The 49,287-nt window shown below is 73.3% G+C and carries 37 protein-coding genes and 2 pseudogenes; 17 read left to right on the forward strand and 22 right to left on the reverse strand.

Annotation, left to right across the window (positions count from 1 at the left end):
• The 5 genes from ABT106_RS13015 to ABT106_RS13035 all read right to left on the reverse strand — a co-directional run.
• Nucleotides 1-266, reverse strand: a 266-nt coding sequence (locus ABT106_RS13015) for a homocysteine S-methyltransferase family protein (RefSeq protein ID WP_351276005.1), incomplete at its 3' end; no start/stop codon positions are given.
• Nucleotides 263-1,243 carry a carbohydrate kinase family protein gene (locus tag ABT106_RS13020; RefSeq protein ID WP_351276007.1) on the reverse strand — a complete coding sequence of 327 codons (981 nt, stop codon included), beginning with the start codon at nt 1,241-1,243 and terminating at the stop codon, nt 263-265. The genes ABT106_RS13015 and ABT106_RS13020, both read right to left, overlap by 4 nt.
• A gap of 92 nt (nt 1,244-1,335) precedes the next feature.
• Nucleotides 1,336-2,559, reverse strand: coding sequence for a methionine adenosyltransferase (gene metK, locus ABT106_RS13025; RefSeq protein ID WP_351276009.1), 1,224 nt, complete (start codon nt 2,557-2,559; stop codon nt 1,336-1,338).
• A 74-nt stretch (nt 2,560-2,633) separates the two neighbouring features.
• A complete protein-coding gene (locus ABT106_RS13030; RefSeq protein WP_351276011.1) occupies nt 2,634-4,982 on the reverse strand; it encodes a condensation domain-containing protein in 2,349 nt (782 codons plus the stop codon).
• A gap of 567 nt (nt 4,983-5,549) precedes the next feature.
• A complete protein-coding gene (locus tag ABT106_RS13035; protein WP_351276013.1) occupies nt 5,550-7,019 on the reverse strand; it encodes a multicopper oxidase family protein in 1,470 nt (489 codons plus the stop codon).
• Nucleotides 7,020-7,489: 470 nt separating this feature from the next.
• On the opposite strand from ABT106_RS13035, the pseudogene ABT106_RS13040 reads away from it, so the two are divergent.
• A pseudogene (locus ABT106_RS13040) lies at nt 7,490-7,981 on the forward strand (aminotransferase class V-fold PLP-dependent enzyme); the annotation flags it as partial.
• Between the two features lie 141 nt (nt 7,982-8,122).
• On the opposite strand, the gene ABT106_RS13045 reads toward ABT106_RS13040, so the two are convergent.
• The 3 genes from ABT106_RS13045 to ABT106_RS13055 all read right to left on the reverse strand — a co-directional run bounded on the left by ABT106_RS13045 (nt 8,123) and on the right by ABT106_RS13055 (nt 11,617).
• Nucleotides 8,123-9,232, reverse strand: coding sequence for an SCO0930 family lipoprotein (locus ABT106_RS13045; protein WP_351276015.1), 1,110 nt, complete (start codon nt 9,230-9,232; stop codon nt 8,123-8,125).
• Between the two features lie 97 nt (nt 9,233-9,329).
• Nucleotides 9,330-10,745, reverse strand: a complete 1,416-nt coding sequence (locus tag ABT106_RS13050) for an NADH-ubiquinone oxidoreductase-F iron-sulfur binding region domain-containing protein (protein ID WP_351276016.1) — start codon at nt 10,743-10,745, stop codon at nt 9,330-9,332.
• Nucleotides 10,746-10,774: 29 nt separating this feature from the next.
• Nucleotides 10,775-11,617 carry a hypothetical protein gene (locus ABT106_RS13055; protein WP_351276018.1) on the reverse strand — a complete coding sequence of 281 codons (843 nt, stop codon included), beginning with the start codon at nt 11,615-11,617 and terminating at the stop codon, nt 10,775-10,777.
• Between the two features lie 1,119 nt (nt 11,618-12,736).
• On the opposite strand from ABT106_RS13055, the gene ABT106_RS13060 reads away from it, so the two are divergent.
• A complete protein-coding gene (locus tag ABT106_RS13060) occupies nt 12,737-13,654 on the forward strand; it encodes a PucR family transcriptional regulator (RefSeq protein ID WP_351276020.1) in 918 nt (305 codons plus the stop codon).
• 150 nt (nt 13,655-13,804) lie between these two features.
• Here ABT106_RS13060 and ABT106_RS13065 read toward each other — a convergent pair whose 3' ends face one another.
• The 5 genes from ABT106_RS13065 to ABT106_RS13085 form a co-directional block, all read right to left on the reverse strand.
• Nucleotides 13,805-14,623, reverse strand: coding sequence for an RNA polymerase sigma factor (locus tag ABT106_RS13065; RefSeq protein ID WP_351276022.1), 819 nt, complete (start codon nt 14,621-14,623; stop codon nt 13,805-13,807).
• Between the two features lie 163 nt (nt 14,624-14,786).
• The gene (locus ABT106_RS13070) at nt 14,787-16,148 is read right to left on the reverse strand and encodes a DUF1996 domain-containing protein (RefSeq protein ID WP_351276024.1); all 1,362 of its coding nucleotides are present in this window, start codon (nt 16,146-16,148) and stop codon (nt 14,787-14,789) included.
• Nucleotides 16,149-16,157: 9 nt separating this feature from the next.
• Nucleotides 16,158-16,859, reverse strand: coding sequence for a DUF4142 domain-containing protein (locus ABT106_RS13075; RefSeq protein WP_351276026.1), 702 nt, complete (start codon nt 16,857-16,859; stop codon nt 16,158-16,160).
• A 331-nt stretch (nt 16,860-17,190) separates the two neighbouring features.
• On the reverse strand, nt 17,191-18,195 hold the full coding sequence (locus tag ABT106_RS13080; protein WP_502979341.1) for an ABC transporter substrate-binding protein: 1,005 nt from the start codon (nt 18,193-18,195) through the stop codon (nt 17,191-17,193).
• Nucleotides 18,196-18,453: 258 nt separating this feature from the next.
• Nucleotides 18,454-21,258 (reverse strand): SpoIIE family protein phosphatase, encoded by a 2,805-nt coding sequence (locus ABT106_RS13085; RefSeq protein ID WP_351276029.1) that lies wholly within the window; start codon nt 21,256-21,258, stop codon nt 18,454-18,456.
• A 132-nt stretch (nt 21,259-21,390) separates the two neighbouring features.
• On the opposite strand from ABT106_RS13085, the gene ABT106_RS13090 reads away from it, so the two are divergent.
• From ABT106_RS13090 to ABT106_RS13100, 3 genes are all read left to right on the forward strand, one after another.
• A complete protein-coding gene (locus ABT106_RS13090; protein ID WP_351276030.1) occupies nt 21,391-22,617 on the forward strand; it encodes a PP2C family protein-serine/threonine phosphatase in 1,227 nt (408 codons plus the stop codon).
• A gap of 159 nt (nt 22,618-22,776) precedes the next feature.
• The gene (gene panD / locus ABT106_RS13095) at nt 22,777-23,196 is read left to right on the forward strand and encodes an aspartate 1-decarboxylase (protein ID WP_351276031.1); all 420 of its coding nucleotides are present in this window, start codon (nt 22,777-22,779) and stop codon (nt 23,194-23,196) included.
• A 111-nt stretch (nt 23,197-23,307) separates the two neighbouring features.
• Nucleotides 23,308-23,949 carry an arylsulfatase gene (locus tag ABT106_RS13100; protein WP_351276033.1) on the forward strand — a complete coding sequence of 214 codons (642 nt, stop codon included), beginning with the start codon at nt 23,308-23,310 and terminating at the stop codon, nt 23,947-23,949.
• A gap of 407 nt (nt 23,950-24,356) precedes the next feature.
• On the opposite strand, the gene gnd is transcribed toward ABT106_RS13100, so the two are convergent.
• Nucleotides 24,357-25,802, reverse strand: a complete 1,446-nt coding sequence (gnd, locus tag ABT106_RS13105; protein WP_351276035.1) for an NADP-dependent phosphogluconate dehydrogenase — start codon at nt 25,800-25,802, stop codon at nt 24,357-24,359.
• Between the two features lie 184 nt (nt 25,803-25,986).
• Between gnd and ABT106_RS13110 the strand changes: the two genes are divergently transcribed.
• On the forward strand, nt 25,987-27,321 hold the full coding sequence (locus tag ABT106_RS13110; RefSeq protein ID WP_351276037.1) for a transglycosylase family protein: 1,335 nt from the start codon (nt 25,987-25,989) through the stop codon (nt 27,319-27,321).
• Between the two features lie 24 nt (nt 27,322-27,345).
• On the opposite strand, the pseudogene ABT106_RS13115 reads toward ABT106_RS13110, so the two are convergent.
• A pseudogene (locus ABT106_RS13115) lies at nt 27,346-28,167 on the reverse strand (DMT family transporter); the annotation flags it as partial.
• A gap of 311 nt (nt 28,168-28,478) precedes the next feature.
• Here ABT106_RS13115 and ABT106_RS13120 point away from each other — a divergent pair.
• The 3 genes from ABT106_RS13120 (at nt 28,479) to ABT106_RS13130 (ending at nt 31,953) form a co-directional block, all read left to right on the forward strand.
• Entirely contained in the window at nt 28,479-29,954 is a 1,476-nt protein-coding gene (locus ABT106_RS13120; protein ID WP_351276039.1) for an SDR family NAD(P)-dependent oxidoreductase, read from the forward strand.
• A 649-nt stretch (nt 29,955-30,603) separates the two neighbouring features.
• Entirely contained in the window at nt 30,604-30,777 is a 174-nt protein-coding gene (locus tag ABT106_RS13125; RefSeq protein ID WP_267722238.1) for a hypothetical protein, read from the forward strand.
• 192 nt (nt 30,778-30,969) lie between these two features.
• Nucleotides 30,970-31,953 (forward strand): NAD-dependent epimerase/dehydratase family protein, encoded by a 984-nt coding sequence (locus ABT106_RS13130; RefSeq protein ID WP_351276041.1) that lies wholly within the window; start codon nt 30,970-30,972, stop codon nt 31,951-31,953.
• Here the strand turns inward: ABT106_RS13130 and ABT106_RS13135 are convergent.
• The 3 genes from ABT106_RS13135 to ABT106_RS13145 are packed head-to-tail and all read right to left on the reverse strand — an operon-like array spanning nt 31,939 to nt 34,771.
• Nucleotides 31,939-33,378 carry a lipase maturation factor family protein gene (locus tag ABT106_RS13135; RefSeq protein ID WP_351276043.1) on the reverse strand — a complete coding sequence of 480 codons (1,440 nt, stop codon included), beginning with the start codon at nt 33,376-33,378 and terminating at the stop codon, nt 31,939-31,941. The genes ABT106_RS13130 and ABT106_RS13135 overlap by 15 nt on opposite strands.
• A 20-nt stretch (nt 33,379-33,398) precedes the next feature.
• Nucleotides 33,399-33,932, reverse strand: coding sequence for a DUF1990 domain-containing protein (locus ABT106_RS13140; RefSeq protein WP_351276045.1), 534 nt, complete (start codon nt 33,930-33,932; stop codon nt 33,399-33,401).
• Nucleotides 33,929-34,771: a YndJ family protein gene (locus ABT106_RS13145; protein ID WP_351276047.1), complete on the reverse strand. Its 843-nt coding sequence runs from the start codon at nt 34,769-34,771 to the stop codon at nt 33,929-33,931. Before ABT106_RS13145 ends, ABT106_RS13140 begins: the two co-directional genes overlap by 4 nt.
• A gap of 262 nt (nt 34,772-35,033) precedes the next feature.
• Between ABT106_RS13145 and ABT106_RS13150 the strand changes: the two genes are divergently transcribed.
• The 4 genes from ABT106_RS13150 (at nt 35,034) to ABT106_RS13165 (ending at nt 39,851) form a co-directional block, all read left to right on the forward strand.
• Nucleotides 35,034-36,380: a DUF6777 domain-containing protein gene (locus ABT106_RS13150; protein ID WP_351276049.1), complete on the forward strand. Its 1,347-nt coding sequence runs from the start codon at nt 35,034-35,036 to the stop codon at nt 36,378-36,380.
• Nucleotides 36,381-36,387: 7 nt separating this feature from the next.
• Nucleotides 36,388-38,448: a SpoIIE family protein phosphatase gene (locus ABT106_RS13155; protein ID WP_351276051.1), complete on the forward strand. Its 2,061-nt coding sequence runs from the start codon at nt 36,388-36,390 to the stop codon at nt 38,446-38,448.
• A gap of 114 nt (nt 38,449-38,562) precedes the next feature.
• Nucleotides 38,563-39,423, forward strand: coding sequence for an Fpg/Nei family DNA glycosylase (locus ABT106_RS13160; protein WP_351276053.1), 861 nt, complete (start codon nt 38,563-38,565; stop codon nt 39,421-39,423).
• A gap of 26 nt (nt 39,424-39,449) precedes the next feature.
• On the forward strand, nt 39,450-39,851 hold the full coding sequence (locus tag ABT106_RS13165; RefSeq protein ID WP_351276055.1) for a hypothetical protein: 402 nt from the start codon (nt 39,450-39,452) through the stop codon (nt 39,849-39,851).
• A gap of 58 nt (nt 39,852-39,909) precedes the next feature.
• Here ABT106_RS13165 and ABT106_RS13170 read toward each other — a convergent pair whose 3' ends face one another.
• Both ABT106_RS13170 and ABT106_RS13175 read right to left on the reverse strand, forming a co-directional pair.
• A complete protein-coding gene (locus tag ABT106_RS13170; RefSeq protein WP_351276057.1) occupies nt 39,910-40,374 on the reverse strand; it encodes a hypothetical protein in 465 nt (154 codons plus the stop codon).
• 231 nt (nt 40,375-40,605) lie between these two features.
• Nucleotides 40,606-41,145, reverse strand: a complete 540-nt coding sequence (locus ABT106_RS13175) for a sigma-70 family RNA polymerase sigma factor (RefSeq protein ID WP_351276059.1) — start codon at nt 41,143-41,145, stop codon at nt 40,606-40,608.
• 304 nt (nt 41,146-41,449) lie between these two features.
• Between ABT106_RS13175 and ABT106_RS13180 the strand changes: the two genes are divergently transcribed.
• Nucleotides 41,450-42,643 carry a CapA family protein gene (locus ABT106_RS13180; RefSeq protein WP_351276061.1) on the forward strand — a complete coding sequence of 398 codons (1,194 nt, stop codon included), beginning with the start codon at nt 41,450-41,452 and terminating at the stop codon, nt 42,641-42,643.
• Between the two features lie 102 nt (nt 42,644-42,745).
• On the opposite strand, the gene ABT106_RS13185 is transcribed toward ABT106_RS13180, so the two are convergent.
• Complete coding sequence (locus tag ABT106_RS13185; RefSeq protein ID WP_351276063.1) at nt 42,746-43,207, reverse strand: universal stress protein; 462 nt, start codon at nt 43,205-43,207, stop codon at nt 42,746-42,748.
• A gap of 59 nt (nt 43,208-43,266) precedes the next feature.
• On the opposite strand from ABT106_RS13185, the gene lysX reads away from it, so the two are divergent.
• Together lysX and ABT106_RS13195 are read left to right on the forward strand one after the other, a co-directional pair.
• Nucleotides 43,267-46,569, forward strand: a complete 3,303-nt coding sequence (gene lysX / locus ABT106_RS13190; RefSeq protein WP_351276065.1) for a bifunctional lysylphosphatidylglycerol synthetase/lysine--tRNA ligase LysX — start codon at nt 43,267-43,269, stop codon at nt 46,567-46,569.
• Nucleotides 46,570-46,693: 124 nt separating this feature from the next.
• Nucleotides 46,694-47,599, forward strand: coding sequence for a polysaccharide deacetylase family protein (locus ABT106_RS13195; RefSeq protein ID WP_351276067.1), 906 nt, complete (start codon nt 46,694-46,696; stop codon nt 47,597-47,599).
• A gap of 93 nt (nt 47,600-47,692) precedes the next feature.
• Here ABT106_RS13195 and ABT106_RS13200 read toward each other — a convergent pair whose 3' ends face one another.
• A complete protein-coding gene (locus ABT106_RS13200; protein ID WP_351276069.1) occupies nt 47,693-48,355 on the reverse strand; it encodes a class F sortase in 663 nt (220 codons plus the stop codon).
• A 363-nt stretch (nt 48,356-48,718) separates the two neighbouring features.
• Between ABT106_RS13200 and ABT106_RS13205 the strand changes: the two genes are divergently transcribed.
• Nucleotides 48,719-49,219 carry a hypothetical protein gene (locus tag ABT106_RS13205; protein ID WP_351276071.1) on the forward strand — a complete coding sequence of 167 codons (501 nt, stop codon included), beginning with the start codon at nt 48,719-48,721 and terminating at the stop codon, nt 49,217-49,219.
• Nucleotides 49,220-49,287 lie beyond the last annotated feature (68 nt).

A 49,287-nucleotide genomic window follows, 5' to 3' on the forward strand; every position in this document is an offset into this window, starting at 1 on the left:
TACTCCGCCAGCGCCGCATAGTTCGCACCGAACGTATTCGTCTCCACACAGTCCACACCCACCGAGAAATACGCCTCGTGGACCGTGCGCACGATATCCGGACGCGTCACGTTCAGCACCTCGTTGCAGCCCTCCAACTGCTGGAAGTCCTCCAACGACGGATCCTGCTCCTGAAGCATCGTCCCCATCGCACCATCCGCGACCACCACACGGGTGGCCAGCGCCTCACGGAGGGCGTCCGCCCGGGTCTGCGCGTTCGAGGTCATGCCCGCTGTCCCAGCTTCGGTTCCAGCAGGGAGGCCGGCCGCTCCCCGTACACCGTGCGGACGGTGTCCAGGAGCCGGCCGGGCTCGATCTCGTACGCCTGGGAGCCGACGGCCGCCAGGGCCAGGGCCGATATGGCGCAGCCGAGCTGGGCGGCGGTCTCCAGCGGCAGTCCCCAGCTGACGGCGGCCAGGAATCCGGAGCGGAAGGCGTCGCCGACGCCGGTGGGGTCCTCGACACGGGCGTCGGGGACGGCGTCGACGGTCAGGGACGGCTCGCCCTGGGTGTCGATGCGGACGCCCTGTGCGCCCAGGGTGGTGATCCAGGTGCCGACGCGGCCCAGGACTTCGGTGCGGCTCCATCCGGTGCGTTCCAGGAGCAGCGCGGACTCGTACTCGTTGGTGAAGAGCCAGCGGGCGCCGGTGACCAGGTTGCGTACCTCCTCGCCGGTGAGGCGGGCGAGCTGCTGCGAGGGGTCGGCGGCGAAGGGGATGCCCAGTTCCCGGGCCTGTTCGGTGTGGCGGACCATCGCGCCCGGGTCGTTGGGCGAGACGAGGACCAGGTCGAGGGGGGTGCGGGCGTGCAGGGCGCGCAGGTCGATGCGGGCGGACTCGGCCATCGCGCCCGCGTAGAAGGAGGCGATCTGGTTGGTGTCCCGGTCGGTCATGCACATGAAGCGGGCGGTCTGGTGCTCGGTGGAGACGTGCACCGCGTCGGTGTTGACGCCGTGTTCCTTGAGCCAGACCTCGTATTCGGCGAAGTCGGGTCCCACGGCGCCCGCGAGGACGGGCTCCAGGCGCAGGCCGCCGAGACCGTAGGCGATATTGGCCGCGACTCCGCCCCGCCGCACCTCGAGGGTGTCGACGAGGAAGGACAGCGAGACGTGTTCCAGCTGGTCGGGGAGCAGCTGGTCGACGAACCGGCCCGGGAAGGCCATGAGGTGATCTGTGGCGATGGATCCGGTCACCGCGATACGCACGTGGACTCCTGTGAGCTGGACTGATGTCGGCGGGGCGGAGTGGAGCGGGGCAGCGTGGGGCAGCGGGGCCGGGGCCCCGGGGCGGGGCGGTGTCAGGCGCTGGCGGCGGTCCTGAGGCGTTCGGCGCGGTCGGTGCGCTCCCAGGTGAAGTCGGGGAGTTCGCGGCCGAAGTGGCCGTAGGCGGCGGTCTGGGCGTAGATCGGGCGGAGCAGGTCGAGGTCGCGGATGATCGCGGCGGGGCGGAGGTCGAAGACCTCGGTGATGGCCCGCTCGATGCGCTCGGTGGGCACGGTGTGGGTGCCGAAGGTCTCGACGAACAGGCCGACCGGTTCGGCCTTGCCGATGGCGTACGCGACCTGGACCTCGCAGCGGGTGGCGAGGCCGGCGGCGACGACGTTCTTCGCGACCCAGCGCATCGCGTAGGCGGCGGAGCGGTCGACCTTGGAGGGGTCCTTGCCGGAGAAGGCGCCGCCGCCGTGGCGGGCCATGCCGCCGTAGGTGTCGATGATGATCTTGCGGCCGGTGAGGCCGGCGTCGCCCATCGGGCCGCCGATCTCGAAGCGGCCGGTCGGGTTCACCAGCAGGCGGTAGCCCTCGGTCTCCAGCTTGATGCCGTCCTCCGCGAGGCGGCGCAGCGTGTGCTCGACGACGATCTCCCGGATGTCCGGGGTCAGCAGCGCGTCCAGGTCGATGTCGGCGGCGTGCTGCGTGGAGACGACGACGGTGTCCAGGCGGACGGCCCGGTCGCCGTCGTACTCGATGGTGACCTGGGTCTTGCCGTCGGGGCGCAGGTAGGGGACGGTGCCGTCCTTGCGGACCTCGGAGAGGCGGCGGGCGAGCCGGTGCGCGAGGTGGATGGGCAGCGGCATGAGTTCGGGGGTCTCGTCGCAGGCGTAGCCGAACATCAGGCCCTGGTCGCCGGCGCCCTGCTGGTCGAGGGCGTCGTTGTCCTCGGCGGTGTCGGCGCCTTCGACGCGCTTCTCGTAGGCGGTGTCGACGCCCTGCGCGATGTCCGGGGACTGTGCGCCGATGGATACCGACACGCCGCAGGAGGCGCCGTCGAAGCCCTTGGTGGAGGAGTCGTAGCCGATCTCGAGGATCTTGGCGCGGACGAGCTGGGCGATGGGTGCGTATGCCTTGGTGGTGACCTCGCCGGCTATGTGGACGAGGCCGGTGGTGATGAGGGTCTCCACGGCCACCCGGGAGGCCGGGTCCTCGGTGAGGAGCGCGTCGAGGATCGTGTCGCTGATCTGGTCGGCGATCTTGTCGGGGTGGCCCTCGGTCACGGACTCCGAGGTGAACAGGCGGCGGGACATGGCACTCCTGGTGGTTGGTGGACGGATCGTCGGGGCGGGCGGGTCGGCGGGGTGGTCGGGTCGGCGGGTGTCGGTCAGGGCCGGGCGGTTGCGGCCGCGGCCGTCTCCAGGGTCAGGGCCAGGGCCCGGACCGGATCGGGTCCGCCGGCGGTGGCGGGGGTGGCGGCACCGATCACGACGAGGGGCGGGTGCCAGCCGTGCGAGGCGATGCGTTCGGCGACCTCGCAGGCCAGGGTGCCGGCGCCGGTGAACCCGCCGAGCAGCAGCGGTTCGCCGCGGGCCAGGGCGGGCCGGAGCGCGGCCAGCACGGTCCGCGCGTCGGCGGGGGGCCGCAGGGTGGCCAGCGCCTGCGGGCCCGGGTAGGCCGCGGCGAGCGCGTCGTAGCAGCCGGGGGGTGCCTCGGGTGGCGGGAGCAGGCAGATCGTGCCGGCCCCGGCGCGGGCCGCCGCGCGCAGGAGGCGCAGCGTACGGGCCGCGGGCTGGGTGGCGCGGGGTACGGCGGAGGTGCCGGCGAGGAGGGCCAGGGCGTCGGCGACGGTGACGGGTTCCCGTGCCGCGGAGGGCAGTTCGCGCAGCATGCGGGCGGTCTGGGCGAGGGTCTCGGCGGCGTCGGCGTCGGTGACGCGGGCCCGGTCGTGGACGGCGGTGAGGACGAGTCCGCCGTCGGCGTCGTGCTGCGCGGTGACGGCGAACGGCAGCGCGGTGTGCGCGGCGAGGACCTCGGCGGGCCCGACGCGTACGCCTTCGGCGGCGAGCTCGGCGTGGACGGGGTCGCCGTCGGGCCGGGCGGGGGCGTGAGGTTCGAAGGCGATGAGGGAGTCGGGGACGGCGGTACCGTCTGCCGGGCCGCCTGCGGCGGGGCTCTGGGGGGAGGCTCCGGCCGGGCCCGCGGCGGGGCCGGGTCCTTGGCCTCCGGGGCCCAGGACCGGGCCGGTGGCCCCGGCGGGGCCGGGCACCGGCGCCGGGACACGGCCGAGGCCGGAGCCCCCGGCCGAACCCGGGACCAGCGCGGGGGCGGAGCCCGGAGTGGGGCCCGGGGCGGGGTCGGGAGCGTGGTTCGGGGTGGTGCCCGGGGTGCGGGTGTGGTCCGGGGTGGGGTGTGGGGCTGTGGTGGGGGGCGGGGTGGTGTGGGGGGTGGGGAGTTGGGACCAGTGGGCTGACTGGGCCGGGGTGATCCATTCGTAGGACGAGGCGTTCAGGGCCTGGCTCGTCAGGTCGGCCAGGAGCCGGGTCAGCGGGGCGGCCGGGTCGATCCGGACGTGGAGGGGGACGGCGCCGCGCAGCGGGCCGGGGAGGCGGTCGGCGCCCGGGAGGGGGATGCCGCGGCCCGAGACCGCGGCCGCGAAGGCGACGGTGCCGGGGGCCGGGGCGGCGTGGTGGAGCTGGAGGGCCCAGACCGCGTGCAGGGCGGTGCTCTCCGTCGCGCCGCGGTCGGCGGCCCAGTTCCGCAGGCGCAGCGCCTCGTAGGGGGTGAGCCGGCGGCGGGTGCGTCCGTGTCCGCGGCGGGCGGGTCCGGTGGGCGGGCGGAGCGGGAGGCGGGCCGCGGCCGCGGGGATCCGGGTGCGGGACCAGTGGTCCCGGGCGGGTTGCGGATCCTGTCCGGCGGTCCACCGCAGGTGGTCGCGGATGTCGGGCCGCCGTATGCTGCCGGCCGGCCGGCCGTCGGCGAGGTAGGCGCGGTACAGGGCGCGCTGGAGGAGGCGGGCGCTCCAGCCGTCGAGGAGTGCCTGATGGTACGTCAGCAGGACGCGGTGTGCCCGGTCCGGTTCTTCCAGCAGGGCGATCCGCAGGGCCGTGCCGGGCCGGTACAGGTCGAACTCGCGGGTGCGCTCGCTGAGCAGCAGGGCGTGCCAGTCGGCGCTGCCGCGCGTGTGGCGTTCCAGTGGGGGCACGGCGTGGGGGTGGACGGCGACCAGGGGTCCGGTTCCGGGTGCGGGGGGCCGGGCCAGCGCGGTCCGCAGGACCGCTTCGCTGTCGTAGAGGGTCTGCCAGGCGGCGGTGAACCGCCGGGTGTCCAGCGGTCCGTGCCAGCGCCAGTGGAGCTGTTCCACGTGCAGTCCGGTGCCGGGGCGGGTCATCGCGTCCAGCAGTGTGTGGCGTTGCAGGGGGGTGGCGGGCAGTGCGGGGTGCGGTCCGGGGCCTGCGGGGCGGCGGGCGGGCGGCTGGTGGTGTTCCGTGGTGCGCGGCCGGGGGTGTCCGGCGGGGGCGCCGGTCAGCAGGTCGGACAGGTGCCCCGCGGGGAACGGCGGCGGGGGCAGGGTGAGGGTGTGGTGGTACGGGGTGTGCCGGTGCAGGGTCGCCGTGCACGGCGGGAGGGTGGCGAGGGCGGCCCTGAGTGCGGCGGGGGTGAGGGTGCCGTGGAGGTCGAGGGAGGGCGGGGGGCCGGGGGTGACGACCACGGTCATGGCCACGGTGGCGGCCATCGCTTCCCTCCTCTTCCCTTTCGGTGTCCGGGTCTCGGGCTGTGGGCTTCTTGTGGGCTGGGGTTCGCGCGGTGCGCGGTGTGGGCTCGTGGGCTTGTGGGCTTGTGGGCTGGGGCTCGTGGGTGTGCGGTGGTGGTCTCGGGTGCCGTCGGGGACGGCTGCCGCCGCGCGTGCGCCCCGGTGTCCCCGATGATCGCTTCCGGTGGCCGAGGACGGCCGGAAGCCCGCTTGAGGACTGGTCCAACGCCGGGGCGGCGCGCGGGGTTCGGGGCGGGCGGGGAGGGGCGTGGGCCTGGCCTGCCTCCTGGGGTCGTGGTGCGGAGCAAAAGGGCTGTGCGCTGGTGCTCGGACTCATGCGGGGACTCGTGGGGGACACGGCCGGACATGGTCTGTTGTCGAGAATCCTTCCGTTCGTTCCTCGGCTCGTCCTTGAGCGCGCGTCGAGCGGGGGCGGGCCCCTCCCCCGCCCCCGCCGGCGCGCCCGCCTGTCCCCCGGCCGGGCCGCCGTCGCGGCCGCACGCGCGGGCACGGGTGCGGGCGCGGGCACGGGTGCGGGCACGGGTGCGGTCAGCGGATGCGGAAGTTCGCCATCATGCCCATCGCCGAGTGGTCCAGCAGATGGCAGTGGTAGACGTAGGTGCCGCGGTAGGTGTCGAAGGTGGCGTGCAGTTTGACGCTCTCGCCGGGGAAGAGGCGCACGGTGTCCTTCGGCCCGGATTCGGCCGGTCCCGCGGGGGCGCCGTTGCGTTCCAGGACGCGGAACTGGACGAGGTGCATGTGGAAGTTGTGCGGGGCGAGCTTGTTGGTGTTGGTGACGGTCCAGATCTCCGAGCTGCCGTGCGCGACGGTCTGGTCGATGCGCTGGTAGTCCCACACCTGGCCGTCCATGAACCCCCGCGGCTCCTGGCGGCCGTCCTCGTCCATGCTCAGGACGATGTTGCGCTGGACGGTGGCCGGGCGCAGGGCGGGCAGGGTGCGCAGGTGGCCCGGTATCCGGCTGGGGTCGGGTGCGGTGCGTACGACGTCGAAGCGCAGGACCTTGCCGACCTGGTCGGGGGTTCCGGGGCCCAGGGTGTTCTCCAGGACGATCTTCGTGCCGACCGGGTAGCGGGAGAAGTCGATGATGACGTCGGCGCGTTCGGCCGGGGACAGGCCGATGGTGTCGGTGGTGAAGGGGCGCTCCAGCAGTCCGCCGTCGGTGCCGATCTGGGTGAGGGGGCCGCCGTCGGCGAGGCGGAGCTGGAAGAAGCGCATGTTGGAGGAGTTCAGGAGGCGGAAGCGGTACTTGCGGGCGGCGACCTCGACGTAGGGGCTCGGTCGGCCGTTGGCGAGGACGGTGGTGCGGCCGAAGACGTCGTCCATGACGTAGACGAGCTGTCCGCTCTCGTCGAAGCGGGCGTCGCGCAGGGCGATGGGGATCTCGTACTGGCCGGCCGGCAGCGGCAGGGACCGGTCGGTGTCGTCGGAGAGGAGGTAGGTCGCGGACAGGCCGCGGAAGACGTGTTCGGACTCCATGTGGTGGGCGTGGTCGTGAAACCAGAGGCCGGCTCCGGCCTGCTGGTTGGGGTAGGTGTAGGTCCGCGAGGTGTTGGGCGCGAAGGTGTCCATCGGGCCGCCGTCGTTCTCCGGTGAGACGTTGCCGCCGTGCAGGTGGACCGAGACGGGCATGGTGAGGGTGTTGCGGTGGCGGATGACGACCTTGCGGCCGCTGCGGGCGCGCAGGACCGGTCCGGGGAAGTGGCCGTCGTAGGTGAGGACCTTGGTCTGTGCTCCGGGGAGGATCTCCCGGGTCACTTCCTTGATGGTGACGGCGTACGTGTCCTGGCCGCCCAGGGTGGATACCGGCGCGAGGACGGGGGTGAGGGGCATCCGTACGGTGAAGGGCGGCGGGACGGTGACCGGCTTCGTCCGGGCGGGGGCGGGTGCGGTGGCCTGCGCGGAGCGGGTGCTGAGCAGCGGCGTCAGCCCGCCGGTGGTGAGCAGACCCGCGCCGGTCGCGGCGATGGCGCCGCTGAGCAGGCTGCGTCTGGTGACCATGGGGTGTCCTCCTGGGAAGGGGTGGGATGGGTGCGCGCGGGCGCCCGGGGCGGGCCGGCGCCGCGGGCGGCCGGCGGTGGACGGCTCCACGCGGGTGTCGGGCCGCGAGTGCACCAGACGCGGCTTGCGCAGCGCTCGAGGCGGGATGGTGTGCGCGGGCCCGGCGTTGCGCGGGCCTTGCGGGGGCTGGGCAACGCTCCTCGTGCGTACGTATGACCGCGTACGCGCGACGCGCGCCGCCCACGGGCGGTGCTGGGGAGGCTCCCGTGGACCTGCACGACCTGCACGACTTACGCGACTGGCTGCCGCGCGCGCTGGGGGTGGCGGAGCGGTGGGGCGGGCAGTTCGGCCCGTACGAGTCCCATGAGGCGCACCGGGTGCGGCCGGAGGCGTTCACCGAGGCCTTCGACCGTCTCGCGAAACGGATGGACCACAACTATCCGTTCTTCCACCCGCGTTACGCCGGACAGATGGTCAAGCCGCCGCATCCGGCGGCGGTGACCGGCTATCTCACCGCGATGCTGTTCAACCCGAACAACCATGCCGCCGAGGGCGGGCCCGCGACCACGGAGATGGAGCGGGAGGCGGTCGCGGAGCTGGCCGGCATGTTCGGTCTCGCGTCGCACGTCGGGCATCTGACGACGAGCGGCACGATGGCGAACCTGGAGGCCCTGTACGTGGCCCGGCAGCTGCACCCGGACCGCGGGGTCGCCTACAGCTCCGAGTGCCATTACACGCACGAGCGGATGTGCCACGTGCTGGGCATGGAGGGCCACCGGATCGCGGCGGACGCCCGCGGCCGGATCGATCTGGGGGCGCTGGAGGGTGCGCTGCGGGGCGGGCGGATCGGCACGGTGGTGGTGACGACGGGCACGACGGGGCTGGGGGCGGTGGACCCGGTGCACGAGGTGCTGGCGCTGGCGCGCCGGTACGGGGCGCGGGTGCACGTCGACGCGGCGTACGGGGGGTTCTACGCGATCCTGGGCCGGGCGGGTGCCGGGGGTCTGGTCGGGGCGGGCCCGGCCCGCGAGGGACGGCCTGGGTGCTGTCGTCCAACAGGCCCGGACCGCTCGGGGGAGGCTTCGGGATCGGAGCGGGGACGCCTAGCTCACGGCCTTGGCCTTCTTGCCCTTCTCGGTCACGGCGAACCAGAGGCCCTGCTTGTTGTGACCGGTGATGTCACCCGCTTCCTTGTCACCGGTGAAGGAATAGACGGGCCAGCAGTCGATGGTCAGCTGCTCGCTTCCGTCGGGCCTTTTCACCGTCCCGATCATTTCGGCGGCGATTCCCTTCACCTTCGTCTTGTCGACGGGCTTGGCGGGCTTCCAGGTGTCGAGGCAGGCCCCGACGCAGCCGATTTTCATCGGCCACGCGCTGTCCTTGTCGAACCGGTAGAGCGTCCGCCCCTGCGCGTCGGCGACGATGGTGCCCAATACGGCATTCGTGCGGGCGGAAAGCTCGATCGCCGCTTCCTTCTGCTTCTCCTCGGACGCCTCCGGTGCCGGGGCGGGGGCCGGCGCCGCGCCGGTGCCCGATCCCTGGCCCTCGCCCTTCCCGCCCGCCGCGGCCGGCTTCCCGTCGGCTCCCAGGACGTGCCAGGTGCCGCCGACGCCCTCACCGAGCGTGTCCCCGGGCTTGGTGTCCTTCGCGTAGCGGTACACGGGCCACCCCGCGAGCGTCAGCTGCCGGGAGCCGTCGGCCCGGGCGACCGAGCCGAGCAGACCTGCGTCTATGCCCGCCCCGGCCTTCGCGTCGTCCGCCGCCACCGCGGGCCAGACCTTCGCGCAGTCGCCCTCGCAGTTCGACTTGGGGGGCTTCGGCGTGTCCTTGTCGAAGCGGTAGAGCGTCCAGCCCTCACCGTCGGTGACCGCGGAGCCGAGCCCCGGGACGTCCCGCACCTTGAGCTCCCCGGCCGGCCCGGCCTTGGCGGCCGCGCCCGCGGCGTCGGGGGTGACGCTGCCGTACCCGGCACCCGCCCCGGCACCCGCTTCCATTTCGGCCCCGTAGCCGCCGTTCGAATCGTAGGCCGAGCCGAGCTGTTTACCGGAGCCCGCCGGCTGTACTGCACTCGCATTTCCGGAGGACGTGTCGGCGGCTCCGCACCCTGCGGTCAGCAGCAGTACCGCTACCGCCGATCCGGCGATTACTCCACGACGCCTTGTGTTCACGATCTCTCCTTCAATTCGGTTCCGTGTTCGTGTGCCTTCGCTCATTGATACGGGGCCCGCGTCGGCGGGCGTTCATATCCCACGGAATTTGTCAGATCGCGCCAACATTGAACGCGCAAGCCGTCCGCGGCCGTTCACGGCCTCATTCCAGGATGCGCAGGGCCAGCGCCGGGCAGCGCCGCACGGCGCGCAGCGCCTTCGTCCGCAGCCGGCCCGGTACGGCCATGGACGCCTCGGCGGGATAGCCGTCCGCGTCGAGCCGCACCACGTCGGGAAGGATGTCCACGCACAGCCCGTGCCCCTTGCACAGCGTCCAGTCCACGACGAGCCGTTCGGGGCTCTCGTCCTCGGGCAGCGGCAGCGCCCCCAGGACCCGCCTCCCGCACCCGCTGCCGAGCGCGTGGTCCCGGAACTCGTCGGGGAACGCGGACAGGGCCGAGGCGACGAAGCGCGACGTGCCGTCCGGATGACTGCACGCACCGCGCTTCATGACGCCGGCCATCCGCGCCTCCAGCATCTCCAGCGCCGTCCTGCCGCCGCCCCGCAGGGCCTCGTCCAGTACGTCCGCCAGCGCGGGCAGTCCGCGTACGCAGGGGCCGCACTGGCCGGCGGTCTCGTTCGCCATCCAGCGGGTGACCCGCGCCACCTCGCCCATCGGGCAGGTGTCCTCGGGCAGCGGGAGCACCGCTCCCGCGCCCAGTCTCGCCCCGAGGGACTCCAGGGACTCCCGGGAGATCTCCGCCGAGCGGGCGGACCCGGGGTCCAGCCACTTGCCGTGGTAGCCGCCGACGAGCACGCCCTGCCCGGGACCGGTGCCGCACAGCTCCAGGACGTACGCCATCGAGGTCCCCGCCGGCACTTCGACGACGGTGGCCCCCGCGACGGTCAGCATGATGGTGCCCGGCTCCGAGGGGAGCCCGACCGTACGGAAGTCCAGCGCGCCCAGCCGTGCGGCGAGGGCCAGTTGGGCGAAGGTCTCGGTGTTCGACAGCAGGGTGGGCACTCCGCCCAGTCCCCTCTCGCTGGTCCGTACCTTCTGCCCGGAGGGAAGGGTCGGGCCGCCGTTCAGTCCGCTGATCATCGCGGTGCCCTCGCCCGTGACGAAGCGTTCGGGAAGCCGTCCCACGCGCACCCGGCGGCCGGACGGGCCGCGTTCCGCGATGGCCTCCCGTACCGACTGCTCCACATCGTCGCGGGTGACGGCGATCACGACGTCCTCGGCGTCGAGCGCCGCGGCCGCCAGCAGGGCGCCGTCGATCACCAGGTGCGGGGCGTGCAGCAGCAGGGCCTTGTCCTTGAGACAGCTCGGCTCGCCCTCGCTCCCGTTGACGACGACCGCGGTCCGGCCGTCACGGCCCCGGGCCGAGCGCATCACGGCGCGCAGTTTGCGGTGGAAGGGGAAGGCGGCCCCGCCGCGCCCCCGGAGGTCGATGTTGTCGGCGAGTTCGACGAGTTCGTCCGGGCGGTAGAGGGGGAGCGAGCCGTGCGTCGTCAGGTGCGCGACCCGGTCGAGTCGCGGAACCTGGTCGAGTCCGGCCAGCAGCCGGGGGGCGCCCACGCAGCCGAGGCTGGGGCGCGGACCGCCGCTCACAGCCACCGCTCGCGGGTGGCGAGGCGCTCGGCCGGAACGTCCTGCGCCGCGGAAGCCTGGTTCGGGATGTAGACGGTGGCGGCGTACGGCGGGTTCGCGGCGACGTACGGCGGGTTCTCGGGCCGGGGCGGCGGCGGGGCGGGCTGCGGGGGCGGCCCGTCGGCGCCGCGTTCCGGACGGGGCCGGGCGAAGGAGACCTGCCTCATCCGGGTGGGGGCGATGCCCGGCTGCGCCGGCGGCCTGGCACCCGTACCGTCCATGCGGGACTTGACGCGCAGGGCGACGAGCGTGGCGACGCCGATCAGGGCCAGGGCGTAGGCAGCCGTCACCCAACCGCTCGCGGAACGGCCCGCCTTCAGCCCGTGGACCAGGGAGGCGCCCCAGGCGGGGTAGGCCCCGAAGTGCAGGACCCGCCACCACAGCGAGCGGGTCTTCGTGGCGAACACGCTGCGCAGGGCGCCGGACACGGCCACCGACACGAAGAGGTAGCCGGCCAGGGTGCCGAGGCCGATGAGCACCGGCTGGTCCACGTCGGTGAAGGGCAGCGCCGCCGCCGTGGCGGTGGTCTGCGACTCCGCGACCTTGACCCAGATGTGCAGGGCCAGGAAACCCAGCCCCGCCACGGCCAGGCCGCGGTGCACGCCCTGGGCGATCAGCCGGTGGCCCGAACCGAGCAGGACCCGGTCGGTCGCCACCAGCCCCCACAGGACGGTGGAGGTGAGCGAGACGAGCGAGAGGACGCCCGCTCCGAAGTCGAGGAAGTCCCACAGCTGGGTCAGCGCGCCCGCGCGGGTCGCGACGACGAGGGTGACGACGGCCGCGCCGACGGCGGCGACCACACCGGGCCGCAACCGTCCGGAAGCGGGCAAGAGGGAGGGTCGCCGAACGGCACGCCGGCCCGCGGCCGGAGCTGTCGCCGCGGCGTGGCGGCTCCGGGAACGGGCTCTGTGCGAGCGTGGCATGTGGGGCTGGGACAGGGGCATCCAGATCTCCTGTGCGCCTGGGATCCGAGCACTCCACCGGCGCTCGGCACCCGGGGGTCGTGGTCGGTAGTGCCCGGCAGCGCTGTGAACTCCTGCGCCGGCCGAGGGAGCTAGGGGCCGGAGTGCAGAAGCATCGTGGAGCGGTCAGGCGGCTCCACAGGATTTATCGAAACGTGATAATTTCTCGCACCGCGTCTCCGGCGCATCGAACAACACCGGAAGATTCCCCTCCAGCGGAGGTTGCGACAGGCCCCCGCACCGCCCGCCATCTACGCGTACTCGTCGGTAAAGACACGGCAAAGTCGCGGGACCGCAGATGGCCGGACCCCTCTAGGAGGGAGTACGAGGGCCTCAAGTCTCTATGTCAGACGCCACTGTTGACAAGGAGTCAACCTCGGCGGGCTTGCCGCACTCCGGGCAAGCCTCACCCCGGCACGAACGAGGAAAACGATGTGCGAACTTCTGAACCGCATCTGGTCCCGCCCAAGAGGCGAGTGGACCCGCGTACTGCGCAGGGAACTCCCCACGCTGGCCGCCGAGATAGTGGAGGAGCTTCTGCATGGAATTCCGGGACTTTCCACTCTTGTCTATGACAACGATGCCCTCGACGACGAACTGCTCAGACAGTGCGTGGAAGAGGCACTGCTGAACGCCCTCGGCTATCGCGACGGGCAGACCCGGGCACATGCCCAGCCCTCCTCCCCGGCCCACGCGCCGGCCCGGCCCGCGGTGCCGCGCCTGTCCAAGGTGCCGTCGCAAGTGCGGCCGCGGATGGCGGAAGTGAAGGACAGGGAGAAGGGCGAGGAGAGGGACGAGGACAAGAATCGGCACGACGACCGGCAGACCGTCCTGGAACACACCCGTGCCCATACCCGCGAACCTGCCCGAGAACCCTCCCGCGAACACAGCCGAGAGGACGGACCGGGCGGCGGGCACGGGGGCGGACGCTCAGTGACGCGCGCGGACACGCGTGAAGTGACGCGCGGAGACACACGCGCGGACACCTGCGCAGACACGCGTGAAGAGGAACGCGGAGAGACGCGCGGAGAGACGCGCGGAGACCCGCGCGGGTACCGGCCGGAGCCGGCCGCCGCGTCCGACGGAGCGCGCCAAGAACTGTTCAACGCCCTGACCGATGACCGGCAGGGGTCCGAGAGCTCCATCGGCGAGCTCGCCGAGGCGGCCGGCTGGCCCCTCCCGCCCGCCGTGCGCGCCGTGGCGCTCGCCGCTCCCGGCGACGCCCAGCAGCTGGCGGCCGTACTGGACGACTCGCTCGCCGGCATGTTCGCGGGCCGCCCCTGCCTGCTCGTCCCAAGCGCCGAGACCGACGCCAGAGCCCCCCTGGAACTCCCCCTGCGCGGCCGGTTCGCCGCCGTCGGCCACGCGGTACCGCTCCGCGACACGGCGTCCTCGCTGCGCTGGGCCGTGCGCCTGCTCGCGCTGACCCCCAACCGCGGGGGCCTGGACGCCCGGGCCGTCTTCGTCGACGACCACCTCTCCACCCTGCTCCTCCTCCAGGACGAGCCCCTGGCCCACGCCCTCGCCGCCCGCTGGCTGCGGCCGCTCGCGGACCTGACCCCGCGCCAGAGCGAGCGGCTGGAGGTGACACTGCTCGCCTGGCTGGAGGGCGGCGGAGCCCCCGAGGCGGCGAAGGCGCTCAGTGTGCACCCCCAGACCGTGCGCTACCGCATGCGCCAGCTGGAGAAGCTCTTCGGTACCGGCCTGCGGGACCCGCGCACCCGCTTCGAGCTGGAGATGGCCCTGCGCAGCCGCCGGCTCATGGCCCAGGTGCGGCGCCAGCACTCGCGGGTGGGCCGCCGGGCGGCCCGTGTGGTCACCGCCGACTTCCCGGCCCTGGCCGTCGGGAGGATGGCCCGCGTCAACGGCCTGTGACCCGCGGGCGCCGCGGCCCCCGTACGAAGGAAGGGCCCCGGCCCGGACCCGTCTCAGCGGGGCCGGGCCGGGGCCCTTCGTACAGGGGGGAAGCGGGAGCGGGGACGGCTTCGGTCCGGGCGAACGCCGTGCGGCGCCGGACGGCGTTGCCTACCGTGCGGCGCAGGGTGCGGACACCGCACCGCGCATCGTCGAGTTGAGGTCCAGGAGTTCGGTGTACGCCCGGGCGCAGTTCCCGCACTGCGCCAGATGGCGGGCGAGTGCGCGGGACAGGTGCGCACCGCCCCGGCGGACGGCCGGGCCGAGCAGGCCGGCGTAGGGGCGGCAGCGGCCGTCCGCCGCCGCCTCCACGTGGGCGCGCAGGTACGCCTCGCGCAGCCCCTCCCGGGCCCGGAACGCCAACGAGGTCACCGCGCTGGGGGTGATGCCCAGCAGCGCGGCGACCTTGTGGGGGGAGCCCTCCTCGACGAGCGTGTGCCACAGCACGAGCCGCCACCGCTCCGGCAGCCCGGCGAAGGAGCGGGCGACGAGCCTGCGGTCCTCACCCGCCACCCACTGCTGCTGCGGGTCCCCGCCCACCGGGCCCGGCTGGCGCCAGGTGTCGAAGTCGGAGGTCAGCAGCGTCCGTCCGGCGCCGTCCCGCCACTGGATGGCGGTGTGGCGGACGACGGACAGCAGGTACGAGCGCCAGGGCCCCCGCGGTCCCGCCCCGGCGCGAACGGCCTGGAAGGTCCGCAGGAAGGCTTCCGACACCAGGTCTTCCGCGTCCTGCGGAGACCGGCAGCACGTGCGCGCGTACGCCAGGGCGGCCCGCCGGTGGCGCCGGTACAGCAGGGCGCAGACCGCCGGGTCCGCTTCGCCCGCGCCGTACCCGCGGCGCAGCAGCAGGGTCAGTTCCGCGTCGGAGGGCGGGGGCGCGGCCCCGCCCGGGGACCGCGGGCCGGCCGCGGAGTCACCAGAGCCTGACATGCCACTCCTCGGAGGTCGGACCCGGCCGGACCGGGTGCCGCGGGGCGGTGCCGGCCCGAAGTCGGCTCCGGACCGGCACCTTTCCCGGACCGGGCGCGATCGTGGGGGGAGGAGGGGGCGCCCGGCCCGGGAGCAGGGACCGCGCGGTGCGCGGTGCGGGGTGTCAGCGGCAGACGCGACCGCCGTTGATGCAGTTCACCGCCTTGTTCATCAGGCCGTTCGACATCACGTTGATGAAGTCGCCGTGGTCGGTGACCGGCTTGTGCAGCTGCTCGGGGAAGCTGTCGACCGCGAAGCGGGCACCCGGTGCGACGCCGTACGTGATCCGCTGCACCAGCTGCGGGATGGCGGTGAATCCGTTCGGGCAGCGTCCGGCCTTGTCCGGGAAGGCCACGTGGGTCCGGTGGTTGGCGCTGTCGGCGTTCTTGCCGTCCCAGCAGCTCTGGAAGGTGAAGGTGCGGACGACGTCGCTGCCCTTGGGGCAGATCGGGTACTTGTCCTTCAGCTGGCGGTTCTCGAAGCCGGTGCAGCTCCACGAGGCGTTGGCGTTGGCGGTGCCGTTGGTGAACGCCTTGGCGTCACCCGTGATGATGCGCAGGAACCGGGGCATGGTCTTGACCTGACCGACCGGACTACCCTTGAAGGTCATCGTCACCTGCTTCGGCTGCAGGATCGTGCCGACGTTGCCGTCCTGGCCGCCGCCGGGAGCCTGGGCGTCCCGCTCTGCCTTTCCGTCGCGCAGCCGCAGGACCGGCCAGTAGTAGGTGGACTGGTCTCCGTTGGTGCAGGTGGTGCCGGAGGCGGCGAGGCTGTTGTTGGTGGAGAACGCGTCGGTGGTCTTGTTGCCCACGTAGTCGTGCATGTGGTGCGCGCCGTTGGAGACGCCGGGGGCGACGATCACGTTGTCCGGGTTGAAGTGCTTCTCCTCGTTGCGTCCGCAGCTGGAACTGAAGGAGCCTCTGGAGGCGCCGGACTGGGCCGCGGGGGTGCGCACGTTCGGCCGTACCTTGTTGATGTTGACGAAGTCGCTCTTGGCCGGGCCACCCTTCTGGCCGAGGCTCTTGGCGGCGCTCGCGTCGGCCGCCTGGTTGGCGTCCGCCGGGGCCTGCTTCATCTCGCAGCCGCTCAGCGCCTTCAGTTCCTCGGGCTTCTGCGCGCCGTTGTCGCCGATCGCCCCGGCCACCTTCTCGATGGTCTTGCCGCGCTGGTCGCGCAGCTCTCCGAGGAGGGCGTCCCCCTTGGCCTGACCGGAGGCGAGCCGCTTGTAGGCATCGGCCACCTGGGCGTCGAGCTCGGCGAGGTTCTCGCCCACCTGCGCCTTGGCCTGCTCGGGGACGGCGGTGAGCTTGTCGCCCACGTCGGGGCAGTCGATGGTGGCGACGGACTTGCCCCCGCGGTTGTCGTCCTGGCCGGCGGAGGCGTTGCCGGCGACGACGGCGACTCCGCCACCGCCCAGCACCAGAGCGGAGACCACGGCGAGGAGCTTGTTCGAGATCCGGGGACGTTTGTGGCCTTTTTGGCTCATGTGATCACTTCACTTCGTCGATCGGACAGAGGAGGGGAGGGCGGGAGCGCCCAGGAGGGCGACGGGCTTGGGGGAGGGGGGAGCGGGCTGGTCGGACAGCGTGTCGAAGTCGACCAGCCCGCTCTCCTCCAGCACCGAGATGTGGTCCAGGACGGTGGCGTTGGCGGACGTGGCGAGGGCGCGGACCATGGAGTTGCGGGTCTGGGCCCGGATGGCGGCCACGAGCGCGAAGACCTTGCCGTGCGCCCGCCGCAGCAGCTGGACGAACACCCGCTCGTACGGCTCCCCTTGAGCCGCCCGCGTCATCTGCGCGAGCCAGTCCTGCTGCTGTGCGGTCGGCTGGTCGGGCAGGGCGACGCCGAGGGCCTGGCCGACCTGGATGACCTGACGGTCGAGCTCCGTGTGGCCGTCGACCAGGTGGTCCCCCGCCGTTCGGATGGAGGGCCGGGTGCCGCGCTGCTGGGCCTGCTTGCCCGCGGGCAGTTCCCACAGTCCGGCCAGGCGCACCTTCCGTATGAAGTCGCGGTCCGCCGGGGTCAGCGGCCCGTACGCCGTACTCATGATCCCTGCGCCGTCGTCGTCGCCGGCCGGTCCCGCCGCCGCGGCAGAGGCGCGGCCGCCGAAGCTGTCCACGGGGATCAGCAACGCGATCAGCGTGACGGCGAGGGCGGCGATGACGACACCGCTTCCGATCGTGTATCTCGTGGCCACCGACAAGCCGCTGGCGGAACGCCGCCGGAATGACAGCACTGTGCCTCCTTGCTCAAGGGCCGGGAGGGGTGCGGGGGCTGGAGGTTCCGCACGTGCCGTGCGGTGCACGCCCGCATTCCCGGGGTGCCACGGGACGCTAGTGCCACATGTGGTGCCGTCACCGTCGGACCATCACCATTGGATAAACATCCGGGCGATCACTCGGAAGGCTGGTACATTGCCGCGTCCCCCACCGGAACCGAACCACCGCTCAGGCCCGCAGATCGACGCGCCCCGCCTCCCCACTGCTCGAAGGTCACGGCGGAGGACCGGGACACGGCGTTCTCGGCCCTCAGCCCGAGACGGCCTCGGCCCAGCCGCGGTTGACGGCCTCTCTGGCCTTCGCCGTCTGCGCCTCCGTCGGAAACGTCGGCGTGCCCTCGACCGTCGGCAGCTTCTCGGCTGCGGCCTTGTCGAGGGTGCCGTCCTTCTCCATGGCATCCATGAGGACGGGGCGCGCATAGGCGCCGAGCCGGAGGTTCTGGCCTTCCGGGCTGAAGAGGTACTCCTGCCACAGACGTGCCGCCGCGGGGTGCGGGGCGTCCTTGTTCACCCCGTTCGCGTAGTACTCGGCGAAGCTGCCGTCGAAGGGGATGGCGGTCCGCCAGTCGACGTCCGCGCCCTTCTCGCGGAATTCGTCGGCGTATCCGAGGTTGAGGAAGTCCCAGTCGATGCTGATCGGGGTCCGGCCCTTCGCGATCGTGGCCGGTGAGGAGGGGACCGGGATGTAGTTGCCGTTCCTGCTGAGCTCGGCGAAGAAGTCGATGCCGGGCTGGATGTCGTCGAAGGAACCTCCGTTCGCCAGGGCCGCCGCATAGACTCCGGCGAAGGCGGAGCCGGATTTGGTGGGGTCGCCGTTGAGCGCGACCTGGCCCTTGTACTCGGGCTTGCGCAGATCGGCGAAGGTCGCGGGGCAGGTCTTGACGCGCCTGGCGTCGCAGCCGATCGAGATGTAGCCGCCGTAGTTGTTGTACCAGCGGGCCTTCGGGTCCTTCTGTTCCCCGGGGATCCGGTCGAACGCGGCGACCTCGTACGGAGCGAGCAGGCCCTGCCGGGCCGCGGACTGCGCGAACGATTCCCCTACGTCGACCACGTCGGGGGCGCGGCCGTCGCTTCTGTGTTCCTTGAGGGCGTTGATCTCGTCCTGGCTGGTGCCTTCCGGGTTCTCCACCGTGACCTTGATCCCGTACTTCTTCTCGAAGCCGTCGATCAGTGCGCCGTAGTTGGCCCAGTCCCTCGGGAGCGCGATCGTGTTGAGCGAGCCCTCCTTCTTCGCCGCGGTGGTCAGTGCTGCCATGCCGCCGGCGTCCGCGGCCGAGGTGGCCACCGCGGGTGCTCTGGGCGCGGCGGTGGGCTCGTCTCCGCAGGCAGCGAGGGGCGCCGCCGCGAGGGCCAGGCAGGCGGCGACAGAGGCTGTCCGGAGACGGGGTGTGGGCACAAAGGCTCCATAACGTCGCGTACTGATCGAGGCAAGCGTACGTTCGGCCGCCTCGCCCGCGCAGTCCCGGACCGTGGTGTTCGCTGTCTTCCTGCGGCTGCCGTACCGGTGCGTACGTTAGAACCCCTCGTCGGCCCACCCGGCCAGGAGGGCCTCCCCGAGGTCCGCCGCGGGCGGCGCGGCCCCGTCGTGGAGGACCTGCTCGCTCCAGATGATCTTCCCGCGGGCGGTGTAGCGGGTGCCCCAGCGCTCGGCGAACTGCGCGACGAGAAACAGGCCGCGGCCCCCCTCGTCGGTGGCCTCGGCCCGGCGCAGGTGCGGGGAGGTGCTGGAGCCGTCGGAGACCTCGCAGATCAGGCTGCGGTCGTGCAGCAGCCTCACCCGGATGGGCTCGGTGCCGTAGCGGATGGCATTGGTGATCAGTTCGCTGAGGATGAGTTCCGTGGTGAAGGCGATGTCCTCCAGGCCCCAGTCCGCCAGCCGGCGGGCGCACGCGTTGCGCACCGGGGACACCGCCGCGGGCTCGGGTCGCACCTCCCACTCGGCGATCCGCGAGGGGTCCAGCAGGCGGGTGCGGGCCACCAGCAGCGCGACGTCGTCGCCGGGTCTGGCGTCCAGCATCGTGTCGATCACCGCGGTGCACGTTTCCTCCGGGGTGCGGGCGGGCCCGGCCAGGGCGGCGCGCAGCGCTGCCAGGCCCGCGTCCGGATCGCGGTCGCGGCTTTCGATGAGCCCGTCGGTGAAGAGCGCCAGCCGGGAGCCTTCGGGCACGGTGACCGTCACGGTCTCCATCGGCAGACCCGCGCCCAGGCCCAGCGGCGGGGAGACCGGCACCTCGGGGAAGGACACGGTTCCGTCGGGGCGGACCAGAGCGGGACCGGGATGCCCGGCGGTGGCGGCCGTCACCTGCCCGGAGACGGGATCGTAGATGGCGCACAGGCAGGTGGCTCCGGTGATCCCCTGCCACTCCTGCTCGTCGGTGTCGATGTGGGTGACCAGCTCGTCCAGGTGGCTCAGGAGTTCGTCCGGGGGCAGGTCGAGGGTGGAGAAGTTGTACACGGCGGTGCGCAGGCGGCCCATGGTGGCGGCGGCGTGGAGGCCGTGGCCGACGACGTCGCCGACCACCAGGGCCACGCGGGCGCCGGGCAGCGCGATGACATCGAACCAGTCACCGCCCACCCCGGCCCGGGCGGGCAGGTAGCGGTGCGCGACCTCGACGGCGGACTGCTCCGGTACACCCCGGGGCAGCAGGCTGCGCTGCAGGGTGACGGCCATGTTGTGCTCGTGGGTGTAGCGGCGGGCGTTGTCGATGGACAGAGCCGCCCGGGCGGTCAGCTCCTCCGCGAAGGACACGTCCTCGTCGTCGAAGGGCGGGGAGTCCCGCTCCCGCCAGTAGCCCGCCATCCCCAGCACCACGCCGCGGGCCCGCAGGGGAACGACGATCAGGGAGTGGATGCCGCGGTCCAGGATCTGCAGGGCGTTGCCCTGGTTCTGGGCCCGCCAGCGGTGGGTGGCGCGCAGGTCCGCCTCCAGGACCGCGCGGCCGCCCGCCAGCCCGATGGCCATCGGACCGGTGGGAGCGAACCGGATCAGCTCGCCGACGGGGGAGAGCGGATGGTCGCCCTGGAGGCCGGCGACGGCGGTGCGGCGCATCTCGGTGACCGCTTCGGGCGGCTCCTCGCCGCGCAGCACCCGGTCCAGCAGGTCGACCGTGACCACGTCGGCGAACCGCGGGACCGCCACCTCCGCCAGTTCCTCCGCGGTGCGCTCCACGTTCAGTGTCGTTCCGACCTGCACCCCCGCGTCGTAGAGCAGCTTCAGCCGCTCGCGGGCCACCTCGGCCCTGCCGGAGAGGGCCCGCAGCTCGGTGGTGTCCCGCAGGGTGACGACGGTCCCGGCCTTCCCGTAGGGGGCGGTGGGCCGGATGTTCACCGCCAGCAGCCGGTCGGCTGCCATGTGCAGCTCGTCGGTCGCGGAACGGCCCGACGCGATCGGACCGGCGATCCCCTCCTCCAGACCCAGGTCCGTGACGGGGCGCCCCTCCGCGTCCACCGGCAGATCCAGCAACCGCCGCGCCTCGTCGTTGGCCAGCAGCAACCGCCCGCCGCCGCCGACGATCAATACGCCCTCTCGCACGGCGTGCAGCACCGCGTCGTGGTGCTCGTACATCCTCGTCATCTCGGCCGGTCCCAGGCCGTGGGTCCGGCGCAGCAGCCGTCGGCTCACCAGAGCGGTGCCGCCGGCGGACAGGGCGAGCACCGCGGCGGCGCTGCCGGCGACGACCGGCAGCTGCCGGTTCACCATGCTCTGGACGTTCTGGACCGTGACCGGGGAGGAGACGACGGCGATGACGCGGCCGTCGGAGTCCTTGACCGGGACCACCGAGACCACGGACTTGCCCAGGGACCCTTCGAACGTCTCGGTGAAGGACCTGCCGGCCGCCGCCTTGGAGAAGGGGCCGACGACGCGCTTCCCGATCTGGCGAGGGTCGCTGTGGGTGAGGGTGACTCCGTCGAGTGAGTACACGTTGATGCCATCGACCCCGGCGATCTTCCGGGCCGCCTCGGCGCTCGGCTGCAGCACCGCGCTCGGGCGGGGGCTGCGCAGGGCCGCGACGATGCCCGGAGATTCCGCGAACGTTCCGGCGGCGGCGAGCGTACGGTTCCGGGCGTCCGACATGGCGGCGCTCCGGGCCTGCACCACGAGCGCCACCACCGCGGCGGTGACGAGAAGCACCACGACGGCCAGCTGCAGGAGGAACACCTCACCGGCCACGCTGCGCACGCTCAGCAGGGAGGACAGGCGCTGCGGCCGCCGTGACGCCTTCTTCCCGGGGGGAGGCGCCTTCTTCCCGAGGCGAGAGGAAGAGCTCGTGGTCGAGTCGAGCAGCCAACGCCGGACCTGTCCAAGGAGGTCGCTCATACTTCATTTTCCAACCTCTACGGGTCATCGGCAGCGGGGAGCGACGGGTGACCGGCAGCAGCGATCCGGGCACCCGCGGGGATCGGTGCACTGCGGTGGCGGCCATGCGGCGGGGCGAGGCAGTCTGTACTCATGAGAGCGCCTGTGCGCTCGCCCCCCGGACCGGGAGCCGGCGGCCACCACCAGGTCCTTTTCGCACTGGCGGAGTGCGTGCCCTTCGTGATCGCCCTGCTGGTGCTCCTCGTCGAGCTCACGCCGGCGCACGTCGTGTACACCGGCCCCCTGCTGGTTGCGACACCCGCTCTGGCGGCGGTGACGATGGGCCCCCAGGGCACGCTCGCGGCGACGGGGGTGGCCGTCGCCGTGAGCGTGACCACCGCCACCCACAACCACGCCTGGGGTGGTCAGCAGGTCTACACGAACTTCCTCGCCCTGTTCCTGGTCTCGGCGGCGAGCTTCATGACGAGCCGCGCCGCGCGCACGCGCCAGGAGAACGAGCTCAACCAGGTCCGCCGGATCGCCAAGGCCGCCCAGGAGGTCCTGCTGCGGCCGGTGCCGGACCGGCTGGGCTCCGTACGGGCGGCCAGCATGTACCTGGCGGCCGAGACGGGCGCGCAGATCGGCGGCGATCTGTACGACGTGGTCCAGACCCGGTACGGGATCCGGATGATCGTCGGGGATGTCCGGGGCAAGGGACTGCCCGCCGTACGGGCCGCCGCGGTCGTGCTGGGCGCGTTCCGGGAGGCCGCGCACTACGAGGACGACCTGGTGGAGGTGATCAACCACTGCGGAGCGGCCCTGCGGCGGGACGCCGCCGTCGCGGGCGCGGGCGCGGGCGTGGGGGTGGGCATGGGCGTGGGCGTGGGCGTGGGCGTGGGCGTGGACGACGGTAACGACGCCCTCCTCGAGGGTTTCGTCACCGCGCTCGTGGCTCAGATTCCCGACGGCCCTCACGTCGAGGTGATCAACCGGGGCCATCCGCCGCCGCTGCTTCTGCGCAACGGCGCGGTCCGGTCCTTGATGCCCACCGCCCCCCTGCCGCCGCTCGGTCTCGAGGAATTCATCAACGGCCCTCCCGGACGCACGGACCGCTATCCGTTCGCACCGGGGGACCGGCTGCTGTTGTGCACCGACGGTGTCATCGAGGCCCGCGACCGGGACAACACCTTCTTCGACCTGCCCGAGGCCATGGTGACCATGCGCGATCACACCCGGCGGGCGTTCCTGGACGGCCTGCGCGAGGCATTGCTCCGCCACACGCAGAGCCGCCTGGCGGACGACGTGGCGGTGGTCCTCCTCGACCGGCGCGAAGCCGAGGGGCACGGGTCGACCGGAGGCCCGGCCCGGGGTCCGCGGTAGACCGGGTCCGCACAGTGCGGAGCGGCCCCTGGGCACCGGCCGTACCGGTGCGTGAAAGACCGGGGAAAGCTGACCGGACAGGCGAATGGTTGTAATCTGCGGGGACCGCCCTTGACCTGCGAAGAGTGGGCAGGGAGCTGACCTTTCGGGAGTTTCGTCATGCTTCGTACCATGTTCAAGTCCAAGATCCATCGGGCCACCGTCACCCAGGCCGACCTGCACTACGTCGGCTCCGTGACCATCGACGCCGATCTGCTGGACGCGGCGGATCTGCTGCCCGGTGAGCTGGTCCACATCGTGGACATCACCAACGGCGCACGGCTGGAGACCTACGTCATCGAAGGCGAGCGCGGGTCCGGGGTCGTCGGGATCAACGGCGCCGCCGCGCATCTCGTGCACCCCGGGGACCTCGTCATCCTCATCAGCTACGCGCAGGTCGAGGACGCGCAGGCACGGGAGTTGAAGCCCCGCGTCGTGCACGTCGACGGCGGCAACCGGATCGTCGAACTGGGCGCGGACCCGTCCGCCCCGGTGCCGGGCACGGACCAGGAGCGCAGCCCGCACGCCGTGGCCGGCTGAGGGGGCGGGCACCGTGCCGGAGACGACGCCGACCGACCGCGCGGGCGGGTGGCACGCGGGACTGCCGCTCGGCTCCGCGGCCGGGGTGCCGCCGGCCGGCACCGCCCCGAGGTGAGCGGCGCCGCCGGCCTGGTCCTGCTGCACACCTCGACCGCGCACGTCCCGGTGTTCGACGCGCTGCGCGACCGGAACCATCCGGGTGCCGTCCTGCGGCACCTGGTGGTTCCCGAGCTGCTGGACCGGGCCCGTGCCGAGGGCCCGGACGCGGTCGCGGCGGAGCTGGCGGCGCTGCTCGCCGCCGCCGGACCGGGGCCCGTGCTGGTCACCTGCTCGACGATCGGGGCGACCGCCGAGTCGCTGGCACCGGCGCTCGGCGCTCCGGTGCTGCGGGTGGACCGTCCGATGGCGGCCGCGGCGGTCCGCGCGGGAGCGCGGATCACCGTGCTCGCGTCCCTCCGGTCGACGCTCGCCCCGACCGCGGCCCTGCTGGCCGAGGAGGCCGCCCGGGCCGGCTGCCGCCCGGCGGCGATCCGTACGCACCTCGTCGCCGGAGCGTGGACCCGCTTCGCCTCGGGCGACCCGGACGGCTGCCGCGCGATGGTGGCCGCGGCCGCCGGCGAGGTGACCGGCGCGGACGTGATCGTGCTGGCCCAGGTCTCCCTGGCCGGCGCCGAGGACCTCGCCGCGACCCGCGTCCCGGTGCTCTCCAGCCCGGCTCCGGGACTCGCGGCCGGGCTGGCCCTGCTCGCCTGAGGCGCCGCCCGTCCCCGAACGCGGGCGCCCCCCGAAGCCACCGGGGGCGCGGTCGACGCCGGGGGCCGGAGGGCGTACGCGCCGCGTTCGGGGGAAGGTGGGACACATGGTGCGAAACGTAGAGCAGACCCAGCCGCCCGTTCCCGGCCCCGGCCCCGATCCCGCCCCTGGACCCAGCCCCTTCCCGGATCCCGCGCCCGTCCCGCGCCCCGCGCCGCCGGTACCCGGCCCCGTGCCCGAGCCGGACCCGATCCCGGCGCCGCCGGGGCCCGCGCCGGTCCCGCAGCCCGGACCCCTGGGCTGAGCCAGGCGCCTGCGCGCGTCCGCCGGTGCGCGTCCGCCGGTGCGCGGACCCCCGCGGGCCCGCGCACGCGCCGGCCCGCGGGGTCCGCGCACGGATTCCCGCGTCAGTTCGTGCCGACCTCGGAGCGGTCGCCGCTCCAGAGCGTGTGGAACGAGCCCTCGCGGTCGGTGCGCCGGTAGGTGTGCGCCCCGAAGAAGTCCCGCTGCCCCTGCGTGAGGGCCGCCGGCAGGCGCTCGGCGCGCAGCGCGTCGTAGTACGCCAGTGACGCCGAGAAGGCCGGCGCCGGGATGCCCTGGCGCACCGCCGCGACGATGACCGACCGCCAGCCGTCCTGGGCCGCCCCGATCTCGTCGGCGAAGTCCGCGTCCGCCAGCAGGCTCGGCAGCTCGGGCCGGGCGTCGTAGGCGGCGCGGATGCGGTCCAGGAACGCCGCCCGGATGATGCAGCCGCCGCGCCACAGCGAGGCCACCGCGCCCGGGTCCACGTCCCAGCCGTACTCCGTGCTGCCGGCCTGGATCTGGTGGAAGCCCTGGGTGTACGAGACGATCTTCGAGGCGTACAGGGCCTCCTCCACCTGCGCCGCGAAGGCGTCGGCCTCCGCCGCCGCGAGCGGGGCGGCGGTGGGACCGCCGAGCCCGCGGGCGGCTTCGCGCAGGTCGGCGTGGCCCGAGACGGCGCGGGCGAAGACCGCCTCCGCGATCCCCGACACCGGTACGCCCAGGTCCAGGGCGATCTGCACGGTCCAGCGGCCGGTGCCCTTCTGCTCGGCGGCGTCGGCCACCACGTCGACGAAGGGGCGGCCGGTCGCGGCGTCCGTGTGCGCGAGCACCTCCGCCGTGATCTCGATCAGATACGAGTCGAGGCGTCCCCGGTTCCACTCCCGGAAGGTCTCCGCGATCTTCGCGGGGGCGTAGCCGGCGACCTCGCGCAGCAGGTGGTATGCCTCGGCGATCAGCTGCATGTCGGCGTACTCGATGCCGTTGTGCACCATCTTCACGAAGTGCCCGGCGCCGTCCGGCCCGATGTGCGAGGTGCACGGCGTGCCGTCGGCGGCCTTCGCGGCGATCTTCTCCAGCAGCGGGCCGAGGGACTCGTACGACTCCTTCGAGCCGCCCGGCATGATGCTGGGGCCGAGCAGCGCGCCCTCCTCGCCGCCCGAGATGCCCACGCCCACGAAGTGGATGCCCTGCTCGCGCAGCTCCTTCTCCCGGCGCCGGGTGTCCTCGAAGTGCGCGTTGCCGCCGTCGATGATGACGTCGCCCTCCTCCAGGAGCGGGGCGAACTCGCGGATGACGGCGTCCGTCGGCTCCCCGGCCTTCACCATGATGACGAGGCGACGGGGGCGCTCCAGCGCGTCGACGAACTCCTTCGCGGAGGTGGCCGCCACGAAGGAGCCCTCGTGGCCGAACTCCTCCACGAGCGCCGTGGTCTTCGCGGTGGTGCGGTTGTGGACGGCGACGGTGAATCCGTTGCGGGCGAAGTTGCGGGCGAGGTTGCTGCCCATGACCGCGAGGCCGGTGACGCCGATCTGGGCTGTGCTGGTGCTCATGATGCGCTCCTGCGTGCTTCGATGTGCGGGGAGCACCGACGCTACATCGACGCGGCCGCCGGACGATCACTTACCGGGTGAGAGCCGGTCAATTCCCCCTGGAGAGCGGCCCGTTGCGCCTCTTGCCACAGTCGGGCGGTGACGTTAGGTTGTGCGGTTCCTGATGTCTTCAATGGGGGCTCGCATGGGTGTACGGGGCCGGCACCGCCGGTACCAGCCGAGCAGCATCAACCGGGCCTCGCTCGCCGTCACCGCCGGTGGCGCCGGGATAGCGCTCCCTCTCATCGGCGCCGGAGTCGCCCAGGCAGCATCGGTGGACACCTGGAACAAGGTCGCCACCTGCGAATCCACCAACAACTGGGCCGTCAACACGGGCAATGGCTACTACGGTGGCCTCCAGTTCAGCCAGAGCACCTGGCGGGCCTTCGGCGGCACCGCCTACGCCCCCCGCGCCGACCTGGCCACCAAGGACCAGCAGATCGCGGTCGCGGAGAAGGTGCTCAAGGGGCAGGGCCCGCAGGCCTGGCCCCACTGCGGCAAGACGGCCGGACTCAGCCGCAGCGGTCCGGCGCCCGCCGTCACGCCGAAGGCCCCCGCGTCCGCGCGGGACACCCGGGTCCAGGGGCAGGGCCAGGGGGTGAAGGTGCCGGCACAGCAGGCGAAGGCGCCCGCGCCGCAGACCGCCGCGCCGCAGACCGCCCCGGCCGGCAGGACCGGAGCTCCGGTCCTGCCGAACCCGTACGTCGTCGCCCAGGGGGACTCGCTCTCGGCGATCGCCACCCGCCAGCAGGTCGAAGGCGGCTGGCAGGCGCTGTACGAGACGAACCGGGCCACCGTGGGTGCCGATCCGGACCTGATCTTCCCCGGACAGCGGCTCACCCTGCGCGTCACGGCCGCGCCGCCCGCGCAGAACCCGGAGAAGCCGCCGCGTACGGCCGAACCGGTCAAGCCCGTGGAACCGGCGGCGCAGAAGCAGGCCGAGAAGCAGGCGCCGCCCAAGGCGGCCGAGAAACCCGCGGAGAAGCCGGCGGCGAAACCGGCCGCGAAGCCGGCCGCTAAGCCCGCCCCGAAGCCGGCGGCGCAAGCGCCGTCAGCGCAGCAGCAGCCCGCGTCGGGGGGATACTCCGCGCCCGTCGACGCCGCCCTCGGCACCGCGTACCGCGTCGCGGGGTCCTCCTGGTCCAGCGGCTACCACACGGGCATCGACTTCCCGGTGTCCACCGGCACCACCGTCAAGTCCGTCGGGCCGGGCCAGGTCGTCTCCGCCGGCTGGGCCGGGGCCTACGGCTACCAGGTCGTCATCCGGCACACCGACGGCCGGTACTCCCAGTACGCCCACCTGTCGGCGCTCGGCGTGAAGGACGGGCAGCAGGTGTCCGGCGGCCAGCGCATCGGGCGCTCCGGTTCGACCGGCAACAGCAGTGGCCCCCACCTGCACTTCGAGATGCGCACGGGAGAGGGGTACGGCTCCGACATCGACCCCCTCAAGTACCTCCGGGGTCACGGGGTCCGCATCTGACCCGCGCACGTGCGGCGGCACGGCCGTGAGCAGTACCAGGCCGGCCGCCGCGACGGCGGCACTGGCCATCGCGGCGGCCGTGCCCGCCACCCCGTACCGGAAGCCCTCGTCGAACAGGGAGATGCCGACTGCCGCCGCGACCACCGGGTTGACCACGGTCACGGTGGCCAGCGGCGCGGTCAGTCCCGCGCCCCGGTAGGCGGCCTGCGACAGCAGCAGCCCGGCGCCCGCCAGTACGGCGACGGCGGTCAGGTCCGGCCACAGCGCGATCAGGGCGCCCGGGGCGAAGGACTCGGCCACCGACTTGGTGAACACCGAGGCCATGCCGAAGGCCGTACCCGCGGCCGCCGCCAGCAGCACGCTGCGCAGCACCGCCCGCCGCATCCGGTGCGCCGCCAGGAACAGCGCGGCCACCCCGGCCCCGGTGACCGCGAGCAGCAGGCCGCGCTCACCGCCCGCGAGTGACTGCCCCGACCTGTCGTCCCCGCCGGTCAGGGCCAGCAGCCCGACCAGGCCCGCGGTGGCCAGTAGCGCCCCGCGCCAGGCCGCGGCGCCCGCCCGGCGCCGTACGAAGACCGCCGCCATGGGCAGGGCGAAGACGATGGTGAGTGCGCCGAGCGGCTGGACCAGGCTCAGCGGCCCGTACGCGAGCGCCACCACGTGCAGCAGTGCGCCGAGGCCGTTGAGCCCCACCGCGATCCACCAGACGCCGTGGTGCAGTGGCGCGTACGCGCGGTGGTCCGCCGTGGGCGTGCTCGCCGCGACCCGTTCCTGCACGATCGCGCCGCCCGCGTACGCCAGGGCGGACACGAGGCACAGCAGGACCGACAGCGCCAGTGCACTCATGAACTCCACAATGCCCGACCCGGGCGCGCTATTCCTCACCCCACAGGGGGTCACGGGTCATACTCCGGGCGTAGTACGGGAGTACGCCCACACCCCGCGGGGGCCCTCCGCCGCCGCGAGCGGCAGGGAACAGGTGTCCGCGCGCGGAAGCGGAGTGTGACGAAACCCTCCCTACCGTGACAGTCCGCTCGCGGTGCGTGAGGGGCACGGGAGCGGGTTTGTCTCCGGGCGCGTGGCGTCCGTACAGTTTCCCTTTTGGGGACTTCCGCAGCAGGCGGATGCGGACGAGTGAGCAAGGAACGACAGCGGCCATGACGGTGACCGAAGACAGTCAGGACTACGGGCACGCCTACGGACCGGGCATCGACCCCGAGCGGCTGGCCCTTTGCCTCAGCGTGCTCGACGAGCTGGACAAGCTCGACGTCGACCACCCCGACGCGGTCACCGTACGCCGCGCCACCGCGGGTCTCTACCGCACGGTCAAGCAGCGCCGCCGCCAGGACCGCCGCGCCGCCAAGACCGCCAACGACAAGGCCGTCACCGAGGCGACCGCGACCGGCTCCGCCGAGCGCATCGACGACGAGACGCAGGGCAACGCCCTGACCGCCGCCGCCAAGGGTCCGATCGCCGGAATACTCCAGCGCCCGCGCTCCTGCTACGTCTGCAAGACCCGCTACGTCGAGGTCGACGCGTTCTACCACCAGCTCTGCCAGGACTGCGCCGCCTTCAACCACGCCCGCCGCGACGCCCGCACCGACCTGACCGGCCGCCGTGCGCTGCTCACGGGCGGCCGCGCCAAGATCGGCATGTACATCGCGCTGCGGCTGCTGCGCGACGGCGCCCACACCACGATCACCACGCGCTTCCCGGGTGACGCGGTCCGCCGCTTCAAGGCGATGCCCGACAGCTCCGAGTGGCTGCACCGACTCAAGATCGTCGGCATCGACCTGCGCGACCCGGCCCAGGTCGTCGCGCTCGCCGACTCGGTCGCCGCCGAGGGCCCGCTCGACATCCTGATCAACAACGCCGCGCAGACCGTCCGCCGCTCCCCGGGCGCCTACAGCGAGCTCGTCGCCGCGGAGAGCGCCCCGCTCCCGGCCGGCGAGCTGCCCGCCTCGGAGGTCATCGGCACCTTCGGCAGCGGCACGGTCGACCGGGTGGCGGCCCTGCCCACCGGCAAGGGGGAGAAGCTCAGCGCCCAGGACATCACCGAGCTGGCGCTCGTCTCCGGTTCCGCCTCCCTGGAGCGGATCGCGGCGGGGACCGCCATCGACGCGGGCGGCCTCGTCCCGGACCTGCACGACACGAACAGCTGGATCCAGACGGTGTCCGAGGTGGACCCGATCGAGCTCCTCGAAGTGCAGCTGTGCAACTCCACCGCGCCGTTCATCCTGATCAGCAAGCTGCGCCCGTCCATGGCCGCGGCCGAGGCCGGCCGCCGGTACGTGGTCAACGTGTCCGCGATGGAGGGCGTCTTCAGCCGCGGCTACAAGGGCGCCGGCCACCCCCACACCAACATGGCCAAGGCCGCGCTCAACATGCTGACGCGCACCAGCGCCCAGGAGATGTTCCAGAAGGACCAGATCCTGATGACCGCCGTCGACACCGGCTGGATCACCGACGAGCGCCCGCACCCCGACAAGATCCGGCTGGCGGAGGAGGGCTTCCACGCCCCGCTCGACCTGGTCGACGGCGCGGCCCGGGTCTACGACCCGATCGTCCGCGGCGAGCTCGGCGAGGACCTGTTCGGCGTCTTCCTGAAGGACTACGCGCCCGCGAACTGGTAGTCCCGGCCCGTCCCGCGCGTTCCCGACCGCCCCCCTCGGCCTGCCGAGGGGGGCGGTCGCGTATTCGTTCGTCCGTGCGCGTCCGGCGGCGCGCCCGGCCGCGGCCTCACCCGGACGGAGCAAGAGGTCCAGACCATGAACAGGGCCTGCGATCTGGAGTTCTTCCCCGAACGGGCGCGGTCCGCGCAGCGGCCCCGGCGTGCGGAGCGCATGCTCGACCTGACGAGCCGGGTCCCCGCCGCGGCAGGCGTGGAGGAGATCTTTCAGCTCCTGCACGGCGGTGACGTACGGCAGTTGGAACTCCGGCACCCCGGACCCGGCCGCCGTCCCCACTCCGTCGCTCCGCGGGAATCCGGCGTCGAGCGCACCACCCGCACGGGACCGAGCGGCGCCCGTCGTGGTCCGGCGAGTGACCGGCACTGGGCCGATCGGCTCACGACTTCACGAACTCGGGACGAAATCCAGAGGAAGGAACGGATTTTGCCTTTCCATCGAGCGGGGGTCCGCTCATATGTGTACTCTGAGGGGCATCAAGTCGGCCCCCACCCGGGCCGCGCTCCACCAAGGCGCCACCGCGTCCGGAAGCCCTTTATCCCTTGCCCGGCGCGCGGTCCCGCCTGCCGGGTTACGCGACACAAAGGAGTGCGCGGTGACAGAGACGACGCAACCCGAACCGATGGTCCTGGAGCGAACGGGATGGCGGGCCAGCACCCGCACCGACGAGCTCGGCAGCCTCGAAGTCTGGGCCCTGTCGGCCCCGATCCGACTGGCGGGCTACGAGGACGACCCGGCGGAGTCGCACATCCTGCGCGGCATCGACTAGTCCGGAGCGAAGCCACAGCGAACGCCCCCCGCGCGAACCCGCGCCGGGGGCGCCGCCTTGTCCGGATCCGCGCGGAGCGCCGCCGACCGCTCGGCGGTGCCCGGGAGTTCCCGTTCCGCGTACGCCGGGAGCGTCATCGCTGACAGCGATCACCGCTTCCGCCGCGTCGGGAGGACCGGGCACGCTGGGCCCATGAAACTGCTGATGCTGGGTGGGACCGAGTTCGTCGGACGTGCGATCACCGAGGACGCCCTGAACCGGGGCTGGGAGGTGACCGTCTTCCACCGCGGGCACCACGCGCCCCCGGGCGGCGCCACCGCGGTGCACGGTGACCGCACCGCCCCCGGCGGCCTGGACGCGCTGGCCGAGGGGGAGTGGGACCTCGTCGTCGACACCTGGGGCGGCGCGCCCACCGCGGTCCGCGACAGCGCGGCCCTGCTGCGCGACCGGGTCGGACGGTACTCCTACATATCGAGCCGCTCCGTGTACGCCTACCCGGCCCCGGCCGGGCTCGACGAGGACGGCCCGCTGGTGGCCGGTTCGCCCGACGCGGACGCCACCACCTACGCCGAGGACAAGCGGGGCGCCGAGCTGGCCGCCCTCGACGCCTTCGGCGACCGGGCCCTCCTGGTGCGCGCCGGGCTGATCCTCGGCCCGTACGAGAACGTCGGCCGGCTGCCCTGGTGGCTGAACCGCACCGCGCGCGGCGGGCCGGTGCTCGCCCCCGGTCCGCGCGAGCTGCCGATCCAGTACATCGACGTACGCGACCTGGCGCGCTGGACCCTGGACGCCTCGGTGGCCGGCCGCTCCGGCGCGTACAACCTGGTCTCGCCGGTCGGGCACGCCACGATGGGCAGCCTCCTCGACGCGTGCGCGGCCACCACCGGCGGCCGCGCCGACCTGCGCTGGACCGATCCGGACCGCATACAGGAGGCCGGGGTGCAGCCCTGGACCGACCTCCCCGTCTGGGCGCCGGCGGGGGAGGGCCACGACTTCATGCACGGCGGCAGCGTCGCCAAGGCCCTCGCGGCGGGCCTCACGTGCCGCCCGGTCGAGGAGACCGTCACCGACACCTGGGCCTGGCTCGGGGAGATCGGCGGGACGCCGCCGCAGCGCCCCGACCGGCCGGCCCCGGGCATCGACGCGGCCCGGGAGGCCGCGCTACTCGGGCTCTGAGGCGGCGGCGTCGGCCAGGCGGGTCGGCGGCAGGTACTCGCGTACCAGCGTCCGGTGCCACCAGGCCCCCGTCTCGCGGAGCTCGCGCCAGGTGGTGAACCGGTAGCGGTACAGCAGGGCCCGCACGTACACGGGCGGGGCGTCCGGGAAGGGATTGTGGCCCAGCAGCCGCAGCGTGTCCCGGTCGCCCGCCAGCAGCCGTTCCGTGAACGGCCCGAACCAGTCCCGGGCGTATCCGGGGGAGAGCGCCGCGAACCACATCAGCCAGTCCAGGCGCAGGTGGTACGGGGCGAACTGGCGCGGCAGCCTGCGCGGACGGCCCGGTTTGCCCTTGAAGCCGTACTCCCGCCAGGCCCCCTCGGGACGCGGCACCCGGTCCGCGGTGCCCTCCACCACCACCTCCTCCCGGACACGGCCCACCGAGCCGAACGCCCCGTAGGCGTTCACGAGGTGCAGCGGGTCGAAGGAGCGGTTCATCACCTGGCGGCGCGAGACCATGTTGAGCACCGGACGCCGGCTGAGCACCAGCACCAGCGCGGTCACCGTGCAGACCAGGACCGCGAACCACACCGGAGCCGGCCGCGAGGCGGCGGCCGGCGGCGCGCCCGCCAGGCCGGCGAAGTCCACGGCCGACAGGGCGAGCGTGATCGTCAGCCAGTTCAGCCAGGCGAAGTTCCCCGACAGGACCAGCCACAGCTGCGTGGCGATCACCGCCCCGGCGGCGTACGACGCCACCGGCTGCGGGGTGAACAGCAGGACCGGCAGCGCCAGTTGGGTCACGTGGTTGGCCGCGCACTCCACCCGGTGCAGCGGTTTGGGCAGGTGGTGGAAGAACCAGCTCAGCGGCCCCGGCATCGGCTGCGTCTCGTGGTGGAAGTACAGGCAGGTCAGCCGGCGCCAGCAGGGATCGCCGCGCATCTTGATCAGGCCGGCTCCGAACTCCACCCGGAAGAGCACCCACCGCAGCAGCCACAGGACCAGCACCGGCGGCCCGGTCCGCGCGTTGCCGAGGAAGACGGCGAGGAAGCCCGCCTCCAGCAGCAGCGACTCCCAGCCGAAGGAGTACCAGGTCTGCCCCACGTTCACGATCGACAGGTACAGCGCCCACAGCAGCGCCCACATCCCCATGGCCGCACCCAGCGGGACCCGGTCCCCGGCGCCCGCGGCCAGCGCCGCCGCGAGGGCGGCCCCCGTCCAGGCGCAGCAGGCGAAGAGCCGGTCGGAATAGCGGAGTTGGAACAGGCTGGGGGCGCGCCGGAAGGGCACGTCCCGCACATGGCGCGGAACGGGCAGCATGCCCCGGGCCCCGATCAGGGCCCGGAACTGCAGGGCGGCCCCGACGAAGGCGAAGAGGTAGACGCAGGCCAGGGCCCGTTGGAAGACCAGCCGGGCCAGCCAGTATCCGGGCGCGGTGAACCAGTCCATCACCTCCAGTATCGGCCCGGTCAGGCGGCTGCGGCCAGCGCGCGGACGTGCCGGCCGAGCCGGCGGGCGTAGCGCAGCTGCAGGAAGGGGACCACCGGGCCGGCGAGGCGGGTGTACCAGCGCCCCGGCCGGCTGAAGGCCGTCACCGTGAACCAGACCCCGCCTTCGGAGTCCCGCTCCACGACGAAGGACTCCTCCCCGCACTCGGGGTGGCCGTCCAGGGTGCCGTAGGCGAATCCGACCCGCGTGGGCTCGTACGCCGTCCAGATCACCCGGCACGGAGCCGTGATCCGCAGGGGACCGAAACCGATCCCGACCTCGACACGGGCCCCGGGGCGCGCGTCGGCCGCGTCGGACCGCACCCGCATCCCCGCGGACCGGTGCGCGAGGAAGGTGGTCACCGCGGTCCCGGCCGTCTCGAAGGCGGCCTGTCCGTGACCGACCCGGGTGCGGTGGCGCAGGTGGTGGTAGCCGTCGGGCAGTGGCTGCCGGGCCGTGGCGCCCCGGTCGGGGTAGTTGACGGTGTCCCGGCCGGCGCTGATGAGGCGGGTCATGGGGTCATCTCCTGTCGGTCTGCGGTCAGTCGGCGCCAGGCCAGCACCGAGCACAGGGCGAATCCGAGGGCGTTTCCGAGGCCGTGGGTCGCGGCCATCCAGGTCAGCGTGGGGTGGGGGAGGCCGGTCGCTTCGCCCACGGCCCACCACAGGGCGAGCAGCATGGTCGCCACCAGGACCGCCGACGAGGCGGCGAGCAGGGTCCGCGTGGTCCGGTCGCGGCCTCCGGGACGGATCTCCCGCCAGGTGAGCAGGGCCACGGCCCACATTCCGCCGGTCAGTACCACCGCTCCGGCGAGCTCGGCCCAGTCATCGGCGAAGTAGCCCGCGAGCACGAGCAGGGTGCCCGCCGGGACGCTGTACGCGGCCCAGCGTGCGAGGCCCGCCGCCGGACCGGTGCGCAGGGTCCGGCAGACCAGCCCGGCGACGAGCGCGGCCGTGAACCCGGCGAAATGGAAATGCGGCACGGTCAGGGCCAGGACGTCGAGGCCGAAGCCGAACAGCCGGTACCCCGCGCGCTCGGCGACCAGCGCGGTCGCGGCGATGGCGGGCGACGCGAGGGCGGTGGCCACGGCGACGTCGGCCGGGGCGAGTGGACGGTCCCGCGGCAGCCGGGCCGGTATCCGCGCCGCCAGGGCGACGGTGGCCGCCGCGTAGAGCGCGGCGAGAACGGCGGCGGGCGCGCCGCGGGGCAGCCACAGGCACAGGGCGCCGGGAGCGGCGAGCAGCGGCCAGAGGCGGGCGGTCCGGCGGAGCCCGGCGGGGTCGATCAGCCGGAGGCCGGCGGGAACGACGTGGAGCATGCCCAGGGTGACGATGAGGTTCACCAGTACGGTCACGGCGGAATCCCCCCGAGGCGCGGCCGAACACCTTGAACGCGTTCAACTCACAGTCGTCAGCGTACGAGGTTCCTTGAACATGTTCAAGAAGGTTCGAGAAGGGTGAAGGAGGCGGGTGGTCCCGCGCCAGGAGCCCCGGCCCGGTGGTCCTTCCGTGCGCCGCTCGTACTCCGGCCGGTCGCCGACCGCGCCGCTCCGGTTGCGGCACTCCCGCTGATGCGGCAGACAAGAGGCAGCAACCGGGGCGAAAAGGGAGACGCACGTGCACGCACCGAAACCTCCGACACCTCGTCAGGCGCCACGCCGTCACGCGCCCGCGGGCGCCGCCCTCTTCGCGGTCCTCGGACTGTTCGCCGCCGCCTGCGGCGGTTCCGGGGAGCCCGTGGGCAGGGCAGGCGCCGAGAGTCAGGAGCTCCACCTCCAGCCCGTCGGCGCGGCGGGCTCCGACCCGTTCACCGCCTCCTCCGCCACCCGCGAGTCCGCCCCCGTCCAGCCCCCGCTGCCCAACCCGACCGGCCGGGGCATCCGCACCGTCAACGCGGCCACCCCCGGCCTGTACGGCGGAACGCAGCGCCTCGGCAGCTGCGACGTGGAACAGCAGGTCACCTTCCTCACCGCCGACAACGCCAGGGCCCGCGCCTTCGCCGAGGTCTCCGGCGTCGAACAGGCGGGGATCCCCGACTTCCTGCGCGGCCTCACGCCCGTCGTGCTCCGCGCCGACACCCGGGTCACCAGCCACGGCTTCCGCGGAGGCCGCGCCGACGCCTTCCAGTCCGTGCTCCAGGCCGGCTCCGCCGTGCTCGTCGACGACCACGGCATGCCCCGCGTCCGCTGCGCCTGCGGGAACCCGCTGCTCGCCCCCCGAGCCGCCAAGGGATCCCCGGTGCACAAGGGCGACCAGTGGGACGGCTACCAGCCGAACCAGGTCGTCGTCATCGAACCCACCATCCAGGTGATCAACAACCTAGTGATCGTCAACGTCGCCGACAACACCTGGATCGAGCGCAAGTCCGGCGACGACGGCGCCCAGGACCGGACGCCCCGGACGCCACCCCCCTACGACCCCGCCGACGGCATCCCCGACGGGCCCGCCACCCCGACCGGGCCGGGCGACCCCTGCCCCAGCCCCGTCACGAACAGCCTGGCCCGCACCGCGCCCCCCACCCCGGCTCCCACCGCGCCCGACGCCGCCGCGCCCCCGCCCGACGCGCCCGACGGCCCCGCCGCGCCGGGTGCGCCGACGCCCGGGGCGACCGACTGCCCGCCGAACCGGGAGACGAGCCCTAACCCGGACGCGGACCCCCACGCGAACCCGAACCCGAAGCTGCCGTCGAACCCGGCCGCCCCACCGCAGCGCCCGCCGTCGCAGGCCCCGGCGCAGCCGCCGCTGGAGCCCGACGGCCCGGCCACGCCGAACGACCCGTACGCCGACCCGAACGACCCGTACGCGGCCCCGTCCGACCCGTCAGACCCGTCCGATCCGTACGCCGAACCGTCCGGTCCGCCGGACCCGTACGCCGATCCGTACGCGGACCCGGCCGACCCGTACGGCGTCCCGGACGAGCGGCAATCGCCCCCGGATCCCGACTTCTCGTTGGAGAGCGCCTGACCGGCCCGTGTGTCATGGTGGACCGGTGCCGACCACCGTATCGCTGCCGGACGACTGGCCCGCACACCCGGACCGGTCGCTCCAGCTGAACCGCATGGGCAGCTTCGACTGGGACCTGGTCGCAGGTCTCATGCACCTCGACGAAGCCGCCCTCGACGTCTTCGACACGGCCCCGGGCGAGTACGACGGCCGGCCCGAGTCGCTGTCCTCGCGCGTTCCGCCCGCCGAGGCGACCCGGCTCGACGCGCTCGTCTCCGGCGTCCTCAAGAGCGAGGTCGAGAACTACGGCGCCTACTTCCGCATCCGCTGCCGCGACGGAACCCTGCGCTGGACACACACCCAGGGCCGCGTCCTGCGCGGCCCCGACGGGCGCCCGCACCGGATCATCGGCATCGTGCGCGACGCCACCGAGGAGCTCAGCCACTCGGCCGAGCGCCTCGGGCTCGACGAGGAGCGGCGCAGACAGACGTCCGTGGTCGAGAGCACCACCGCCGCCCTCGCCCACGCCCGGACGGTCAAGGACGTCATCGACGCGCTCGGCGACGCCCACGGCCTGGAACGCCTCGGTTCGATGGGCATGGTGATGGGCCTCGTCGAAGCCGGCCGGATCCATCTGGTGGCCGAAGGACCGGACGGTAGCTTCGTGCCCGGCACCCGCTACACCCGCATCGACGAGCAGTACCCGATGAGCGAGGTCGTCCGCTCGCTCCAGCCCCTCTTCTTCGACTCCGCCGAGGAGTTCGCCGAGGGGTTCCCCGACCTCTGGGCGAAGATCTCGTACATGCGGATCTCGGCGGCCGCCTACCTCCCGCTGATCGCCCAGGCGCGTCCGATCGGCGCCATCGGCCTGCTCTACCAGGACAAGGACGGCTTCACCCAGGACGAGCGGAACCTCCTCGTCGCGCTGGGCAGCAGCATCGCGCAGAGCCTCCAGCGGGCCATGCTGCTGGAACAGGAACACGACCTGGCGGAGGGCCTGCAGCAGGCCATGCTGCCCCGCCGCATCCCGTCCGTCCCCGGCGCCGAGATCGAGGTCCGCTACCGCTCCGCCCGGATGGGCCAGGACATCGGCGGCGACTGGTACGACGTCATCCAGCTGCCCGGCGGCCGCGTCGGGGCGGTCATCGGCGACGTCCAGGGCCACGACACCCACGCGGCGGCGGTGATGGGCCAGCTGCGGATCGTCCTGCGGGCCTACGCCGCCGAGGGCCACGCCCCGGCCACCGTGATGGCCCGGGCCTCGGTCTTCCTGCACGAACTCGACACCGAGCGCTTCGCCACCTGTACCTACGTGGAGGCCGACCTCGCCACGGGCGTCCTCCAGACGGTCCGCGCCGGGCACATCGACCCGCTGCTGCGCACCCGGGACGGGGACTGCCGCAGGGTCCGGGTGGCCGGCGGGATGCCGCTCGGCCTCTCGGCGGAGTTCGGCCGGCTGGAGTACCCGGTGACCACGGTGGAACTCGAACCGGGAGAAACGCTCCTGCTGTGCACGGACGGCCTGGTGGAACAACCCGGCGCGGACCTCGACGACGGAATCCGGCTGCTCGCGTCGCTCATCCGCAGCGGCCCCGCCGACCTGCGGCTCCTGGCGGACCTGCTGTGCGGGGTCGTCGACGAGCGCGGCGGGGCCGACGACATGGCCCTCCTGCTGCTGCGCCGCGACATCGCGGACACCCCGCAGGGCGGCGGCCGCCTCCAGCAGCACGTGGCCCCGGGGGACCCGGAGGCGCTGGTGGCGGCCCGGCACATGATCGGGGCGGCGGTGCGGGCGTGGGGCGCGCGGGAACGGGCCGACGAGATCGAACTCGTCGCGGACGAGCTGATCGTGAACGCCCTGATGCACACGGACGGCCCGGCGATCGTGACCCTGCGCGTCCTGCACGGCCCGCAGCGCCGGCTGCGGGTGGAGGTGGAGGACCGCTCCAGCGCGCTGCCGCGGCGGCGCGAGGCGGGAGAGGCCGGGGTGTCGGGGCGGGGGCTGATGCTGGTGGACCGGCTGGCGGACGTGTGGGGGGTGGAGTCGCGGGGGAGCGGGAAGTGCGTGTGGTGCGAGTTCGTCATGTGAGGTGGCCGACCGGATCCACGACCGCCCCGGCACCACCGGACCGTGTCCCGCCCGCGCATCGGCCGGGTCGGTGTCCCGCTCGCGCTTCGGCCGGGCCGACGGCAGTCTGGAGGCATGCCGGAGCTGCCTGAGGTCGAGGCCCTGCGGGAGTTCCTCGACGCCCGCCTCACCGGGCGGGTGGTCGAGCGCGTCCTCCCGCTGGCCGTGAACGTGCTCAAGACGTACGACCCGCCGCTCACCGCCCTGGAGGGCGGGACGGCGGGCGCCACCGCCCGGTACGGCAAGTTCCTGGCCGTGCCGATCGGCGGGCTGTACCTCGTCACCCACCTGGCACGGGCCGGCTGGCTGCGCTGGCATGACACCCCGCCCGCGGGGCCGCCGCGCCCCGGGAAGGGGCCGCTCGCGCTGCGCGTCGTCCTGGAGGGCGGCGGAGCCTTCGACCTCACCGAGGCCGGCACCCAGAAGCGCCTGGCGGTGTACGTCGTGCGCGACCCCCAGGAGGTGCCCGGCATCGCCCGGCTCGGCCCCGACCCGCTCGCCCCGGCCTTCGACCGGCGGACCTTCACGGCGCTGCTCTCCGGGGAACGGCGCCAGATCAAGGGCGTCCTGCGGGACCAGAGCGTCATCGCGGGCATCGGGAACGCCTACAGCGACGAGATCCTGCACCGGGCCCGGGTCTCCCCGTTCAAACTGGCCGCGTCCTTCGACGCGGAGCAGGCCGGCCGGCTCCACAAGGCCGTCGAGGACACCCTGCGCGAGGCCGTGGAACGGGCGCACGGGGTGGCGGCGGGGAACCTCAAGGCCGAGAAGAAGAGCGGGCTGCGGGTGCACGGGCGGGCCGGGGAGCCCTGCCCGGTGTGCGGGGACACCGTCCGCTCGGTGTCGTTCGCGGACTCCTCGCTCGAGTACTGCCCCACCTGCCAGACCGGCGGGAAGCCCCTCGCGGACCGGCGGCTCTCGCGCCTCCTCAAATAGCCGGGCGCTGCGTACACTCCACCACCGTGGCCGAGGAGCAGCCGCCGCCCCGGCGCGAGATCGTCACCGGAGTGCCGCGGGGGACCGGGCGCCGGGCGCCCGCGCACACCCCGGCCCGCTCCGAGATCTCCGAGCAGACCACCCTCGGCGCCACCTACGTACGGGCCCTGATGCGCAGCCAGTTGCGTGCCGGGCTGGCGGCGCTCGCGGCGCTGACGCTGCTGGTGGGGACGCTTCCGCTGGCGTTCCTCCTGCCGCGCGCCACCTCCGGGCCGCTGGTCTGGGCGGCGCTCGGCCTGCTGGTGTATCCGGCGATGTGGCTCATCGCCCGCTGGTACGTCACCCGGGCCGAGCGCAACGAGGCCGATTTCACCGGGCTGGTGACGGACCCGGCACAAGCCCCGCTCCCGCGCCGCCGATCCGCCTAGGGGGTGTCGTGAACGGGTCTGCCCGGGTCTGCCCGGTTCGGTCCGGGGCTGCCGGTGGTCAGAAGAGGTGCATGGCCAAGTGGCCAAGCGGCAGGCCGAGTTGCCAGGCCGGCGTCCACACGCGCGCGTTCTCGTCCAGTCCCGGTGCGATGTCCGCCGGGCCGGGCCTGCCGGGGTCGAGGTTGGTGGCGAACAGCTCGGTGCGGTCCAGCCAGTGCCATGCCGCCCGGGCCAGCTCCAGGTCCGGGTCCTCGCCGCGGCCGCGTTCGCGGGCCTCCTCGCCCAGGGTGAGGAACCTGGTGTGGACCCAGTCGCGCCAGGGGTGCCCGTACGCCGTCAGTGACATCCACTCGTCGAGCTGCGAGACGACGCGGATCCCGGAGAGCTCGCCGGCCGCGTCCGAGAGGTAGATCGTCAGCGCGAGCGTGTCCCGCCCGGCCCGGAACTCCAGGGTGCTGACCGGGATCAGCCGGCCCGTGCGCAGCAGTTCGTCCGCGATGTACTCGGCGTAGAGCCAAGCCATGGGCACCGCTAGCCCGCCGTCACTGGTGCCGTTCGTACCCTCGGGCTGCACCGTTCCACCTTCTCCCGCGCGTCGAGCGTCCCGTCGTCAGCCCCGAGCCTTCCCCGAGCGGCTCGCGGAGCGGGGGATGTTTACTCAACTTGCACGGTCTGATGCCGAATTCGATGCGTTTCATGTCCGGTCCGGTCGGATTTCGGGGCGTTTCCGGTTCCTTCCCCGGGTGTCGCCGGCTCAGGCCCCGAGGCCGTACCCGTACCCCTGGAGGTCTTTGCGGAGGGCCCGGAGGGCGTAGTGCGTACGGGACTTGACGGTGCCCGCGGGGATGCCCAGTTCCGCGGCGGCCTCGGCGACCGAGCGGTCGCGGAAGTACACCTGCATCAGCACCGCGCGGTGCTCCGGTCCGAGGGAGCCCACGGCGCGGCGCACGTCGATCGCCGTGACCGAGCCGGCCACCGCGTCCTCGGGGGCGGGTGCCTGCTCCAGGTCCTCGGCGTCCACCTCCTGGGGCCGCGACATGCGGGCCCGCCGGGCGTCGATCGCGAGCCGCCGGGCCACGGTGAACAGCCAGGGCCGCATCGAATCGTGCCCGCTCGCGAATGCCTCCGGATGCTGCCAGACCCGTACGAGCGTCTCCTGTACGAGGTCCTCGGCGCGCTGGGCGTCCCCGGCGGTGAGGCCGAGCAGGAAACCGAACAGGGCCCGCCCGTGGTCGCGCTGGAGTTCGGCCAGCGCTTCGGGGTGGGTGCGCCGGAGGGTGGGGGAGAGCGGCACGAGGGACTCCTTCCAGGGGCTCGGGGGACGGGCTGAGAGCCGTTGCATCCACCCTGACCTGCACCGGGCCGACCGGGAACCGTCCGGTAGCGGTGGTGCGCCCAACCACCCGACAGATCCGGTGGGCGGCCGCGCGGGGCGCTGAACGGTCGAACGGCGCGGCGAACGGCAGCCGAGCCGAGCGGACCCCGCCGCCATTGGAGTGGGTGCGGGCATGCGGACGGATCCGTTCCTTGACTTGAGTCGTCTCTTTCTGTGGATTGCAGGTGATCGGATAGTCGTATTAATGAGAGCGGGGATCTTGATGACCACGCGCACCCGGCACACCGTCGCCCTCCTGTCGGCCCTCCTCCTGGCGGCCGTCGCCGGCTGCTCGGCCGCAGGGGGGTCCGCACCCGCCCGCCTCGCGGATTCCCCCGGCCCGACGGGCTCCAGCGCCGCCGGGTCCCCCGCCGCCCGGGGCTTCACCCTCGTCGCGAGCGGCGACGTACTGCCGCACACCTCGGTCATCCGGCAGGCGGCGAACGACGCGGACGGCGACGGATACGACTTCAGGCCGATGTTCTCCGAGGTCAAACCACTGGTCTCGGCGGCCGACCTGGCCCTGTGCCACATGGAGACGATCTACGGAGAGGAGGGCGGCCCCTTCAGCGGCTACCCGGCCTTCGTCTCCCCTCCGTCGGTCGCCGACGCGCTGAAGGACGCCGGGTACGACGGCTGCTCCACCGCGTCGAACCACACCCTGGACGACGGCGCAGAAGGGCTGCGCCGCACCCTGGACCGGTTCGACACGGTGGGCCTGGGGCACGCGGGATCGGCCCGGACGGCGTCCGAGGCGGCCACGCCGAAGGTGTACCGGGCGGGCTCCGCCAAGGTCGCCCACCTCGCGTACACCTATGACACCAACGGCTACCCGATGCCCGAGGGCCGGCCCTGGGCGGTCAACCTGATGGACCAGGACAAGATCGTCGCCGACGCGCGGGCCGCCCGGACGGCGGGCGCCGACGTGGTCCTGGTCAGCCTGCACTGGGGCACCGAGTGGGAGACCGAACCGGACGAGAAGCAGCTCTCGCTCGGCAGGGCGCTGACCGGCTCGCAGACCGGCGGACGCCCGGACATCGACATGATCCTCGGCACGCACGCGCACGTCCCGCAGCCCTACGAGAAGGTCAACGGGACCTGGATCGTCTACGGCATGGGCGACCAGGTCGCCGGCGAGATGTTCAACCACTCGGGAGCCCGCGACCTGCGCGGCAACTACGGCTCGATCGGCCGCTTCACCTTCGCCCCGCCGGCCGCTCCGGGACAGCGCTGGCAGGTCACCGGAGCCGAGTTCGTGCCGCAGATGATGGACCTGCGCGCAGGCAAGGTCATCCACCTTCCCCGGAGCCTGGCCGCGCACCCCGGCCGGAGCGACTACGAGGACGCCCGGGACGACATCACCGAGGCCGTGCTCAGCCGCGGCGCCGCCAAGGACGGGCTGAAGGCGGGCCGATAGCCGCCGGCCCCGCCCGCCCGCCGGTCCGCCGCGAGCGGCCGGCCACCGCCCCCGCCGTACGCCGCCCCGCCCCCGGGGCGCGGGGGCTCCGGCGGACGCGCGCTACGGGACGACCGTCACCGGCCAGCGGCCCGCCCTGACCAGGCGGATCGCGACCGAGCCCGCGAAGCGGTGGCCGGCCTGTTCCGAGGCGCCGACCACCACCGCGTCCGCCGTCAGTTCCTCCGCCGCGCTCACCAGGCCCGCGTACGGGTCCCCGTGGAACGTGTGGAACTCCCAGCGCACGTCGTAGACGCCCTTGAGGCGCTCCGCCGCGCCCCGGATCTCGGCCACCAGCCCTTCCGCGATCTCCCCGGTCGCGCCCGCCACCGGTGCGCCCAGCGAGGCCCCGGCCGGCATCACCGGCTGGACGTACACCAGCGCCAGCAGGGCGTTCTGCCGCCGGGCCAGCCCGGCCGCGTACGCCGCGGCCCGCAGCGAGGACTCCGAGCCGTCGACCCCGGCCAGGATCACCTTCGGCCCGTCGGTTCCGCGTTCGAATCCCGTGTTCACGTGCTCCGTCACGTTCCGAGGCTATCGGGCTCGCCGCGCGGACCGGCGCCGCCCTCCCTACAGTGCGAACCATGAGTGCCACCGTGGAGGAGACGCGCGGGACCCGGAACCGCTTCCTGAACCGGGTGCCGGACGGATTCGGCGCGTTCTTCGGAACGCTCGGCCTGCTGTGCGCTCTGCTGGCGCTCTCCCCGACGCTGCGGCGGCTGCTGCGGCACGTCGTGCGCTTCCTCGACCTCATCGTCGTCCCGGTCAGCGCGAACCTCGCGTACGCCGTCTTCCTCTTCCTCCTCGCCGCGGCCCTCGGGACCCGCAAGAAGGTCGCCTGGTGGATCGTCGTCACCTATCTGGCCCTGCTGATCCTCGCCGACGTGGTGGCCATGGCCGACGGGGACTACTGGATCGGCGTGCCGTCCATGGCCATCGCCGTCGCGGGCCTGGTGCTGCTCATCGCCGCCCGCCGGGAGTTCTACGCCGCCGTCCGGCCCGGCGCCCTGTGGCGAGCCATGATCGTGCTCGGGCTCGGACTGCTCGCGGCCGTCCTCGTCGGCTGGGGCCTCGTCGCCCTGTTCCCCGGCACCCTGCCCAAGGGCCAGTGGCTGGACTGGGCCGCCAAACAGGTCTTCGGCGGCCTCTTCTCCGCCCGCCAGTTCGACGGGCGCCCGCCCCGCCCGGTCTACTTCCTCCTCGGCCTCTTCGGCGCCCTCGCCCTGCTGAACGCCGCCACCACCCTCTTCCGCTCCCAGCGCCTCACCGCCGCCCTGCACGGGGACGAGGAGCCCCGCATCCGCGCGCTCCTCGGCGCGTACGGGCGGGCCGACTCCCTGGGCTACTTCGCCACCCGCCGCGACAAGGCCGTCGTCTTCGCCCCCAACGGCAAGGCGGCCGTCACCTACCGCGTCGAAGCCGGCGTCTGCCTCGCCAGCGGGGACCCGGTGGGTGATCCCGCCGCCTGGACCCCCGCCATCGACGCCTGGCTCGACGTCGCCCGCCGCCACGGCTGGCAGCCCGCCGTCATGGGCGCCTCCGAGGACGGGGCCACCGCGTACGCCCGCTCCGGCCTCGGCGCCCTCCAGCTCGGCGACGAGGCGATCCTGCAGGTCGCCCACTTCGACCTCGACGGCCGCGACATGCGGGTCACCCGCCAGGCCGTCAACCGGGTCCGGCGCACCGGCGCCACCACCGTCATCCGCCGTCACCGCGCCCTCTCCGAGGACGAGATGCAGATGATCGTGGACCGGGCCGACACCTGGCGCGACACCGAGACCGAGCGCGGCTTCTCCATGGCCCTGGACCGGCTCGGCGACGCCGCCGACGGCGACTGCCTCCTCGTCGAGGCGTTCGACGCGCAGGGCGAGCTGATCGCCCTGCTGTCCTTCGTCCCCTGGGGCAAGGACGGCATCTCCCTCGACCTCATGCGCCGCGACCGCTCCGCCCCCAACGGGGTCATGGAGTTCATGGTCGCCCAGCTCTGCGCGGCCGCCCCCGCCCTGGGCGTACGCCGGATCTCGCTGAACTTCGCCGTCTTCCGCTCGGCCTTCGAGGAGGGCGGCCGGATCGGCGCGGGCCCGGTCCTCAGGCTGTGGCGCAAGCTGCTGCTGTTCTTCTCCCGCTGGTGGCAGCTGGAGGCCCTGTACCGCTCGAACGTCAAGTACGGCCCCGAGTGGTACCCGCGGTTCCTCTGCTATCAGGACGCCGGCTCGCTCGCCCGGGTCAGCCTCGCCTCCGGCATCGCCGAGGGATTCGTCTCCGTACCCAGCCTGCGCACCCTGTGGGGCAACGGACACCCCAAGGGCCTCACCAACCCCGCCAGCACCGAGGGCCTGCCGTCCATCGCCTCCATGAACCTGGACGCCGTGGGCGAGGACGCCGGGGCCGCCCCGGCCGAGCGGCTGCCCGAACAGGTCCGGGTCCGCCACGACAAGCTGGAGCGCATCCGGGCCGCGGGCACCGACCCCTACCCGGTGGTCATCCGCGCGCGCACCCACACCGTCGCCGAGCTCAAGGCCGCCCACCCCGGATACCCGCCCGGCACCCGCACCGGCGAACCGGTCACCCTCGCCGGACGCGTGATGCTCGTACGGGACCTCGGCGGCGTCGTCTTCGCCGTCCTGCGCGACTGGTCCGGGGACGTACAGCTGATGCTCACCCGCGACGAGGCCGGCCGGGAGGTGCTGGACACCTTCACCTCCCAGGTCGACTTCGGCGACCACGTGGTCGCCACCGGGGAGGTCGGCGCCAGCAGGAGCGGCGAGCTCTCCCTCGTGATCGAATCCTGGCAGCTCACCGGCAAGTGCCTGCGCCCCCTGCCCGACAAGCGCAAGGGCCTCGCCGACCCCGAGGCCCGGGTCCGGCGCCGCTACCTCGACCTCGTCTCCAGCCCCGGGGCCCGCGACGTCGTACGGGCCCGCTCCAGCGCGGTCCAGGCGCTGCGGCAGGGGCTGCTGGACCGCGGCTATCTGGAGGTCGAGACCCCGATGCTCCAGCAGATCCACGGCGGCGCCAACGCCCGGCCCTTCCGCACCCACATCAACGCCTACGACCTCGACCTGTACCTGCGCATCGCACCCGAGCTGTACCTCAAGCGGCTCTGCGTCGGCGGCATGGAGAAGGTCTTCGAGATGGGCCGCACCTTCCGCAACGAGGGCGTCTCCTACAAGCACAACCCCGAGTTCACGATGCTGGAGGCATACCAGGCCTTCGCGGACTACGACGTCATGCTCGACCTCACCCGCGAGCTGATCCAGGGCGCGGCCACCGCCGCCTTCGGCTCGCCCGTCGCGCACAAGGCGGGCCCGGACGGAAAGCTCGTCGTGCACGACATCTCCGGCACCTGGCCGGTGAAGACGATGTACGGGGCGATCAGCGAGGCCCTCGGCGAGGAGGTCGACGCCGACACCGGCGAAGACGTCCTGCGCCGGCTCTGCGACCGGGCGTCGGTTCCGCACACCCCCGAGAACACCCGCGGTGACGTGGTCCTGGAGATGTACGAGCGGCTGGTGGAGGAGAAGACCAAGCTGCCCACCTTCTACAAGGACTTCCCCACCGACGTCTCCCCGCTCACCCGCCAGCACCGCAAGGACCCGCGGCTCGCGGAGCGCTGGGACCTCGTCGCCTTCGGCACCGAACTCGGCACCGCCTACTCCGAACTGACCGACCCCGTCGAGCAGCGGCGCCGGCTCACCGCCCAGTCGCTGCTCGCCGCCGGCGGCGACCCCGAGGCGATGGAACTCGACAACGACTTCCTCGACGCCCTGGAGTACGCGATGCCGCCGACGGGCGGCCTCGGCATCGGGGTGGACCGCCTCGTCATGTTCCTCACGGGGCTGACGATCCGCGAGACCCTTCCGTTCCCGCTGGTGCGGCGCGGCTGAGGCCCGCCCGGGACGCCCCGGCGCGGCACCGCGCGGCGCTCCCGGCTGGTCCGTGCGGGTGAGGGCGACGGGTCGCCTCCGCGCCACTCGACATCTCCGGCGATGTCGTTGATACGTAGTAATAATGAAAAATGACGAGCCGACAGTAGGGCGACGCGTGCTCCTGCGTACCGCCGTCTTCCTCGGAGTCGCGGCCGCCGCCGGACTGGTCACCACGGGCGGGGAGGGGCTGCCCGGCACGACCGCCCCCGGGTCCGGACCCGCGGCCGGGCCGGGCACCGGACCGGGGCCGAACCCCGCCGCCGGAGCCCCCGGCGCGCTCTCCCGGGGGCTGCCCGAGAAGGCGTACCGGCTGCGCCCGATGACCGCCGAGGCGCCCGCCCGGCCGCCCGCCGCGAAACCGGCCGTCCGGACCCGCCCCATCGAGGCGCTCCCCGCCGGCGCGAGCACGGCCAGCTCCATGGTCCTCACCTTCGACGACGGCCCCGACCCCCGCTACACGCCGGGCATCCTCGACGTCCTCGCCCGCTACGGCGTCCGCGCCCTGTTCTTCGTCTGCGGGGAGATGGCGGTCGAGAACCGGGACCTGCTGCGCCGGATGGCCGCCGAAGGCCACGTCATCGGCAACCACACCTGGACCCACCCGCTCATCCCCAAGCTGAGCCGCCCCGCCCTCGTCTCCGAGATCGGCCGCACGAGCGAGGTCGTGCGCCAGGCCGTGGGGGAGGCGCCGGTGTGGTTCCGGGCGCCCTACGGGGCATGGAACCGGGCCGCCTTCGAGATCGGCGCCGAGCTGGGAATGGAGCCGCTGGCCTGGACGGTGGACAGCCTGGACTGGACCGAGCCGGGCACGACCGCGATCGTCTCCCGGATCCTCAAAGGCGCCGGGCCCGGCGTGGTCGTCCTCTCCCACGACGCGGGCGGCGACCGCTCCCAGAGCGTCCGGGCCATCGAGTCCTACCTGCCCCAACTCCTCGCCCGGGGCTACCGGATGACCCTCCCCGTACTGCCCGCCGCCCAGATGCGCTGAGGAGGGGGTCCGCTGCGCTGCGGAGCGCCCCCGCCCGGCCCGTGGTGCGGGCCCGGCGGGGGCGCCGGCGCGACGGCCCGCACCGGCCCCGCCTCAGCGGGCCTCCACCATGCGGGCGAAGACGACCACGTTGCCCTCGTAGCCGCGGGCCTTCGAGTAGCCGCCGCCGCACGTGATCACCCGGAGCTCCGGGTGCCCGGTGTCGCCGTACACCCGGGCCCCGGGGAAGGCGTCCTTGGAGAACACCTCCACGCCGTACACCTCGAAGACCGCGGTGCGCCCGTCGTAGCGCTCCACCTCGATCTGATTGCCCGGCTTGACCGACCCCAGGCCGAAGAAGACCGCCGGTCCCTGCGCGTTGTCCACGTGGCCCACGATCACCGACGAGCCGCGCTGGCCGGGCGAGATGCCGTTGAGGTACCAGCCCGCGAGATTGCGGTCCTGCGGCGGCGGGGCGTCGATCCAGCCCTCGGCGTCCAGGCCGACGGTCATCACCGGAGCGTCCACGTTGATCGTGGGGATCCGGACGCGCTGCACCGAGGAGTGCTCCAGCACCTCCATGTCCGCGGGCGGCGACGGAGGATTCGCCGGCAACTGGCCTGCCGCCACCGCGACGGCCGAGGCCGCGGTGGGCTGAGGCGGCCCGTCGTCGATGTTCACACCGTTGCGCACCATGGCGAGGCCGCTGAGCATGACCAGGGCGAGCGCGCCCCACGGTGAGCGTTTGCGTGACTGCCCGGTCTCGTCCTCGCCCATCGTTCTCCCTTCCCGACGCGGGGGTCCCGACCCGCGTGCGTGTCCCGCCCCAGTACGCCCTACTTCACGCACGCTAAGGCGACCTCGGCGGGACGGCGAGAGGGGAGGGGCGAACGGGTGGCGCTGCTCCGAAGGGGCCGGAAGGGGTGCGCCCATCCAGGTAATCGTCACATAAATGCCTGACGGGTCGTGACCTGCGGATCCGTCAGTTCCACGGCCCGCTCGTCGGCGTGTCGCTCAACCGGGCGGCCCAAAGGCGGAAATGCGGAGCTTGCGGGCCGGATCGAGGGTTCGTCGTGGGAGGCGTTCTCGTCGATCATCCGGGGCCGACGCTCCGGGGCGCTTCCCGCTGGAGGTTCCACCATGCGTGCTTTCCGCGCTCTTGCCGTGACGGCGGCGGCCTGTGCCGCCGTCGCCCTCAGTGCCCCATTCGCCTCTGCGAACCCCCCTCAGGGCGGGGGTGGCGGGCCGAGCAACATCTCGGTGAACCCGTACTCCGTACACCAGGGATCCACGATGCAGGTGAGCGCGTCGGGCTGCGGACACGGCGGTACCGTCACCTCGCACGGCAACTTTCCGCCGGCCAACCTGTCCGCCGGTTCGATCGGTTTCGCCACCGTCCGGATCTTCAACCACGCCTCCCCGGGCCACCACACGCTGTCGGTCAAGTGCAACGACAGCAGCCTCGTGGCCACGCACCGCTTCACCATCCTCGAAGGCCGGCCCTCCCAGGGCGGCATCGGCGGATCCCTCGGCCCGTCCGCCGCCGAGACCGCCATCGGCGCGGGCCTCGTCGGCGCCGCGGCCCTCGGCGCGGGCGTCCACGTGATGCGCCGCCGCCGTCCGGTCAGCGGCAGGGTCTGACCGGCCGACCTCCCCGGTCGGACCCGGGGGACCCACCCCCGAACCGCCGGTCGCCCCGAGTCCTGGCC

It is taken from the genome of Streptomyces sp. NPDC002044 (genome assembly GCF_040296725.1).
GTDB classification, from domain to species: Bacteria; Actinomycetota; Actinomycetes; order Streptomycetales; family Streptomycetaceae; genus Streptomyces; species Streptomyces antarcticus.

What these genes read in the sequence shown, in the direction of transcription:
- ABT106_RS13035 (WP_351276013.1), bottom strand. Translation starts at nt 7,019, where the DNA reads ATGGTCACCAGACGCAGCCTGCTCAGCGGCGCCATCGCCGCGACCGGC.
- ABT106_RS13140 (WP_351276045.1), bottom strand. Translation starts at nt 33,932, where the DNA reads ATGACCCGCCTCATCAGCGCCGGCCGGGACACCGTCAACTACCCCGAC.
- ABT106_RS13200 (WP_351276069.1), bottom strand. Translation starts at nt 48,355, where the DNA reads ATGGGCGAGGACGAGACCGGGCAGTCACGCAAACGCTCACCGTGGGGC.
- ABT106_RS13065 (WP_351276022.1), bottom strand. Translation starts at nt 14,623, where the DNA reads ATGTCAGGCTCTGGTGACTCCGCGGCCGGCCCGCGGTCCCCGGGCGGG.
- ABT106_RS13110 (WP_351276037.1), top strand. Translation starts at nt 25,987, where the DNA reads ATGGGTGTACGGGGCCGGCACCGCCGGTACCAGCCGAGCAGCATCAAC.
- ABT106_RS13160 (WP_351276053.1), top strand. Translation starts at nt 38,563, where the DNA reads ATGCCGGAGCTGCCTGAGGTCGAGGCCCTGCGGGAGTTCCTCGACGCC.
- panD (WP_351276031.1), top strand. Translation starts at nt 22,777, where the DNA reads ATGCTTCGTACCATGTTCAAGTCCAAGATCCATCGGGCCACCGTCACC.
- ABT106_RS13120 (WP_351276039.1), top strand. Translation starts at nt 28,479, where the DNA reads ATGACGGTGACCGAAGACAGTCAGGACTACGGGCACGCCTACGGACCG.
- ABT106_RS13080 (WP_502979341.1), bottom strand. Translation starts at nt 18,195, where the DNA reads ATGGCAGCACTGACCACCGCGGCGAAGAAGGAGGGCTCGCTCAACACG.
- ABT106_RS13130 (WP_351276041.1), top strand. Translation starts at nt 30,970, where the DNA reads ATGAAACTGCTGATGCTGGGTGGGACCGAGTTCGTCGGACGTGCGATC.
- metK (WP_351276009.1), bottom strand. Translation starts at nt 2,559, where the DNA reads ATGTCCCGCCGCCTGTTCACCTCGGAGTCCGTGACCGAGGGCCACCCC.
- gnd (WP_351276035.1), bottom strand. Translation starts at nt 25,802, where the DNA reads ATGAGCACCAGCACAGCCCAGATCGGCGTCACCGGCCTCGCGGTCATG.
- ABT106_RS13085 (WP_351276029.1), bottom strand. Translation starts at nt 21,258, where the DNA reads ATGAGCGACCTCCTTGGACAGGTCCGGCGTTGGCTGCTCGACTCGACC.
- ABT106_RS13070 (WP_351276024.1), bottom strand. Translation starts at nt 16,148, where the DNA reads ATGAGCCAAAAAGGCCACAAACGTCCCCGGATCTCGAACAAGCTCCTC.
- ABT106_RS13135 (WP_351276043.1), bottom strand. Translation starts at nt 33,378, where the DNA reads ATGGACTGGTTCACCGCGCCCGGATACTGGCTGGCCCGGCTGGTCTTC.
- ABT106_RS13195 (WP_351276067.1), top strand. Translation starts at nt 46,694, where the DNA reads ATGAAAAATGACGAGCCGACAGTAGGGCGACGCGTGCTCCTGCGTACC.
- ABT106_RS13045 (WP_351276015.1), bottom strand. Translation starts at nt 9,232, where the DNA reads ATGAGCGAAGGCACACGAACACGGAACCGAATTGAAGGAGAGATCGTG.
- ABT106_RS13180 (WP_351276061.1), top strand. Translation starts at nt 41,450, where the DNA reads ATGACCACGCGCACCCGGCACACCGTCGCCCTCCTGTCGGCCCTCCTC.
- lysX (WP_351276065.1), top strand. Translation starts at nt 43,267, where the DNA reads ATGAGTGCCACCGTGGAGGAGACGCGCGGGACCCGGAACCGCTTCCTG.
- ABT106_RS13170 (WP_351276057.1), bottom strand. Translation starts at nt 40,374, where the DNA reads ATGGCTTGGCTCTACGCCGAGTACATCGCGGACGAACTGCTGCGCACG.
- ABT106_RS13205 (WP_351276071.1), top strand. Translation starts at nt 48,719, where the DNA reads ATGCGTGCTTTCCGCGCTCTTGCCGTGACGGCGGCGGCCTGTGCCGCC.
- ABT106_RS13030 (WP_351276011.1), bottom strand. Translation starts at nt 4,982, where the DNA reads ATGGCCGCCACCGTGGCCATGACCGTGGTCGTCACCCCCGGCCCCCCG.
- ABT106_RS13090 (WP_351276030.1), top strand. Translation starts at nt 21,391, where the DNA reads ATGAGAGCGCCTGTGCGCTCGCCCCCCGGACCGGGAGCCGGCGGCCAC.